We start from the raw sequence: 57,671 nt of genomic DNA, 5'->3' as shown, positions 1-57,671 counted from the left end.
CTGAACAGATTCCTGATCTTCCGCAAGTGAATGCCGGATATGATGACGGATTGTGGTATCTCGAAATCAACTGGTTCAGAAACGATTGCAAGCCGAGTGCGGTCACATCCCGTCAGCAGCAGTCTTCCGTTTCGCGTCTCTGTTCTGATCCCCATTAGAATGGGTTCCGTCTCGCTCTTCGAAATGGCGTAGGAACATTGTGTCAGCATTTTTTTAAACGTTTCCCAATCAAGCGTAATTGCATCGCCTTCGGGAATCGCTGGATAAGGGCTGCCTATTACGTCCGTACCTGACATCTCGAGCTTGGATTTTCCTGATATGAATCGAATTTTCGAGCCAATCAGCTCTACTCGCATCAAGCCATCCGGCATCTTCTTAATGATTTCAACTACTGATTTCGCCACTAACACAACATGACCGGCTTGCAGAATCTCCACATCCGAGGTTGGTACCACACTCTCAATCGTTAATTTTGTATCCGTTCCAACAAGCCGCAGCCCGTTTTCAGAAGCTTCAATGTACACTCCGTTAATAAGCGCCAGATTGCTTTTTCCGTCTGCTGCTTCCGCAGCTTGAGACAAAGGGGCAAGCAACACATTTCGGTGTATTACAAATTTCATCAGGATCTCCTCTCTGAGCTAGTTAATCTATGCACTCAAATTTCTTGGGCTTGTCATTATTCTTTACGCCCCAGCAATCTCTGAGCATTTCTGCTAGTTCGTGCTGTGGTAATAAACCTATGAGTGCTATAAGGATCTCTTCTTTCGGGCGGCGGAAACGACTTGCTATTTGCTGGATGTTCTTTCCTTCCTTGTGTAGTCGTAGCAGCACTACCGTCTGCTCTTTGTGCCACGAAAAATCCAGTTCGTCGCAAACGATTACTTTCCGCTCTTTCTTGGGTCTGGTCATTGAATCATTCCTTTCCGCTCTCGCGAAGGATTTCTTGAAATTCAGCATCCGTTAAAGGTGGCTTGTTTTCCATCTTCCTTGCTAGATTGTGTATTTCTCGAAGCTCAACTTCGCTCATTTCTGTTTTTGCCTGTTCTTCCGGCACGATATCAATCCTGGGTTTGCCAGAACGCGAACTTGATTGACTGGCTCCGGGCTTTCGCTCCGCATTCCAAGGATCATCAACACCCTCGGATTTGAATTTTTTTAGAATCCCGTTCACATAAGTCAAATTTCGCTTCCCAGCAACAACCGCTATTTTCATAGCTTCACATACCCAACGTTCTCCGAAGTCGTCGATGTAACAATTGATCTTATCGGCAGTTACAGAACTGATTGTTCCAAATCCTTCTGCTTCAAAAAGACGAAATGGATTATAATTAGGATCAATACCACCAGCAGGCGGTTTGCCGCTCTGCTCTTGTATGGTGTTGGTTTGGTCTTGTTGGGTAGGGTTAGGTCTGGTTAGGTAAGGTAAGGTCTGGTTAGGTACTGTAGCCCCGTGACCGTTTGACCCGTCACCAAGAGTCACGCTTGTGTCACTTGTGACATTTGCGTGACTCTCTTTGCCTTTTTTTATATTCTCGCGTGACTTCCGCTTCCTTTCCTTGTTCTTCTCGCGGTTGTCTACCAAACGTCCTGCGTAATCAAACCAATCATGAATGGTCACGCAACGTTCCACTTTATCGACAAAACCCGCGTCAACAAGGGCTTGCAGGAGGTTGTCCGCCTTGTCTGTCGGCCAGTCTATCGCTTCCGCTATGTCCTCGGGATCATAATCGGAGATATTACCGTCTTGAGCGTAATCAACAGCCCACCACCATAGCATATGTAAGTGACCGACAACTGTCGGAACAGTTACACCCAACTTCCGCGATAAACGCTTCGTTTTCGGATGCCTCGCTAGTTCTTGGTGACTCTCTATCCAAGCCAAAGTGCACCCTCCTTTCTATTCTGTCTGTTCCGCTACGAGCCCGATGAGATGTTTAAGCTCGGCTGCATACGGCAATAAATACCGCTGTTTGATATCGTCATAAAATGCCATATCCGGCCATGCTCCCTCGGGATCGAGCAACGGCACAAATTTTAGACCGTGCATGTCACGGCGTAATACCGTACCTATGGAGCGTATGCTGTGCATACGACAAAGCAGTGTATAAGCCAGCTCGCGGTCCTTTACGTGCATGACAATGAGCATAAAAAGCTTACGCCAACGGTGGCTATCAAACTTTTGCTCGGGCAATGGATCTGAAAGTAAATCTACTTGCACTCTGCACCTCTCTTCCCTCAGATTTGTAAAGATATGAAGTTGTCAAAGAGCAATGATGCTCTACTTGCTCTGCATCGTCGGAGGCCCTCAGCTGACGCTCAGGACGCCCGACGATAGAGGCAATCGCCTTTATCGTATTGCTATTGCAGTCAGCTTGCCGCCATGGATCTCAACGACAAACTGACTTTTCCTAAACCAAAATATATCTCCGACCTCTACGCTGCCCTGTTCGGGACTGAGTTCTCTTACGTTTACAACTTCTTGCGTCCATGTCTTCCCGCCGTCTCTGCTTAGACCCATTTTAAAATGTGACCTCGTACGCCAACCGCTACGCATTGTCCACTCTCTCCTTCACGACATTGTATATATCCATTTGCCCTGCTCTAAAAAAGGCTATGTAAATCGATTCTGCAGCAATGCGAGTGTCATAGTCCCATCCTTCCAGCCACTTAACGTGACTGGACTCCTCAGGTGTAAGTGGTCGGCCAAGGATTACTTCAAGGCGCTTCTGCATGCCTTAACCCCCTCAAATATGCTGTTGTGCCGATCTTACGCACCGTTCGTTTGAATCGTATCCCCTCAGGCTGCTCGTCCAACCAAATGTGACAATGCTTGCAGGCATGAAACAAATCATCCACTGTCGTTTTATGAGGAATAATACGTCTGCCTGTTGTGTGAGCTCGTTCAGTTGCCATAACCCCTTGGCAGTGTTCTCTTACCTCACACATGCCGTTTGACCTCTCTTTAAGATCTTTGTCTACCTGAGCACTGATTGCGCCTAGCTGCCGCTGTGTCGGTTTAGTACGAGGTCGCTTGCTCGGCTTACGCGCTGGGTTAAATTGAAGCGAGAGATTCATATCTTGTTTACCTTCACATTGACATTGCCTAGCTGCTTGAGCTGGAAGGCGTAGCACAACGCTCGAATCCACTCCATCTCCTCGCTAACGAAACCTTTGTTCGCCGTTACGTAAGCGCGCTTACTCATGCAGACACGCTCCTTGAAGGGGAATCCGAAGCTATACCTTGGAGCAAAGGTGAATACATCAACATCCACGCGATATCACAATCAAAAAATGATTTTGCTGTCATTCGCGAACCTGAGTACCATACGTCAAATTTTAAAATAACGTGTTCTTTCCCGTTAGATAGAAGAGATGTGAAAATCACACCCTCTGCAATTGTAAAGTTCGTTTGTTGGATAACAAGTAGATCGTAGCCGTGAAGCCCGTATTCGCTGATTTTTTCTTGCAGCTCCACCGGTGCTTGTGGCAATTTAATCTCCGTGAACGTTACGCTCATTTGAACTACCCCTTGCCGACCGCCGATTATGTGCTATAATGGCGGTAACATTTATTTTTTATTGCGCGATCATTACGGGCCCTAATCCGAAATGGTCGTTTTTCATACCCTCGATCTCTGACGATAGAAAATCTACTGCTGCTGGAATTACGAATGGATCTGCATTGCCTGGGCGATTAAGTAGCTGCCAGCGCATGCGCATTAGTTCGTAAATTCTCCATCTTGTTTCTGAGCTCATATGTATACCTCCCTTTAAGCTGCTCCTGATACCTGCAGTATCGTTTGTAAAACCGCTGCTGGATCAACTCCATACAGAAACGCGATACCAGCTTCCATTTGATTAGTGATTCTTGTCCAATCCCTAAAAGTATCCGTATCTACTGGGTTTTGATCTTTTTCAAGCTTGCTTATGCTTGATTGTGTCCGGTTCAATAACCTAGCTAGCTTTACTTGGCTGATCCCAGCCTTTTCCCTACAATGTTTCAAGATCGTTCCGGCGGTCATTCCTTTCTCCCCTCCTTTCAATATTCCAATTTGGAATATATTCCTAGTTGGAATCTCACACCGGATAATTCGTCCTATAATACAGCTATACCGTTGTTGCTTTTGGTTTCCAACGTTCCCCTTACCTAGCCCGACATCTGTAATTAGGATGTCGGGCGTTTTTTAAGCAACTCCATGCCTACGATTACCAGGCCAACCATCACCAGCATTCGCGCCTGTCCATTCAGTGTGTTGCTCGATCCATCGCATTAAAAGTGCAGTAGGCACTCTTGGATGCCCAAGCTCCCTGCACACCGGAAAATCTGGACGGTTCAGTAATTCAGAAGCTTTCGTATCCCCAATATCCAGAAACTTTTTCAAATCCGTTTTAGTTAACAACGGAGGCAAACTGATCACTTCTACTTGAGGTGCTTGTTGTGCTTGTTGCATCTGTTTTAAGTGTTGAGCGAATAAATCACCAATAGAATCTCTTATGACTTTTTCCAATTGAGAAAAGTCGAGGTTAACCGAAAATAGCTGACTTATGTCCAACCCCTCCTTTTAGCTATTATGTGTAAATAACAAGCGAGATTAAACGGCTTTTGATATTTCCTCAACAGAGACCCCAAGCTCCCTCGCGATAATCGTTGCTTGGTTTAGTTTAATTTTTGTTCTTCCACTTTCTATATTGCAATATCCGCTAGCGTGCGAGTAGCCTAATTTCTGGGCGAGATAGGTCATTGATATGCCTTTCTTCTTTCGAATATCTCTTAGAGTGCTCATAGTAGTTCACCTCGTTTTTAGCTATTTTGTGTAACTCGTACTTTGATTATAGTTGCACAATACGTGTAAGTCAACCGATTTTTCGTTGTTTTAGCTAAGATCTTTTACGCATTGTTCAAAATGTGTAAAATTGAAATAAGGAAGGTGATTTTACGTGGATTCCTTAGGGAAACGTCTAAAGAAAATGCGTGCTGCTAAAGGGTGGACTTTAAAGGAAGTTGCAAAACGCTTAGGTTTGAAGGGGCATAGCACCTATTCAAACTGGGAGTATGATAGGACAGAGCCCGATAGAGAAATGCTCATTAAGTTATCTGAAGTAATGGGGTGTCCACCCTCGTATTTGCTGGGTAAAGCTGATGATATCGAGAAGCATGATCCTATTCTCAATAAACTCAAGGATTTGTTGGAACAAAACAACTTAGATCTTGGCGACACGGATACATTCGAGATGATCAAGAAGGTCATAGAGGTTGTTGCAATCAATCAACATAAGAAGTAAGCCGTCTCTTAAAATATCCTTCTTGATGTCGGATCTTCCTGTTGCCGAAATAAAATCTCTAATAATTTTATCGATATCATCAATGCTGCTTTCATTCAATATCTGACACCCACTTTTTTGTAGTTGTGACAAGCAGATTCTATGAGTTTGTTCCCTCATTCTATACGAACGCTTGTTCTTATTCAAGACTTCAACTATTATTATTTATACAAGGAGTAAAACGATGCGGTATGAACCGGATCGTTGCTTGCTCAGACAAATCCTTTATCGGCAAAAGAAAACTCAACGTTGGTTAGCGGAGAAAGTATGTATGCCAGAGACTCAGATTTCTGATTACATAAATAACCGGACTACCATGGGATATTCAACTGCCGTTAATATCGCAAGAGCCTTGGAGGTAAATCCAGAAAGCTTATACGATTGGATTTTGGTCAATAGCAAGCTCGGAGAGTGAAATCTCTCCCGATCCGAAGTAAAACTACAATAGAACTTGTAGTTTTATGATGCCGCACCTTCGATATCACTAATGTATCATGTATTGTCGCAAAATGTTGTCGTTTTTTGACATGCAAAGAATACCGAATGTGTAACACATTCGGTATTTAGCGGGATTCTTATCGTCAACTCACGTTTGTTTTTGTCGAATTTTGTAATTGACGTTCCGGATGTTTCGGCGTGAAACTTGGCATGTCAATTCAGTGTTCAAAAAAGTTAGCGTATTGCCATTCAGTTTGTCAGCTTTAAAAATATCCACCAGCTTGCTTTGATCAATTTTCACGAATCCAAATGGCTGTAGTACTCTCTCAACTTGTTCTAATAAAGTACCTGTAATTTCTTCATCCATAGTACGAATGACAATTCTTCTATTCTCAATCTTCACCATTAATATGTCCATTTCATCATTTCATCACCTAAGGCTGTTATACCCGACTTATTTAAAACTTATTCAAACGATCTCCAGCAAATACCGTAACCGATACGGATCACTTACTAGGTGAACTCAATTGAAATGTAAAAATTGTGCCGAAGTCATTGCTTATGAAAGTAAATTTTGTAATTTTTGTGGTGCAAAGGTTGAATTACCTGTGCCTCCCCCTCTTACATTAAACGATTCCCCTAAAGAATTGGTATTGTTACAAAGAGAAAAAATGCCAAAAAGACAACTCATACTTGTATATGCTATTTTGTTAATTGTGGCGTTATCTGTATTGATATCACTTGGAAAATATTTTTTAAACCCTTACTTTGAATATTCCGAAGCTGCCTCACTAATGAAAAATGAAAAATATACAGAAGCCTCGCAGGCGTTCTTGTCACTAGGTAGTTTTAAAGACAGCGAAAGAATGGCTATCAAAACGCAGTATTTACAAGGAAAGTACTTATTAGATAAAGGCAGATATCAAGATGCTATTGCGTTGTTAGTTGAAATGGAAGATTACGAAGACAGTATCAATTTAATCACGAAAGCTAATTATCAATTAGGAAAGGATCACATGCTTGCAAAAAGATATCCAGAAGCCATTAGCGCGTTCTCGCTCACGACCAATTATGAAGATTCAGACGCTCTACTTATTGAAGTGAGTTATTTAGAAGGTAAGCGCCAGTACAACAAATATAATACAATTGAATCAAAAATGTATTTCAACAAGGCTAAAAATCACAAAGACGCCAATGAATACTTGCGAAAGATATCAACATTAGAAAAATTTTGGGGGCAGTGGGAAAGTACCCCCAGAAAAGATAGGTTAATTTTCAAAGATTTAAACATTGGATTTGTCTACTCTTCTGGGTGGAGTAATATCGCAACCGTCAACATTGAGGGTGATGATTTAAGTTTTCTCAATACGACATATTCCATAAGTCAGGAAACTTCTAAAATGACCGCAAGGACTGGTGATTCGGTAATTGAATATACTAAAACAAAGGAAAACGCGGAATTGCCTAAAGAAGAAGTTGTGATCGAAAAACCATTTCCTGCGATTGGAATGACCAAACAAGAAGTCAAGAATTCTAAATGGGGAACCCCGAAAGATATAAATAAAACAATAACTAAGTATGGAACAAATGAACAATGGGTATATAGCTTATCCGAGTACATTTATTTTGAAGATGGAATCGTCACGGCAATCCAACAATAGTTACTCTTAACTATATTTTGACGCACAGGAGGAGCGCTATGTACTTCGAAAAAATAGAATCCAATAACAAACAAGGCTTCAAGTGGATTTGCATTGGAGATGGTCCTCCTGATCCTGTTACAGGAAAACGAACTCAAATCAAACGCCGAGGTGACAGCAAGAAAGAAGCTAGTGCACGCGTTAAGCAAGCGGTAGATTTACTAGTAGAGCGCGGGATCAATGAAAAAAAATTGAAAGCCATCACTTTCGAAATAGTTGCTCAGGATTGGCTTGGGGAATACTCCAGGGGCAAAAAGAACAGTACTATCAGAGTGAGAAAAAATGAAATCAGCACACTTGATGAGTATATGGCAAAAACAAATATAGACAAGATATCTACCAAAGGTTATCAACGCATATTGAACGACCTGAGCGACAAAGGCCGCGCCAGATCGACTGTGGAGGGCGTACATGTCACTGCCGGAATGATCATGAAGTACGCGCTGAAAGAAAAATATATCAAGGACAACCCTTGCTCTGGTGCTGTGATTCCGTCGAGAGTCTTAACTGTTGAAGATATTGAACGAAATCCAATTGAGGACGGTTATCTAGAACGAAAAGAAATCACGGAGTTTTTAGAAGCGGTTAAGGCGCACGGCTTGGAATACGACGTGGAGCGCTTCTATCTTTTAGCTTTTACCGGTATGCGTTCCGGCGAATTGTGTGCGTTGAAATGGACTGATGTTGATTTTGAACGCAACACGATCAGAATTACAAAGACATTATATAACCCGAACAACAATATGATCGAGTTTGAGATAACTCCTCCAAAGACGGCTGCGGCGATTCGTACGGTCGACGTAAACGACAAGATCATTACAGCGCTTAAAGAGTTACACTCTGAATACAAAGTTCTTAAACAAGCGGTCAAAGAGCTTACAGACGACCGAACTGATGATGATTTTATTTTTTGCCGCGAAAACGGCACGCCTTACATTCAGAAGAGTATCATAAACAGGATGCAGCGCATCTTAGATAAAACATCCATCACCAAAAAAGCAACACCTCACATTTTCCGACACACACACATAAGCATGATGGCCGAGGCTGGTGTCGATATCACAACCATCATGAAACGGGTTGGACACGACGATATGAAGACTACGCTCACTATCTACACACATGTTACAGATAAGATGAAAAGCGATGCGGCTGACAAGGTAAATACACATTTTCAAGAGATTTTACAGTTCTAAGTGCAAGAAATGTTACCTTTTCGTTACCTTATAAGAAAAGAGGACCCCTAAAGGTCCTCTAAACACTGATGATATAAGGTTTTTGATGATGTTATTACATCATGCCGCCCATGCCACCCATACCGCCCATATCAGGTATGCCGCCGCCAGCGCCTTTAGGCTCTGGTTTGTCAGCAACAACTGCTTCAGTTGTCAGGAACATCGCCGCAACGGAAGCTGCGTTTTGAAGCGCAGAACGTGTTACTTTAGCAGGGTCAACGATACCAGCTTCGAACATGTTTACCCATGTTCCAGTAGCAGCGTTGTAGCCTACGCCGATTTTTTCGTTTTTCAGACGCTCAACGATAACGGAACCTTCTTGACCAGCGTTCGCAGCGATTGTGCGAAGCGGCTCTTCAAGGGAACGAAGAACGATGTTTACACCTGTTTGCTCGTCGCCTTCTGCTTTAACAGCAGCAACTGCGTTATATACGTTAATGAGGGCAGTACCGCCGCCCGATACGATACCTTCTTCAACCGCTGCACGAGTGGAGTTGAGGGCATCTTCGATGCGGAGCTTGCGCTCTTTCAATTCTGTTTCTGTAGCTGCGCCAACTTTGATTACAGCAACGCCGCCAGACAATTTTGCAAGACGCTCTTGAAGCTTCTCACGGTCAAAGTCGGAAGTTGTTTCTTCCAGTTGAGCGCGGATTTGGTTCACGCGAGCAACGATGTCAGCGGAGTTGCCGCTGCCGTCAACGATGATTGTTGTTTCTTTTGTGATACGGATTTGACGAGCGGAACCTAGGGATTCCACGCCAGTTGATTTGAGCTCAAGGCCTAGCTCTTCCGTGATCACTTGGCCGCCTGTAAGAGCAGCGATATCTTGAAGCATTGCTTTGCGACGGTCGCCGAAGCCTGGAGCTTTAACAGCTACGCAAGTGAATGTTCCACGAAGTTTGTTCACGACTAGAGTCGCTTGCGCTTCGCCTTCTACATCTTCAGCAATGATTAGCAATTGCTTGCCGGATTGAACGACTTTCTCAAGAACCGGAAGGATCTCTTGAATGCTCGTAATCTTTTTGTCAGTGATAAGGATGTATGGGTTGTCAAGGATAGCTTCCATTTTGTCCGTATCAGTAATCATGTATGGTGATACATAACCACGGTCGAATTGCATACCTTCAACAACTTCAAGCTCTGTAACGAAGCCTTTCGACTCTTCTACAGTGATAACGCCGTCGTTGCCGACTTTTTCCATAGCTTCTGCAATCAATTGGCCCACTTCATCATCAGCAGATGAGATCGAAGCCACTTGTGCGATCGATTGTTTGCCTTCAATTGGTTTGGAGATCGCTTTAAGCTCTTCAACAGCAGCTTTAACGGCTTTCTCGATACCTTTGCGGATAACCATTGGGTTAGCGCCCGCAGTAACGTTTTTCAAGCCTTCGCGAATCATCGCTTGTGCAAGAACAGTAGCGGTAGTTGTACCGTCACCAGCAACGTCATTTGTTTTTGTAGCTACTTCTTTAACAAGTTGAGCACCCATGTTTTCAAAAGCATCTTCAAGCTCGATTTCTTTCGCAATGGATACACCATCGTTCGTGATAAGCGGGCTTCCGAATTTTTTCTCAAGTACAACGTTGCGGCCTTTTGGACCTAGTGTAACTTTAACCGCATTTGCAAGAGCGTCAACTCCGCGCAGCATTGCGCGACGAGCATCTTCACTAAATTTAATTTCCTTAGCCATTAACGTAAACCTCCCAAAATAGTTTAAGTACCGATGTTTTCCGTGTCTTGCCTTCTATGTGACCCTATTCGGGCTGCTATTCAAAAATCGCGTGAATTTCGCTTTCTTTCATAATCAAATACTCTTTGCCTTCGTATTTGATTTCAGTTCCTGCATATTTAGAGAAAAGAACGCGGTCGCCTTCTTTCACTTCCAAAGCAATGCGAACGCCATCTTTCAGCGTACCGCTGCCTACTGCGATAACTTTGCCTTCTTGTGGCTTTTCTTTCGCCGAATCCGGCAATACGATACCGCTAGCGGTTGTTTCTTCCTTCGCGATTGCTTCGATCAATACGCGTTCACCCAAAGGTCTGATCATTGAAAATAGCCTCCTTCAAAATTTGTCGCTGCTTTTATTCTCGTTAGCACTCGAAACCTTCAAGTGCTAACAACTCCTTTTATCATACCTATTTTCCTAATCAATTTCAAGTGCTTGGTTTTAATTTTCCGTTTATTTACACCCTATCGATTTCCATATCCATTATCATCAGAAAAACAGAAGAGGCCGTCTGTTTTCCAGCAGCCTCTTCTTCTAAACCTTCTACCTTATTTACGATTCGTTTTACGGTTGCGAATAACAATAAAGGCTGCGCCCGCCAATATAATAACGATCGAAATAATCGAAGAAGTCAACCATTTATTCGAGCTTGCTTTCACCGGCTCTGCTTCCCCAGTCACTTCTGCACTTGCCACTTTCACTTCAGCACCAGCATCAGTTGTATCGCTCGTTACCTCCTTAACGTCTTCAGAAGCTTGTTCAGACGTTTCTGTTTCAACTGCTGCAGTTGGTTCCACAGCAGCTTCTGGAGAAGGCTCTACAGTTGCGGAAGGTACTGGAGATACCTCCGCCCCTACTGTACCTTCAGACGAACCATCGCTCTGTGCCGGCTTCTCTGTTACCTTGTCTACGTCTGCCGCTGGTGTCGCAGCAGCCTCTTTAGCCGGCGCACTCGTTGCTGCAGGAGCTGCCGTCTGCTTGGTGCCTGTTGCCGGTGCCTGCGTAGCTTTAGGCGCTTCTGTTGCTTTTGGTGCCTCTGTCGGCTTTGCTGTAGCAGCCGGTTCTTCCTTGACCACTGGCTTGCTGACAAGCTTCATGCTGTTCTGATCGAAATCGAAACGAATCGTATAGTCGTGGTCATAATCGATATCAGGAACGGTGACGTGAATTTTGGATAACATGGTCGTGGAGAGATCAGCTACTTTAAACTGCGATACACGGCTATCCTCGGCTTTATTGCTGCTAATTACCTTTGCAACAGAATAACCGCCGCTTCCGTCCGGCGTTTTGAACTCCGTAACCCATTTACTATGATTAATAACAACCTGAATCGTAATTTTTCCATTCTCAACGATGACTTTGGCTGGCTTCTCCCAATAGTCATTGGCCATCGAAGCCGATTCATCCTCTGCTTTTTTGATGACATAATCGATTGTATAAGTGCCATCCTCAATCTCAGCCGCATAAGCAGCAGGTACGGCAAGCATCGTAACGAACAAAACACAAAAACTAATTAAAATCGACAGCTTACGCATCTGTTTCTCCGCCTCTCTTCTATATAAATATGAATGGCATTCAAGTGCTTATGAAATACGAAGTGGAATCATATATAATCCCGTTTCTTCATCATGCTTCATTACAACGTCGACACCGTAGGTAGCCTTAACTACTTCTTCTGTAATAACCTGCTCTGGTGAGCCTTCCGTTACAATCTGGCCATCCTTCATGACAATAATCGTGTCGCTGTAACGAATCGCCTGATTAATATCGTGCAAGACCATCACAATCGTTAAGCCATAGGTTTGATTGAGTGTCCGTACGAGCTGCAAAATTTCGATCTGATAAAAAATATCCAAAAATGTCGTCGGTTCATCTAAAAATAAAATTTTTGTTTTTTGTGCAAGCGCCATCGCAATCCAAACACGCTGCCGCTCCCCACCGGATAATTGATCGATCTTAAATGTCCGCTTCTGCTGTAAATTCGTACAGGTAAGCGCCCATTCGATCGCTTTCTCATCCTCTTCCTCGGTTTGCCCGAATAAACTGCGATGCGGCAGTCTGCCGAAGCTCGTTAGCTTCTCCACCGTCAGATCGTTTGGAGCCTCATTCTGCTGATGAACGACAGCAAGCCGTTTGGCAAGGTCCTTAGGCTTAGTCTGACTAAGCGACTTGCCATCAAGTACAACTTCCCCATCTTTGGGCTTGTAGTTCTGTGACATTACACCTAGCAACGTTGATTTCCCACAGCCATTCGGACCAATAATCGTCGTCACTTTCCCAGGTATAATCGTGCTCGATATTTGTTTTAGCTGGTCGACCTTCTTATCGTAGGAAAAGGTGACTTTTTTAATTTCCATGAACGCGATCACTCTTTCTAAGCATGAATATAAGGAAAGGGCCGCCGATGACGGTCATAATAATCGAAGCTGGAATTTCTGTAGGTGCGAGCACTGTACGTCCTAATGTGTCCGCCGTTAAGATAAGCAGCGCACCGCCAAGAGCAGAGAACGGAATGAGCACCTTGTGATCTGAGCCTACCAGCAAGCGAGCGATATGTGGGACAAGCAAGCCAACGAATGCAATCAAGCCGCCAATTGCCGTTGCCACAGAAGCGAGCAGCACAGCAACAACCGAAATAATCAAACGTGCTCTGGTCACACGAAGACCTAAGTTTTTAGCCGTTTTGTCTTGAAGACTGAGCATATTGCACCATGAACTAAGCAGCAAGGAAAGCAGTAAACCGACAATCCCATACACCGCTATTATATTGACATCCTGCCAAGTCTTCATTGTGAAAATCGACGAGATCGCTTGGTTTACACTTGTGACAGCGTAGCTTCCGCGATAATTAAAGGACTGCCCAAGACCCGTAAACGTAGCATTAATTGCGATCCCGACTAGAATCAGTCGCAGTGGACTGAGTCCTGATCGCCATGAAAGTGCATATACGAGGTAACAAGCAAATGCGCCTCCGATGAACGAAAATAACGGCATCCAGAAAAACAAGCCTGGGAAAATCGTAACAACAAGCAGCGAGACCAGCCCCGCTCCTGACGAAATACCGATTACCCCTGCATCGGCTAACGGGTTTTTCATTACAGCCTGCAGCAGCACGCCTGAAACGGCTAATGCCGCACCTGTAAGCATGGATACGATAATACGCGGGAACCTTAAATCTTTTATAACCTCAACCTGCTCATTCGTTCCTGACAGCAAGCCTTGAATAAGCTCAATAACAGAAACTTTGATACTGCCCGTCATAGCAGAAACAATAACGGCGGCAATCAACAAGATGATAATAATAATGAAGCTTCCGATCTTTTTAGCCATAGCCAACTTCCTTCTTCATGTGATCGAGTGCCAAACTTTTCTCCAGCCTCATTAGGGATAAAGCATACCCATCAAGGCATCAATCGCATCTACCGCATATAAATTGCCTGTGGTTCCGAACAAAGCTTCCTCCAAATCGTACACACGGTCATTTTGGACTGCCTTGAAATGTTTCCAAATATCGTTTTTCTTAAACTCCTTGTCGAACATCTTCACAACCTCTTCAGGCATACCATGAGCCGCACGAAGAATGACATCTGGATTGGAGTTATGTAGATATTCCGTGTTGGATGCCAAATATTCGACATCCTCGCCTTGTGCAATATTGACTCCACCTGCCAATCGAACCAGATCTCCGATATATGATTTTTCAGTCGCAACCAGATAACTGCCTGGCACGCCAAGCAGAATGAGTACACTCGGCTTCTCTTTATCAGCAATAGCTGTCTTAATTTCTTCCACCTTATCATCAAACTTATCAATGATTGCACTTGCCTGCGCTTGTTTGCCATATTTCTCACCAAGTGTGTTCAGCGCTTGATTCATGCTCGCAATACTCGTCAAATTCAAGAAATTGGCTTGCAATCCTGCTGCTTCGAATACGGGCTTCAAATCATATTCCAGCGTAGTCACGGACAGGACCTCCGTCGGCTTGAGCGACTTTACCAGCTCCATATCTGGGCTCATTGGGTTTCCTACACGCGTTACATCATCATAACGGACAGGCAATACTTTAGAGCTCGTCGGCACTCCCACCAAATCCACATCAAGTGCATCGAGCATTTGCGTAATGGCGACTGTCGTCGATATAACACGCTGTTCAGGCGCAGCTGTTGCCTCCGGGTTATTCGAAGCCGCTGTTTGAACCTTATTATTTGTAGCCGCACTGCCAACGTTTGAGCAACCCGCTAAGATCAGGACAGCTAATAGCAAGCCTGCTCCGAACCACGATTTTTTCTTCATCTCTTCTTATGCTCCTTTCTTCCTATCTCAGATAGCATGACGAGGATACCGGTTATCCGGCATCCTCGCAGTGGCTTTTGTGTGATTTCAGTTAATGATGATTATTTTTCTTCTAGCAGCTTCATGACAAGAGTAAGTGCCTCTGCACGCGTTGCATTAGCATTAGGATCGAATAGATTGTTTCCTTTGCCATTAATAAAGCCTGCCTCTACAGCTGCAGCAACCTCTTTCTGTGCCCATGCTGGTACTGCGCTTGCATCCGCAAAGCTCAGAGTAGCATCCTCTTTCGTCTCCAGCTTAGCCGCGCGTACGATAATAACAGCTAGCTCCGCACGCGTAATTTGCCTGCTGCCACGGAAGGTTTGATCATCGTATCCGCCGACTAGGCCAGCAGCAACTGCACTTTGTACAGCTGTTTTCGCCCAAGCTGGAATAAGATTTCCATCATCGAACGCTGTTGCAGTTGCGCTCTCTGGCAGCTTCAACGCGCGGCTAATGAGTACCGCGAATTCAGAACGTGTAATGACACCATTTGGACGGAAGTTGCCATCCTCATACCCTTTTACAATACCGAGGCCAACTGCTTTGACAATAGCAGACTTCGCCCAGTGGCTCTCAATATCTTTGAAGGATACAACCGAAGCATTGTCCTCTTCTTCCTTCACTTCTTCCACTACATCGTCTGGGACCAAAATATCCGCGCTTGGACTAATGCTTGATGTATTAAATTTCATTTGAATATCGTATTCATGGAAATAGTCCATTTCCGGCCAATCAATCTTCACCCAGCCATCCAATACTTTCGAAAGATCCGGTACAGGGAAAGATACAACTCTCGTATTCTTTTCTGCATTTCTACTTTCAACACTTACGTTCGCGCCGTTAAATTTCAGACCTGTAATTTGTTTATCTTGCTTCAAAGTAAGATAAATTCGGTTGCTTCCGCTAGCTACTCGTAGCTTAGCAGTTGGAACAATGTAATCCTGCATGACAGAATTTTGATCCGTTCCATATTTCACAATTCTTACATTGATGTTGTATTGTCCATTAGCTAAGCCAGTGTCTGGTGTTACATCCGTACCTGTTCCTGTGCCTGGGTCTGGAGTTGTATCGTTAGCCAGTGTAATATTCGCGAACTGCAATCTGTAACTAACTTCTTCCGTCACATCATTTTCTGTAACATCAAGCACGACCGAATATGGAGCGCTAAGGTCAGTCACTTGGAATTGTACAGGCGTTGCCCCCGTTACTGCCGCTGCTGCGAAAGGTGAAGCAACAGCGAACAATGCAGTCGTTCTCGCATATGCGAGTGCGAAGCCTTGAGGTGCTGGTGTTGTTCCTACGGGTAGAATAACAACTTCTGTTTTCTCATTAACCAGCTTTTTGACAGCAACACCCGCTTTTGGTGTAAAGCTTAGCGTATACGTACCATCCTTGGTGCTAAGACCGCCTGCTGTATCCATATGCTTAACGAAATCTGAATTCGTTGCTTTAAACTCAACACTATAGTTTCCGTTACTGAAATTTTTTGAAGCTTTGAATACATCGAATGCCTGTTCCAAATATGATGTTGCCATGTCGATCGCATATTGGGAAGCTTTCGCATCGGCTGCATTCACAGCCCCTGTAATTGCATCAGCGAATATCGCTTTCGAACCAACTTTATAGTTGCCCGCTTCATTGCCTTCAACCGCATTCACATAAGCAGCTTGAGCAGTTGACAGCAATGCCTGCAATGCAGAAGCATCTATTTCTACTGGTGCCTCAGGCTCTTCAATATTATCCGTTGTCGATTTCAAGCTCGTTTCATCAATCTTCAATTGAACATCATATTCATGGAAATAGCTCAATTCTGGCCAATCAATCTTTACCCAGCCTTCAAGCTTCTCAGACAAGCTTGGTATTTCTAGGTAAACGATTCTTGTATTGTTCGTTACATCCTGGCTTGCCACTTGAACAGGTTGCCCGTTAAATTTCAAACCGGTAATTTCTTTGTCTTGTTTAACAGTAAAGAACAGCTTCTTCGTATCCCCGGACACCTTCAGTAAACCAGGGGAAACAACATACGACTGCATAACAGAATCTTGTTCGGTACCGAATTTCAAAATTTTAAAATCAACCGTATAATTGCCGTCTACAAGCTCACTAACTTGTGATTCTTTAAATTGATTAACTGCTGTCTGCAAAGCATCCGTTGCTGCTTTCAGTGCGGATTTGGTAGCAGCCGCATTATCACTTACCGCGCTGCTGCTTGCAATCACTGCAGCTACCGCCGTTTTGGCACCTGCTGCATACTGTCCTAGCAGCGAACCCTCAACAGCTTGATCATGCAACGTTTGAGCTGCTTCAAGTGTTGAAACTAACAATGATTGTTCAACCGCATTAAAGTTGATATACATAACTTTGTCATCATCGGACCCCGTTAACTTAAAGTGGACTGGAATAATTCCACTCGTTAATGCTGTATTGCTCCTATTCAAAATAAGTTGACCAACATATTCCCCATTCTCGCCCTGACTGCTGCTAACCTCATCAAGCGTTAGATTTGCTTGGCTGAATAGCAGATTGCCGTTTGCGTTTGTCGGGTAATAATAAACGCTTTCCAGAACGACTCCTGAGTTGTTAGCTATAGTTAAATTCACATAAAGCTTATTGCCTGATTTTAAAACAACTGCCTTATCTCCAAAGTAATTCGCTTGATCACTAGATAGCTCAGCTACAGGTGCAATAGCGTCCAAATAGGAGATATTGATTTCATCTAGGATGACAATAGCTTCGCTTTTAAATGTACTCAATTGAGATTGCAGAGTATTCCATGCTAGATCGATGTTCTCTTGCGTCGCTAGTTCGTTGTCGTATACCGCTTTTGCTGGATTAATTCCCTTTTCCATCAATTCATCTTTGACGGCGATCGGGTATTCTCCAACAGCACGGGCTGTACTACTCGTAATCGAAGGATTAAAGGTTTGTGCATTATTGTAGAGATCATTGCTTTGATTCAGCAATTCTAGTAGTTTAGCTTTATTCGTTGTTGGAGTTGTTACCCCGCCATTGCCATCACCCGGAGTCACGAATGGAAGACCTTCCGTATTCAATACCAATTGCGCGTTATACCAGTTGTTATACGATATGGCTGGTACGATGATGTGCATCAGGATTTCTTGCTTCTCAGAAAGATTAGCAATTGGGAGTTGAACCGTTCCAGTACCTCCCTCTACATTCGTAACAGCAATGTAGTCGCGGGGTATGTAGTTTTCCAGTGAATAGTTTATTGCATCTTCGTAGTCATAAGGCTTGCTCTTTACCTTTCCTTGCTCCAATAATCCGAAGAATTTGAAGAAATCATAATTTGCGAATGTGTTTTGAAATACGATTTCTCCATTTTTAACGATAAGCTTTCCAGTTCCAGGGACAACATAGTCCTGCACCATGGATGGATTATTACTATCGTCCGACAAGTATTTATAATTAATCGGATATTCCCCATCTGCCAGCGTAAGCGCTGGTGTCGCGGTCACCGCTCCCACATTAACAATCGAGAGCAATACCACTACCGCCAACAATGTGGCGACCCATTTTCTAAGTTGCATTTTCAACACTATGACACTCCTTTGTGTGTTTTGAATAGATAACCAAATTAAACGAAGTTAATGATTATCATTCTCAATATGTTAGCAAAAAAAATAACCACTCTACTAAAGTTTCCTCGACTGATTGCGTGTACTATACGTGCTTCAGTTGCCACTTAGTCCATGTAAAAAGCCTTATAAACTCACTTCTCTATATGTCTTATAAACCCGCACCTCTTCCAAAAATGTTCAGCACTATAAACTCGTTATAGATTCTACGTCAAGATTAAAGCACTCGTCAACCGTTATTAAATTTTTAAATAGTGGTCCATTCCAAGCTACAACTATGCTATTCTGAATGGAAAATATAAGCAATTGCAGTGGCAGAAACATATTGACAGCGAAAGCAACTTTCACTATCCTAGTTAATGATACTGATAATCACTATCATTTATTTTTAGCTTGGAGGTTCACATGAAGAAAGGTTTGCTTATTTGCTGTGCTGCTCTTGTATTATCAATGACTGCCTGCAGCACTGGAGCTGGCAGCTCGGACCAAAGCAATAACCAGCATAATGCACTCATCCAAATTAAGGATTTTGCAGATCGGAAGATCGCTTTCGATGCAGTACCGCAGCATATCGTAGCCCTTAGCAACGGTGAAACCGATATTATCTATGCATTGGGCGGAGAACTTGTCGGGAGACCTACCTCCACTACACCGCTTGCAACAAAAGCTGCTGAAGATGTGGAACAGATCGGCTCAGCGCATGAGGTGGATTTGGAGAAAATCACCCTGCTCCGTGCTGATGTTGTGCTTGGCAATAACCCGATGAATACAAAGGATATTCCTATCCTCGAAGGAGTCGGTACGAAGGTCATTCTAACCAGCGCCAACTCGGTGGACGAAATTGAGAAGCAGATCGAGCTGTTCGGTCAACTTCTGCAGAAGGAAGAACGTGCATCTGAACTCGTTCAGCAAATAGAGGAGAAGCTAACACAGTATGAGGGTAATTCCGAAGTGCCTAAGCCAAGAGCACTGCTCGTTTATGGCGCACCCGGCACATACATGGCTGCCCTGCCTAACTCGCTAAGCGGTAACATCTTGGAGCTTGCGGGCGGTACGAATATCGCAGCCGACTATCCTAGTCTCCAGAGCTATCCGCAATATGCCCAGCTCAATTCAGAGCGAATTATCGAGGCTAATCCGCAACTCATACTTATTATGACGCACGGCAATCCAGAGGAAGTCAAACAAGGCTTCCTCAAGGAAATGCAGACCAATCCTGCATGGAGCAGCTTGGAGGCTGTTAAAGAAAACAAAGTGGAAGTGCTGCCGTCCGAGTTATTCGGCTCCAATCCAGGAACCCGCATTCTGGAATCACTCGATTACCTGCATGAGAAGCTGGAAGTTTTAAAGCAATGAAAGGATTGACATGAATATACAACTAAGAACAAAAAGACGAAGGATTGCCCTTATAGCCGCTCCTATCCTGCTGCTATTAAGTGTATTCTACGGCCTGTCATATGGCTCGGTATCGATCTCGCTAAGAGAGATTTGGACCATATTTACGACTGATGTACAGTCCGCGCAAGACACCATCATTATGAACCTGCGGCTGCCTCGCGTACTTGTCGGTCTGCTTACAGGCGCATGTCTCGCTGCAGCCGGTGCGATTCTGCAAGGCGTCATGCGCAATCCGCTTGCCGATCCAGGCATTATCGGAGTGTCAGCAGGCGGCGGGCTTGCTGCGGTCATCACGATGGTTTTATTGCCTCAGCTAAGCTATCTGCTGCCTGCAGCAGCATTTGTCGGTGCTTTCGCCTCTTCCATCGTCATCTATTTAATCTCTTGGGACAAAGGAACTTCGCCGGTCAAGATCGTTCTTGCTGGTGTTGCTATCAATGCTCTGCTCGGAGCCATTATGAACGGCATAATGGTCGTATACAGCGACCGTGTTCAAGCCGTTCTCCCCTGGCTGTCCGGCGGTTTGAATGGACGCAGCTGGTACCATCTCTCCTTTATGGCTCCTTACGCGCTTGTTGGACTTGGACTCACGCTACTTGCGATCAAACCTGCCAATCTTATGCTCTTAGGCGATGATTCTGCTAAGCTTCTGGGGCAGAAGGTAGAGCTGCAGCGCCTGCTGCTCATTCTGCTCTCCTCACTGCTTGCAGGTGCTGCTGTCAGCGCTGCCGGTTTAATTGGCTTCGTCGGGCTAGTTGTCCCACATGCAGTACGACTGCTTATTGGGGAGGATTACCGCTACCTCCTTCCGGTTTCTATCCTTGGAGGAGCTGCGCTAGTCGTGTTTGCGGATACGATTGCTCGCACCTGGTTCGATCCAATCGAGCTTCCGGTTGGCATATTGCTTGCATGCGTGGGAGCGCCGTTCTTTTTAATTCTTCTTAGGAAACGGAGTAATTGGAGGTGACTATGATGAATAAAGCAATTGATTTGAAAGGCATTGAACTGGAGATGGGCATGTTCCAGCTCGTCGACGTAAGCACTGCTATTCCCGAGGGCAAAATGACCGCTATTATTGGCCCCAACGGATCAGGCAAGTCTACGCTGCTCAAAATCATTACCAAGCTGCTGAGTGCTGACAAAGGTGATGTCGCTATACATGGGAAAGATGCTGGCTCCTACTCGCGAGCTGACTATGCACGCACCATCTCCATGCTTCCGCAAGCAAAGGATATGCTGCCCGAGCTTACGGTTCGCGAGCTAGTCGCTTACGGACGATCCCCGCATAAGCGGATGTTCAAGCAGCGGCTCACAGAGGAAGACCAGAAGATCATTGATTGGGCTATGAAGGTGATGAGCATTCGGCGCCATGACGACCGAATGTTCCACACCTTATCCGGAGGTGAGCAGCAGAAAGCACGCATCGCGATGGCTCTCGCTCAGAAAACCGATATTATCCTGCTTGATGAGCCTACAACCTATTTGGACATTTCGCATCAGCTCGAGGTTATGGGCATGCTTAGGAAGATCAATCAGGAGCATGGCATTACCATTGTGATGGTCCTGCATGATTTGCAGCAGGCTGCCGCTTATTGCGACCATCTTATCGCAATGAAGGATGGCGAGATTAACTCGACAGGAACACCACAGGAGGTTATAACGCCCCGCTTTTTGAGGCAAGTGTACGAAATCGAAGCGAAAGTCAGCTTTGAGCAAAACTATCCTGTTATTATACCTATACCTAAAAATTACGAGGAGGATGCAACAATGATTATAGTAACGAATGTTTCGCAAATTACGAAAGGGAACGGCGACAAGCTGATCGAGCGGTTTGACCGAGTCGGGAAAGTCGAAGGCATGGAGGGGTTCCTCGGACTTGAGGTGCTTCTTACTCAAAACACGAAAGAATTCGATGAGGTATCAATCGTTACACGTTGGAACTCCAAGGACGATTTCCAAGCTTGGACCAAAAGCGAAGCATTCCGCGAGTCGCATACTCACCGCAAAACGCCTGATTATATTATCAATAATAAAATCACTTTCCAAGAGGTCAAAATCAAACGCAATCCACTTCCTCCAGTTCAAGCAGAGCTGGCTCAAGAAGCTTAATAAACACATGATAATCAGTATACTTAGCGAAAAAGGCAAACAAGGGACTCTCCCAAGTTTGCCTTTTTCGTTATTTATTTCAGCATTTATTTTAACGCCGAATCGATAGAAAATGCCTGGCCTGACCATGCCTTCTTAGACGTCCATGCTTCCTCCGCCCCGCTCCAGAACGGGTGCTCTGCCGGTAAACCCAGTGGAAGAAATACTTCAGAGCATAAATAAAGGCTGCCCGTCGAAATATAACGCTCGCCAATATCCCGCTGATGCCCGCAGAAGCCGATCGTCAACCAGCCCTCATCCGTGAAGTTGCCCGGCATTTCGAGCGTACGACGAATCGCTGCCGTCAATGCACTGCGAACCTGAGCTGGACTGATGCTGCTCGGCAAATCATCAAGCAGTGCACTTTGAGCAAGGCTCTGGAAAGCACCGAAGCGGTAAGCCAGCGAACGACCAATAGGCGGATAAGCTCCATCCGGACCAATCATTCGCTCAAGAACCTCGGCATAACGCCTAGCCCTGCCTGCCACCTCCGTACGCATCGCACGCCATTCCTCATGCTGCTCTCCAACTGCTGCGAGCACATCCATCAGCATAGGCTGAATAACAAAGCTATTGTAATAATCCCAGTGAAACGCTGGACCATCGCCATAAGCGCCATCCCCTAAGTACCACTGCTCATGCTGCTTCAGTGCATAGTCGATCCGCATCGGGTCCCAGTCGCTCTCTCCAAGCTTGAACAAAGCAGCCTCAGTCGTTGCTGCAAACAGCAGCCAATTGGAGAAAACAGGCTTTCTCGTTCGCGTTTGCTTCAATGCTGATATGAGATTTGCCTTTACATGAGGCTTCAGCTTCTCTCCCAGCTCTATAGGAGCCCGAAGGACCGCTTGTGCTAGAAAGGCCGCGTCTACGATAGGCTGATAGCCCTCGCTGTAATTCATGTAATCTGGTGAATGAGGATCGGTTCCTGCATCAATAGCCTCGCGGGCTAGCGCAGCATAACGGCTGCGTGCGTCTTCTTCTGCTCCTTGCAGTTCATCATTCTCAAGCCACGGAGCTATACCCGACAGCAGCCTGCCCAGCGCTTCCAGATGCGTATATTTCGCGCGGTCTGCCTTGAGCTCGGCCGCAGCCGCAGCGCGCTCCTCCTCAGTATCGCCCTCTACACCTGCGAACTCAATCGGCATCCGCTCCTTTAACTGGCGCTCAGCGAGTGCTGAGAGGACTGGATTACAGATAAGGTGCATTTGCTCAAGCCAATACTGACGTACAGGAAGCGAGCGGTTTACATGTGTGCTGCTAGTCATATATATTCCCGCCTCCTACCAGAATGTAGCTGAGGTGCCTCTCAGCCTTGCTAAGCCTTCGACAAAGAAATAATCGCCATAAATCAGCGGCACATCTACGTTTCTCTGCTCAGGGTAATGGCTGGTCGCGTGCAGCACCAAGCCCTCTTCCGCTTCATTGTCCCATGCTCCGTAGTTTTCGTACATCGAGCGAAGAATACGATCGCCTGCTGCTTGGTACAGCTCTGACTCCTCGCTTGGTACCGCTCTTGCAATCTCAAGTAATCCACATGCCGCACAAGCGCCTGCTGAAGTATCACGATAACGCTCTACACCAGGCGGAAGACGGAAATCCCAATGTGGCACGGAGTCCTCCGGCAAGTTAGCCAGGAAGAAGTGAGCAACGCGCTTCGCTGCCTCCAAATATCTAGTTTCACCTGTATACCGGAAGCTGAGCGCCATTCCATAGATTGCCCACGAAGCTCCTCGTGACCATGCTGAATTCGGAGCAAAGCCTTGTCCACCGTTTACGCTTTCAAACTCGCCTGTCTGCGGATGGAAGATAACGATATGATTAACGGAGCCGTCTGTCCGGATGAAATGCTCAAGCACCGTATCCGCATGTTCCATTGCCAGATGCTTGAACCTAGGATCACCAGTCGTTTCGCTCGCCCAATAGAGCAGCGGCAAGTTCATCATACAATCGATGATCGCCCATCCTTCATTGCGGTCGCCTTCGTTCCATGGATTCCATGCCCTAATATAATTTCCTTTCACATTGAATCGTCCACTAAGTACGCTTGCAGCCAGCAGCGCACGTCTGCGTGATTGCTCCTCGCCCAGCACCTTGTAGCGGGCCACACTCGTTAGCGACCACATAAAGCCAATATCATGATCCAGCTTGTCAAAACCAGTCAATACTTCATCGAGCTGCTGCTCGCATGCTTCCGCAATTTCCTTGTACCGCTCGTCCTTCGACTCCTCGTCACGGTAGAGCAGCCAGAGCAAGCCTGGCCAGAAACCCGCTGTCCACCAATGAGGAGCCTCCAGTACGTAGGTTCCGTCCACACTCGCATGCGGGAATCTTGCACCAATACGGCTGCTCGTTCTCGAAACCTTCTCATGTACCTTTTCCCACGCCTCATCTACCCAAAAACGCTGTGTCATCTCTCATCTCTCTCCCTACTGTCAGATTTATGATTAAGATTCAAATTGAAATACAAATGCTCCAATGAGCGGCCTGCCTTCAACTGCAGCAGCATGAAAATCAAGCGTATACCAATATCGTTCAACACCAAAGTGATCGATGTCACTTCTAGCGGTTACAACAGGTGTCCATATCAAATGATTATAGGTCAGACTCAGTTTTCGTTTGCCCTGAATAATCATTCTCCCTTCTCTCTCCTTCACCGGAGCTAGAAAGGTAATAAATCTCTCTAGTATCGCCTGCTCGGACAACTTGCTAGAATCCGAATAAAAGGAGAAAGAATCGGTCAGCTCAAGAAGTGGGAGCGCTTCCTTCTTCCAGTTGAAGCTGCGCTCCAGCCGCTCAAGTGCCGTGTCAGCGTAGGTCATACTAAGCTCCAGCACCAATTGATCAACGTGCTCGCCAGACGAAGCCGTGATGACCTCAGCGCGATAGGCTGCGCCATTTTGCTGATACTGACCCTCTATAATCGGAACCGAATGTCCTTGTGACCCGTTGCACCATAAGGTATACCGCTCTGGTCCAAAATATTGCGCCGTATATTTCCCGCTGCCGAGATCTGCCAAATAAGCTTGTCCGTCCGCATGCACGATAAAATGACCAGCATCATTATGATTATGCGGCTCCGCATTATGTCCGCCTTTGGCTGCAAAGCTGTAGCTGCCTCCATTAGTACTCACATGCCTAGAAATCAGCCATTGCACATTGGGCAAATAATAGGACTCCGACGGCCATAGCGTCCTTGCGGAAGAAGAGGTCATCCGCTCCTGACTCACCCAAAGCAGATTGCGAATTGCAGGTGCCCAGCGCCCGCAATGGTCTGCTGAATAGCTTGCACGCAAGCTTGCATCCGGCACAATAACCTCGGGATACTCGCTCTGCAAGTAACAGCTGAGCCCCATAAATATACCGCTTTCACTTGGTGAATCAGAGAAGTTCACAACCGTCCCGCCATCTGTGAAGCTTCTCTGCTGGAAGCATGCAATTTCCTTCACTTTGCTCGAGACGAACAGGTCCATTCGACCTTCGGTTGCCGATTTCAGAAGCTGAGCGATATACACAAAGTATCCGAATCCATACTGCCAGTATAGATAACCTTCTGCACAAGCGCCATCCTCGCCAAAACCGCTCAGATAGCAATCAAGTGAGCTAAGCACCCGCTCGAGCAGCTCAGACAATCGCTCCGTATCTTCCATCAGATGGAGCGCTGCTGCCCCAAGCGAGCCGGCGCACACCGCAGACCAATTATGATCCGCCGTCTCCCAGCCATAAGGACCTAGTTCTAGAAAAGGGCGAAACAAACGGCGCTCGACCTCTTCTTCTACCCGTTTCCGGAGCAGAAGCGGCAATCGGTCACCAAGCATGAGCATGACTTCACTTAATGCAAAGCCCGTCTCTGCTGCAAACAAATCGATGTCGGGCCTCTCTGCATCTTCATTGAAATGGGCAGGCAAACACCAGGTAAACTCATTACAGATCGACCAAATCGTATTGCATGCAGCGGCATCGTAAGCTTCGTTTTCTGGTTCTTGCAATGCCATAATGACAAAAGCATTCAACCGTTTTCGTCTTTCAAAATATACCTGTTCATAAGCCAGCCGTTCCCCCGTATCGCCATAAACGCGAAATAAGGTAAACGTCAGCGCTGGATCAGGTGTCTGCAGATACCTTTCGGCGTCGGACCTAACTTCTTCAATCAGCGTACCACTCGAAGCAGCATCCCACAACTTATCTCCGCTGCTGTCATCTATAAGAAGAAGCTTCCCCCGTTTCCTACTCTGGTTCAGAATCTCACTTATTTGCTCGCGTTTCATCCCAGTATTCTCGCTCCCATCGCTTTACCTTTTCCTTGACTTCTATATTACACAGGAGTGACCCGTTCACTTTCAGAGCCGAAGTAACCGTTTGCAACCCTATCGATTCTTTCGACTTGGCTTGAAGCTCCTTTTCCTTACGCATATTGCTTATACATTGTACCAATCATTCCTAAGTTTAGATCCTCTATATATTTCATTAATTGTAACCTGTTCATCTCGGAATGCCAATATTCATAATGAGAAAATCCAGCAACTCACCTTCCACAGCACCAAATAAAAAATACCGCGCAGCGATTGCTCACAGGCGGTATTCGTTGTCAATTATTTAAGTTTGTATTGCAGTCCAGCCAAAATGAAAATGCTCAAATCCTCAATCATCTGATCCAGCTCAGGCTTTCCTTCATCAAGCATAATAGCCCAGTATTCCGTATGTCTATGGAACAATAGTGTTCCTACGATTGACATAAACGCGGTATCCAGTGAGCGGAATTGGAATATTCCCTGTTCCTCGCCTTGCCGCAGCCAATTACGCAGCAGCCTCCACATGGGCATCACATGTTCTCGTATTTTTTGAATACGCTCTGTGTTCATAATAATTTCCTGTTGTATGATACCAATAAGCTGAGGGTCGCGATATCTGAACTTGGTCACTTCACTGACGATAAGTTTAACACCATCAAGAGGACTTAAGTGTGGATTCACTTTAGAAATTTGATCATTAGGGAAAAACTGCTCGAATAAAGCGCCAAACATATTTTCTTTTCCGCCAAAGTGGTAGGAAACGAGGGCAACATTAGCTCCCGCTTCCTCGCAAATTTGCCGTACAGTCGTTTTTTCGAAGCCGTGCTTTGCGAACAGCTTTTTGGCAGCTAACAAGATTCTCACTTTAATATCCGTATCTCCTGTTGTCATCTCGGTCCTCCACTTTAGCATATTTCTTTTATTGTGAATAATACCAGGCGTAACGGCAAGTGCTTAACCTTATCGTTTATGGCCTGCAACCGCAACCTTTGGCTGATGCTGCTGCAACGGCTGTTTCTTAATGGCTACAGCTAGCATACTTATCACGATAGCTACCACTGCAATAAGGCTAAGCTTGAGAGCGTCAGATGTTGCCGCTGGACCGCCAAACAGGATATTCATTGTGCCTTCTACTGCATAGGTTGCAGGCAGGGCATCGCCCAGCTTAATGTAGAAGTCTGACAGCAGCTCACGCGGCACGATTGCGCCTGAAGTAACAAGCTGCGCAGATAACAAAATAATGTTAAACAGCATACCGGCCATACCGAACAAGTAAAGGAATAGCTGCGATACAAAAATAAATGTGAGTACGAACAGCAGCTGGAAGAACCAAATATGAAGGAAGCCATGTGCTATTTGACCACCAAAGGAAGCAAGCAGCGTTGAACCTACTAGTGATACGACAACCGCTGCAATCACATTAAGGATGCTTCTAACACCGAAGCGGTGCCATCTACTAACCGCTCCACTAACTGCCATAGAGGACTGCTCAAAGTTCATCCCCATAATCATCGCGCCAACGTAGGATGCCAGTACCATCATCATCGGAACCATCTGATTATTCATACCTTTTACCACATTTGTAGACTGGATATCCGACATAACGCGCTGTGCCAACCCTTGTGCCGCTGATGCGGCCTGATCAGCTGGCATGTTCATATTGCCGAGTACTGTTTGAATGCCGCCTGCAACAGCTTGACCGTTGATTTGAGCCGTAATTTGTGCAGCCGCACCGCTCATGATGCTTTTGATCAGCGCCGGGTTTGATTCATTAATGAAATATGAAATGGAAGCTGTGCCATCCGCTGCTGAAGCCTTCTGCGTGAAGTCAGCTGGGACGACAACAAGCATCTGAAGCTCACGTGCGTTAAGCTGCTGCTTCGCTTCGTCTACGCTATCGATTTGACTCATTTGGAATGGCAGGTTCTCAAGCAAGCCTGTCGCTATTTGCTGCCCCATTTGCTTATCTTCGTTGACTACAGCAATTTTCAACTGATCAATACGGTCAGTCACGCCATTGTAGCCTGTCATCCATATAACTGAGAAAATGACCTGGAACATAATGGCCGTAATAAGCCCAACCCAAGTCGTTGGACGTTTCATAAAAGCTTGTAGTGCGTTTTTCATTATTTTCACTCCTACCGTATATTTAAACATTTGTTTTAAACGTTTGTTTAAATATTACGAAGAAATCAAAGTTTTGTCAACAAAAAAAAGAAGAAGAGGAATTTCCCCTTCTCCACTAAGCCTTATGAAGCGAGCTATCGAATTCCGCTTCCCATTTCGCGTCTGCGGCTAATTGCTTTTTGTGTACCGTGCCCGATAAGAACACACTGATCTCATACAAGATGATTAACGGTATGGCCACCAATATATCCGATATGAAATCCGGCGGCGTTATGACTACTCCAATAAACACCATAACGAAATAGGCAAACCTGCGCATCTTGCGAAGCCGTTTCGGATTTACCAAGCGAATAGCTGTCAAGAACATAATGACAAGCGGAAGCTCGAATAAAAGCGATATCGGTATGAGCAAATTAAACATGAACGTGAAATACTGAGCAATACCATACGTTTCTTCCAAGTTCAGATGCTGCGAGACCGTCCTTGTGAAATTGAACGCAAGCGGAAATACAACGAAATAAGAAAAAGCCAGTCCGATTAAAAACATAAGAAGAGCGAACGGCACATATTTCAGCGTGGATCGCTGCTCATTCTTGCGCAGTGCTGGCTTTACGAACGCCCACAGCTGAAAAGCAATCATCGGCATTGCCAAGATCAAAGCAATAACGAATGCAAATTTCATATACATCCCGATGCCGTCCCATAGCGAGAACGTATGTAAAGAAATGGTATTGGCTGGCTTCTGGCTCATAAGGAAATCATAAACTGGCTGTGCGAATACAAGCCCGATCACCAAGCCAAGCACTAAAATAATCAACACATATACGAGTCGCTTGCGAAGCTCGCCAAGATGCTCAAGCAGCGGCATCAGCCCCTCCTCACGAAGAAGTGCTTTGCGCGATTTTGGCTTCGATTTGTTATGTTCTTCCGACCCCACCTTTTGCTTACCTCCCTTGCCCAGCGCTTGCTGCCTTTTATTCAATAAAAAAGCGGGCCCGATTAATCCGGCAGCCGCTTATTGTCTTTATCATTATTTTCCGAACGATTCACTTCTGCACGACTGGAATCCTTGTCCTTGCGATCATCATCATCCATCATATCTCTTGCGCCTGCTTTGAATTCCCGCAGCGTCCGTCCGAAAGCACGGCCGAGCTCTGGCAGCTTGTTCGGTCCAAACAGAAGCAAAGCAACCAACACGAGCAATATAATACCCGTTGCACCTATTCCTGACATCTTATTACCTCCTCCATGTCTTACGAATCCATTCCTTTTCGCAAGCATATATCCTTAGCAATTGTTTAAACCGCCGTAGCCCATACCGACAATATCTTCTCGTACGATGACATCCCCTGCAAGCATGCGTGGCAGGAGCACATCGAAGGACGTATATGGATCATGCATGACACAGCCTGGCAACCCCATAATCGGTTTACCATTTATATAGCCTACAAGCAGCATTGAACCTGGAAGCATCGGCGTTCCGTAACTTACGATATCCGCGCCTGCGGCTTTAATCGCACCAGGCGTACGATCATCGGGATCAACCGACATTCCGCCCGTCACTAATATCATATCATACCCTTGTTCCAGCAAATAGTGTATTTCCTTGACAATTGTTTGTCGATCATCCGGAGAGAACCTTTGCTCCGCTACCTCTGATCCCAGCTCCTCCAGCTTATTCTTCACGGCCGGCCCGAACTTATCAGTAATTCTACCGCTGTATACTTCTCCGCCAGTCGTCAGCAAGCCGATCCTCAGCTTTTGGAAAGGACGTACGCGAAGCGGGGCTTCACCATCGTTTGCTAAGCGATATTCAGCCGCAAGTCTCTCCACCGTTTCAACCTTCGTTCTTGGTACAACAAGAGGTATCGCTCTCGTCGCAGCAAGAGGCTGCCCAGACTTGACTACTGTTTTGGACTTAATGGTTGCAAGCGCAATTTCTCCGAGCCCATTAATGGCATCAACGATTCCCTTATCGATCTCTGCAAGCCCCAGCATATCCGATTTGATACTAACCTTGCCCTCATGAGGCTCTGCTAACAATAGATGCTCCCCATATAGCGCTTCTGCCATACGAATAGCAGCATCATCCTCATGCAAATCGTTTGCTCCGAGCTCCATAATGTATATATGCTCTTTCCCAATGTCAAGAAGCTTAGGAATATCTGCTTCCGTCACGATGTGGCCTCTTTTAAACAAACGACCTTTGAACTCACCTGGAATAATGCGAGTCAAGTCATGAGCCAATCGCAGGCCAATCGCCTCATGAACCGACACTTCTTTCAGAATCGTCGACTCACTCTGCTGAATCTCGCCTTCTAATTGCTTCTGTTCCTGGCTCATACACTATGCTCTCCCATCTTTCCCGATAAAATATCGAGCGCATGCGGCAGTTGATCCATTATAGCCATTAAGCTTTCATGCACGCCCTTGGGACTGCCCGGCAAGTTTATGATGAGCGAGCTGCCACGGATTCCGCACACGCCTCTTGATAGCATCGCTCTTCTTGTTTTCTGGAGCGCTCCCATCCGCATAGCCTCAGCAAGGCCAGGAACAGCGCGGTCAATAACCTTGAGCGTTGCCTCTGGCGTTACATCACGCAGGGCAAGACCAGTTCCTCCCGTTGTTAATACAAGATCCGCTTGAAAATATTCGGTCATCTCAATAATCGCCGCCATAATTTCATCCTGCTCATCTGGAACGATCCGATAATCAATAATTTCACCGCCCAGCTCTTCCTCAACTAATTCACGAATAACCTGTGCGCTCGTATCCTCGCGTTCACCGCGTGAGCCCTTATCGCTTGCCGTTAATATTGCTACCTTCCACCGCATTTACATTCCTCCCATTCCTTGTTCGCTCATGGGTTTTACGAGATTTGATAGTCGCCGCTTTTGCCGCCTTTTTTGGAGACAAGCTGTGTCGGACCGATTACCATATCCTTTTGCAGCGCCTTGCACATGTCGTATACAGTCAGTGCTGCGGCTGAGACGGCTGTGAGAGCTTCCATTTCAACGCCGGTTTTTCCGGTCGTTTTGACGGTTCCTTCTATATAAAGCTCATCCGCTCCATTATCGCTGAATACCACGTTGATGCCTGTAAGCGGAAGCGGATGGCACATTGGAATCCAATCAGCTGTTTTTTTGGCAGCCATAATCGCTGCCACCTGCGCAACTGCAAGCACATCGCCTTTCCCAATCTTACCCGCTTTAATTTGTTCTAATGTTTCTGGATTCATCGTTACCTTTGTATGAGCAACTGCCGTGCGCGAAGTAATTTCCTTATCTGTGATGTCTACCATCCGTGCTCGACCCTGCTCGTTGAAATGTGTCAGTCCCACAACTATCGCTCCTTCTACTGGTAACAAAAGCTTGCCTCACAAGAGTCTAAGCCCATCGTAACCATCGCCATACTCTTTCTTTATGTTAATGCATACGTACACCGCGCTCGGTAATGATCCCGCTCATTCTCAAATCATGCTGCTCAAGCGGGACCTCGTCGATAAGCTGTTCTTCGAATGCTGCGCCTAACCAAATCATGTCTGCATGCTCTCGATTCACATTCTGAATAGCCTCGGCAAACCGATCGTAATAGCCGCCGCCATAACCAAGTCGGCCTCCTTGCCTGTCAAATGCTAGACCTGGAACTAAGACAACAGACGGTCTCACTTGCTCAGCCATTTCTGCCCTGTCTGGATCTGGCTCCATAATTCCATATGCACCGACTTGCAGGTCGTCCCAGCTCCGCAAATAATAAAGCGTCATCGAGCGATCCATAGCTATGCATCTTGGGACAATAACATCCACCCCCGTACGCCAGCACCATTCGATTAGCGCAGAGAAATCAAGCTCGCTGCGAAAGGCAACATAGACCATGATCGCAGCTGCGCCTTGCTCCTCAAGCCATTCTTGTGCTTGCGTACATGCCATCTCTGACCATATTTCCCGCTGCTCCAGAGACAAGCTATTCCGCTTCAGGGTCATTTGATTCCGTATGTAAGCTTTATCGCCCGGTAGATTTGGCTTGATCAGAATACTCACCTATTCTAGTTCCCGTCATTATTGTTTCATTAAAAGTAGTTTACCACTGTTATGCAACTTTCGCCAATGCTGACGCTCGTTTATGGTACACTATTGAGTAGTAAAAGCATTCGTTCTTTACAATTTTTTGTTGGAGGTTTCTAAATGCTGCTGCAGGTTTCTAATATTACAAAAAGCTACGGCGTAAATGTCGTATTATCCAATATTTCGATGCAAGTACAAGAGCGGGAACGGATCGGACTCGTAGGCGTGAATGGTGCAGGGAAATCAACGCTGTTAAAAATCATTGCCGGCGAGATGTCTGCCGACTCGGGAGCAATTCACAAGGCTAAAGAAACCAAAATCGGCTACTTGGCTCAAAACAGCGGATTGCAGTCCAATCGTACCATTGAGGCAGAAATGCGCGCCGTGTTTGCACATTTACTTGATGCAGAGCAAGAGCTGCGCGAACTTGAAATCAAAATTGCTGATCCAGCTCTTCATCAGGATGAGAAGCGGTATGCAAGCACACTCGACCGCTATTCCAAACGTTCGGATGAGTTTCGAGAGCAAGGCGGCTTCGAAATCAACACACGCATTAACAGTGTTCTGCACGGGATGGGCTTCGGGAACTTTCCTGCTGATACGCTGATTTCGACACTTAGCGGCGGACAGAAGACGCGACTTGCTCTAGCCCGTATATTGCTGCAAGCACCGGATTTGCTTATGCTGGATGAGCCTACCAACTATCTCGACATTGAGACATTAACCTGGCTAGAGTCTTACTTGCGCGGCTATTCAGGCGCCATTCTTGTCGTTTCACATGACCGCTACTTTCTAGATGCCCTTGCCCAAACCATTATCGAAATCGAGCGCCATGTCTCTAAGCGCTATACAGGCAATTACAGTCGCTACATGGAGCTGAAAGCTGCGGAGTACGAGATCAACATGCGGCAATTCGAGAAGCAGCAGGATGAAATCTCGCGCATGGAGCAATTTGTTCAACGCAACATTGTTCGAGCCTCAACGACTAAGCGCGCCCAGAGCAGAAGGAAATCGCTTGATAAGATGGACAGATTGGACAAGCCGCAAGGCGATTTAAAAAAAGCGCAATTCACTTTCGAAATCGAAAGATCTACTGGTAAAGATGTGCTCGGGATCAGCGATATTTCCGTTACTTTCCCTGAGAAAGAAGTTCCGATATTCCGTAATGTGTCCTTTCAGCTTACACGCGGTGAAACGGTTGCCCTCATCGGTCCTAACGGCATAGGGAAATCGACACTGCTCAAGGTCATTGTTGGTCAAAATCAGCCAACGACAGGTACCATTAAATTCGGATCTCATGTCAAAGTCGGCTACTATGACCAAGAGCAGACAAGGTTGAACGGACAGAACACTGTTCTAGAAGAGGTTTGGGGTGAGTACTCCCATATGGAGGAAGCACGCATCCGTACAGTGCTTGGCAATTTCCTATTCAGCGGAGAAGATGTATTGAAACGAGTATCTTCCCTTAGTGGCGGTGAGAAAGCTCGTGTATCCTTAGCCAAGCTGATGCTTGCTCAAGCTAACCTATTGATTCTGGATGAGCCGACCAACCATCTCGATCTATTCAGTAAAGAAGTACTTGAATCCGCTTTGCTCGACTATGAAGGTACCCTGCTCTTCATATCACATGACCGCTACTTTCTTAACAAGATGGCCGAGCGAATTGTCGAACTCAAACCGTCAGGAACTGATCATTTCCTAGGAAATTATGACGAAATGATAGAGAAAAAACTTGAAATTGAGGAGGCACGGCTCGAAGCCTCGTCCAAACAGGCTTCAGGCTCGAAATCTGCCACCGTTTCCGACAATGTCCCTGCGAATTCATACGAAGCCGACAAGCAAGCTAAACGGGAGGAACGAGCCCGACAGCGGAAGCTGGAACAATTGGAGCAGGACATTGCAGCCTTAGAGCAGCAAATTCTAGAGCTGGAAGAGCAACTGACTGACCCTTCCATATTTAATGATTATGTCCGCATTCAGGAGATCCAAGCTGTTATCGAAGCCCGTAAAACCTCATTAGCTTCTGCTTATGAAGAGTGGGAACAGTATATGTAATAGTACGATTACCCTTTAGGAAGGACGGCGATACAATGAAGTACTCGTCTACAGATGCTGCGCCAGATCAACTGCTGGACTGGGTTATCGCTTCTGTTCAGCCTCAAGGGGTCGCGGTTGGCTTGCTTTTGGTGTAACCGGCTTAACAGACGTATTAGTTGCAGAGTGTCTGGATCTTGATAGGCTTAGCTTGTTGTAAAAAGTATGTTCGGCTATCAAGAGAAACTGCAAACTTAACTCCTCTCAAATACATAAACGGCAGATTAAGGTGAGCAACCATAATCTGCCGTTTATGTTTAATCCGCTAAACAGTTAGCCTATTTAAGCTATATTGATCATCCTAGTACTGTTCTAAACTAATTAACCCTAATCGCTGTGCCTCTTTAATTGCTTCGGAGCGTGAGCGAACGTTGAGTTTATCAAAAATACGCGATAGTTGGTACTCTACATTCCGCTGACTAACATGAAGCATCGCAGCAAGCTCCTTATTGCTAATTCCAGTAGCGACCTCGTGTAGAATCGTTTGCTCCTTCTCGTTGATCGATACATCCTCTATCGCGACTTCTGTGCGGCCTATCGTCACCTCATGCCGTCTCAGCTGCTTTAATAACGAAATCGGTATCACCGTATCGCCTCTCATTACACACCGAATCGCATTGTGCAGCTGTTCTCGAGATACAGTCTTAGATATAAAACCCGAAACGCCGGATTCGATAAGCAGATTAAAGTGCGAACCAATCTCATAGCCAGAATAAATAATAACCTTTCTTTCCGGATCTTGTTGAATAAGTCTTTTGGTTAACTCTAAACCACTGATGCCCGGCATATTCAAATCGCATAGGATGAGATCAAATTGCTCGATTTGTACGATATCTAGTGCTTCGACCGCAGATAGCACAACCGAAACCAACATCTCACAATCCTGTTCAATCATATTTTTAGTTCCTTCACCTACAGAAGGATGATCATCAACTAATAAGATACGAATCACGCGATATACCCCTCTCCGATCTACCGGTTGTCATGATCTCTGGCAATAATATAACAACCTCGAGGCCATTACCGCTTTCTGAATAAAATGTTATGTCTCCTTCAAGACCCGTCACACGCTCTTTAATGCCAGATAACCCCATATGCTCAAATGAAACAATCATTTGATTAACATCCATACCGACACCATCATCCTGATATCGGAAATATATGGTTCCTTGCCGCAGCTCAAGCTCAAGGGTAACTAGCTTCGCTTGCGAATGCTTATCCGCATTACGCAGCAATTCTTGCACGATACGATAAATCGCCGTAATCTGCTCTTCGTTAAGTGGTCGGTTAAACGTTTTCGCTCGGAAATCGACCGCGAAATTAACCCTCATTTGTGTATGCTCAATAATAGATTCAACAGCTTCAACAACACCCATCTCTTTCAGTAGAGGAGGACGAAGTTCATTGCATGTCTCTCGAATCTGATGAATGACATCCAGTAGACCTTCTTTAATATCCTCAAGCTCTCGTCCAAGACTGCTGGAGATCGGATAATCCATCATAATAGCTTCAAGCTTCCTATACCATAACAGCTGATCCTGCAGTGCTGAATCATGCAAATCTGCAGCAAGCTTCCTTCTCTCATTCTCAGAGAGGCAGAATAATAGGCGAAGTACCCACGGCGAAGTAGAATGCTCTTTACGAACCTCAGATTCTAGATCCTCTATTAATCCTTCAATCAGATATAGGTTTTCAAACACAATACTCGCATAATTAGACATCGTCTTCAGCCAACGAACCTCATCCGAATTGAAGCGGGTATGGTTCGTTTTCATTCCAATCCATAAAATATGGTATCTGGAACGCTGTCTGCCTATAACAAGCCCTAATCCATAGGGTAGTTCAATAAGCTCTCCAACCTGAAGCGAGTTCACGGTACCTAGCAGAAACTCGGCAGTAATAAGCTCCTCCGGGTGATCACCCATTGGATAGACGGTGTTCTCCGATTGCTCTACTAGCAGGAAGGTAATTCGTTTCACCGGCAGAAGCTCGGAGATCTCTTGTTTTAGAACCGCTTCTAGGTCGCCTTGCTTCATGACTCTCGCTATTTTACGGGAAAATCGGTCCAAACTATCCTGATAGCTGTACATCGCTTTAAAGAGCCTAGGCCTGAAACGCTGGTCAATTTGTTCCTTTGCATATAAAAACAACGTCATTCCGATGTAAATGACAAAAAACACGCCAAACCATACGGACCAAGACGGACTATTCTCTCCTAATATGACAAATGCCACTAGAGCTGCCACAATGATAGATGGAAATAACGACAGCGCTGTATAGTACTTAAACCGTGTTAAAATAAAATCGATGTCGAATAGTTGATTAGAGGTCGATAGATAGAAATACACGATTGGCAGAACAAATAGGAATAGCGCCGTGAAAGCAGCGGGCAGCACCTGCTCCTTGCCAATAATCTGAGGTAATAGATTCAGTAATGCAAACGGAGTAAAAGCTACTAGGTGTGAAATGAGTGTAATCGTAAACAAGGAGTGCAGTTTCGTACGTCGATGCTGAATGAATTTCCGGATAAGCACATAGACGCACACGAAATTACCTAGTAGCACGGAGCTGCTATAGGCTATTTGAATGTATGTATAAATCTGAATAGAAGACAGGTCTGTCCAAATATAGGTCAGACTGGCTAAGCCTACTAATCCAACTACAGCAAATAATGACGATAATACCCGTTTACTAATTAAACGAGCATCAAAACGTATTAAATAAATATTCATAAAACTCATGAACAGCAGCGGAATATTCGGTAAAACCAAATAGATCACTGTAATACCGATCGGATCACTGCGATTCGATGCAGCTGAGCTATAGTAGCATAAACCTATTGAAAGAAAAAACAAAATAAGCATAATGGCAGCTTTGTCATTACGTCGTTTCGCGTAAAGGAATCCAGAGAAGGCACAAAAAATAACGAGAGATATGCCAGGAATATATAATTGTATTAATAATTCCCACAATGAATGATCACCTGACCAGCCTTTCTGGAAAGTGATCTCTTGTCTCTCATTATCCTTATGTAGAACAGTAACGTTATCCGCATATTCAATAAGATTATATTTCTTCACATTCTCGTAATCACTTACTGGCATTCCATTGACTTGTAATATCTGATCCCCAATCCGTATTCCTTTTACCTCTGCTTGTCCTGCAGGCTCCATCGACTTTACAAAATAACGATTGCTGGCGTCTTCCGTCAAAACAGCGCCAATTGATGGAATTCTGACGATAACCACGGTCAGATATACAAGTGCAGATACAAACAGAGCAAGGAAGAGGAGCGCGATAATGCGGTTTAGAATCGTAGGTCTCATGCAGTCCTCTTCCCTTCAAGCAAATTCAAACGACTAGTTCCACAAAAATGCGTAGCCGCTGTTTTTTTCGTTTTTATTCTTTAATTCACCAAGGAGTGCTTTCTGTTCCGCTGCAGAAACACCTGCTAATTGCATTTGTCCACCCATAGTCATAGACATTTTTTCAGTGCTGCTTACCAACTGACGAATCGTTTCTTTTAACATTTTAACTCCTCCGCTTCTTTTCTACTATTTTAATTTCTCTAGACTATTCTACTATAACAGGAAAAGAAACGACAGAAAACGCAAAAGTGATTCGTATTTACCGAAGTCGCTTTTGCGCGATTTGTTAATATCTCACTTTATCGTTTACGAGATCCAGCAATGTTGATTTCCATGCGCTTATTTGCTCAAACGAATCAACTAACTCCTCAAAACGATTGTAGTGCATCCGGCTCATAACGGAGCCATACAATATCGCTCCTGTTCTTTCACAGGTTTCAAAAAAAAGGTCGCGTTTCATTGCCACATCTTCTGTAGATAAACGGCACTCAAAATAATGCTTAATCCATTGATCCTCTTCCGCTTCTCCTTCTATTAAATACAAGGTAAGCAAGGTTCGTTTCCGCTGGAGGAAATCGCTTTTCTCATCCCAACGAAGCAAATCTCTCAAATCATTCTGAATTTGGGCAGCAATCCCGATTTCGATCGCATATTCAGCAACAGTGTCATTCCAAGGTAAGCCTGCAGCCATAACTCCCGCCATGCATGCGAATTGCAGCAACGATCCTGACTTCTGCTTAATGACTTCCAGATATGCCTGCTCATCCTGCATCTCATTCAGAATATCCAGCATCTGGCCATTTGCGGATCGAAGCAGCCTATCATTCATTAATGCCACCAAACCGATTTTCGTTTCTGTCCCCGCTGCGCCGTCGAGCATCGCTTGCTGCGACAGCGTAAGCAGCGCTGTTGCAACATGAAGTGCTATAGGAAGCGGGTCTTGCATCCATGGTTTACCTGGCGCGTCCTGATCCTGCAGATCATCCAATATATCCGACGCCAGAATGAATAACTCAACTGCTGCTGCTACCTTATATGCACTATCACCTTGACCGCCAAACATACGATAATGAATAACGGTCAACTGCCCGAATCGTAAGGACTCATTAAGCTTATCCTTTATGTATCGCTCAGCGAAACGAGCAAGCGGCCCAGCTGTGAAGTACCGCTGAGCCAATTGTTGCATATGTTGACCAATGAGTGGATTACAATCTTTCACAAGCGATCCTCCGCCACTTCAAGATGCTACTATTATACTATGATTTCATTAAGAGAACATACGTTGAAATGTCGTGACGAATCGCGCCAACCTATTCAATGTGCTTATGCCGTAACAGTCGTGGGTACGTTTGCGCTTTTTTTTCGTTTCTTCCTCTTGCTTTTGACTTTCCCCCTCGTTCATTCGATTCGTTAAGCTTGCAATCATCTCCATTCTTTTTTCAATAAGCTTTCTGCGCTCGACTGACGGACTTTCGATGCGATCGCGATGATCCATTGACTGAAAAGCCCTCCTTGAGGTATGTCCATGCAAGTAATTGCTTATCGTTAATCTACCGATACCTTATACGCTGACACTCCCATTCCATTCAACTGCGTGATGCATGTACACGGCTTCCATCGTAAGGCCGCCTCCGGGCAACTGGGCAATAAGTGCAGATGGATTGTCGCATGCTGTGAATTCACCCTTGCGCATTACGCACACACGATTGCAATTGCGCTGCATATCCTCCATATCATGAGAAGCGACGATAATCGTTTTCCCTTGCTTTCTAAGAAGCTCAAGCAGTGTCCAGTAGTCTCTTTTGGCCTGAGGGTCAAGACCCGTAGTAGGCTCGTCCAAAAAGATGATCTTGGGATCATTCACAAGCGCAATCGCCAGTGCAGTACGTTGCCTCCAACCGCCAGATAATCGTTTTACCAGCTTATCCGAGTAAGGGCTGAGTCCGAATTGCTCTATGATATGATCTAGGTTATTTTTACGTTTGTAGAAGCCTTGGAACATCTCCATTGCTTCGCGAACATTCATTTTATCCACTAAGGACGTGCTTTGCAGATGGATGCCGATGTCTTCCTTCAGACGCTCCGCCTCTAGTACAACATCATGTCCATAGATTCGAATACTCCCCTGATCCGGCATACGAATGCCCATTAGCATCTCGAGCAGTGTCGTTTTCCCAGCACCATGCATGCCAATAATACCAAACAATTCTCCTTCATTAACTTTGAAGGATACGGAATCTACTGCCTTATTCGCACCATAATACTTGCTGACCGAGCTTACCTGAATGATCGTTTCCTTATCCATTCTTGGGCTAACCTCCATTCACACTAAAGCATTGTTAGTTGACTCGCTTTAAGGTGAGATTTATGTTTTGGTATGCGTCATAGTTTTACGATAACGCATGCTGCTCTTTTTTTCACCGAAAACTTACCTAGTAATTTCCGCAATATTTTTGCGTGACCGCAATACAAGCGCAAAACAAAAAGAGACTTATTTCTATGGTTTTCCATAGTAAAATAAGTCTCTTTTAATTATCCACAGAGTTATTAACAATTCTGTATAAATTGTTAGTTAATTCAGTCAGTAGTGCTTTAGCGTTAGAGTAGCATTTACGCGGATTTCGTCGATATATAGGTACATCTTCTCATACCCGCAGTACTTATCCACTTTATCCACAATACCCACAGCGCTTTTCTGAAAAATCCATCCCCTTTTCATCCACAGTATTAACCTTTAGTAAATCCAGTGTTTTCGCGCATTTCAGCATTTTATACACAATTCAAGGGGGTTATGTGGATAACTTTGTGCACAACACTAATTTTGGAAGTTTTTTAACTCTATTTTCTAATTTCGATGTAAAGTAAAATTGTGGATGAACTTAGTAGATGTTCATTATCCGCATAATCAACCAGCATTTGCAGAAATGATCGATATCCATCCTCACACGCCTCTACTATTTCTGAGTAACTGCTTGTTCCGCTTCTACACGTTGAACCACTCTGCTGCCTGTGGTCATAACCGCTTGGTTGCAAGCAGCTACGTAAGCCTGTGCGGCTGCAAGAACAATATCATCATGAATCGATGTTCCACGGAATCGCTGCTGCTCGTGTATGATACTAACGACTGCCTCGCCATGCGCGTCCTCTCCAGTTGATAGCGAGTGAAGCTCCAGATCCTCGAATTCGGCTGCTACTGGAATGGCCTGCTGAATAGCATGAATGACTGCTTCAATCGGACCTGCACCCATTGCCATATAGGATTGCTCTACTCCATATTCATTCTCGCGAATCGTAACGGTTGCCGTTCGTGAACGCTGCGTGCCTGCATGTACATGCAGGTCAACCAGCACGTATGGATCAGGCTGCGTCTGCGTCAGTTCTCCCGCGATGCGAATCAGCTCATCATCTGTAACTATTTTTTGCGCATCCGCCTTCACTTTGAATTTGTCGTATACATCTTGAAGCTGTGCATCCGTCAGATCAATGCCGAATTCCGATAGCCGATGCTTGATCGCATGGCGACCGGAGTGCTTGCCAAGAATAATCATGTTGCGGGGAATCCCCATTGCTTCTGGGTCCATAATTTCATACGTATTGCGATTTTTCAGCAAGCCATCCTGATGAATGCCTGACTCATGCTGGAACGCATTCCGTCCAACGATTGGTTTATTGAATGCAATCGGAAAGTTCATTGCACGGCTGACCATACGGGAGGTTTCGAATATTTCTCCAATTTGAATATTGGTCTCTGCTTGAATCGCATCCTTTCGCGTCTCAATGGCCATAACTAATTCCTCCAAGGAGCAGTTACCTGCGCGTTCCCCAACGCCGTTTACAGTGACCTCAATTTGCGTTGCCCCGCCATGGATGGCTGCGATGCTATTAGCTACGGCTAGACCAAGATCATTATGGCAATGAGCACTATACCGCACCGTTTCTCCACCTCTCGCCTGACTTCGCACGGCGCGGAAAAGTTCCCGCATTTCCTCGGGCATCGCGTAGCCAAGCGTATCTGGCAGATTGATTATCGTTGCCCCTTCCGCAATGACCGCTTCAACGAGCTGGATCACAAAATCTCTGCCGGAGCGAGTCGAGTCCATAGCGGAGAATTCGATCTCATCCACGAACTGCTTGCCGTAAGCGACCATATCGCGAGCAATCTGAACGACCTCGTCACGCGATTTGCGAAGCTGATGATTGAGATGAATGTCAGAGGAGGAGATGAACAGATGCAGGCGTCTTCGCGCCGCATCCTGCGTCGCTTTAACGGCAGCATCAATGTCTACCTTTACTGCTCTTGCGAAGCCGGCAATTTCTACATGCTGCAGCTCACGGGAAATTTGCTGAACAGCAGCAAACTCACCTGGACTCGATACAGGAAACCCCGGCTCAATAACATCTATTCCTAATTTGCCAAGTTGGCGTGCAATGATGATTTTGCGTTCTGGGTCAAGCGAAGCGCCTGGAGATTGCTCGCCGTCCCGCAGTGTCGTATCAAATATTTGAATTTTTTTCATTTCGTTTGTCATTGTTAATTCCTCCTATAGGATTGTAGGTTATTCGATTTTTGGCAAGGTGAAACGGCTGTCGCCGTCCTTTGGCGATGCGGCGCGTTTCATTCCGAGAAATATAGAAAGAGTTGGCGAAATGATATATTTTCCTATATTTGCACAAAAAAAGCTCGTCGTCTCCTTGTAAGAGACGACGAGCTTACGCTGCCGTGGTACCACTCTAATTGACAGGATCTTGCTGCAGTCATTTGGAGCTGAGCCGGCTTCTGTATAGAAGTCAGCTCGCTTAACTGCAGGGATTCATGCCCGCTTAAAAGCCCGATGACGGCGGCTAGCCGTAACGATGTAGTATACTGCAGCCTCGTGCAGTCATTTCCACCGTTCCGCTCCCAGGCGAGATTCAAACCTCAGCTTCGACTGCGTCACACCAACCCGCAGCTCTCTGTTTGGATTTGTTTCGTCAAGTTCCCTTGAGTCATCACAATTCCAATTTGCCAGCTTACTATTCTACTGCTCCTGTTCATAGCGTTTCCACTCTATGTTGTTTGCATCTTAATCGTCAAAAGGCCAATACCTTCACTTCATAGACAACAAGAAAAGCCTGTCATCTCTTGAATCAAGAGACGACAGGCTATGAAAGACCCGCGCGGTACCACCCTTGTTGACTCCCATACGCTTGTAAACAAGCAGGGACGCCCAACTTAAGCATATGGCCAACTCCGGATGTTGACTCACATGCACCCGATTACGGCGGTTAACCGTAACAATGTACCTGCATGGCTATTGGCAATTCGTGAGCTGCCGCCACCGTTTCCATTGTTCCGCTCCCAGGTGAGCTTCAAGCATCCATCGACTGCGTTGCACCAACCCGCAGCTCTCTGTGCCGATGCGGTTCATGAATATTACTCATTCATGTCGCGCTGCCGACATTCCCGGACAAGCTTTACTGTTCCTGTTCTTTGCGTTTATTACGTATGAGATTGAAGTTGTGAAGTATTGTTGCTTATTATATGCGCTTCGAAATAGTCTGTCAATTCTTATTCCAAAGTTTTTTAATCAGCATGATTGACTGACCAGCTCTCTAGTGAAAACCCCGGGTCGCCTTTCAAATCCAGATCCGTGAATTGTGAACGTTTAAGCTTCAGATAAGCTGCGGCACCAATCATGGCCGCATTATCCGTACACAGCACATTCGAAGGAATCAATAGCGGTATTCGATTCGACTCACATTTTGCCGTCAAAGCGGCACGAAGACCTCGGTTTGCGGCAACTCCACCGCATAAAAGCAGCTGCTTCGCCCCATATTGCAAGGCTGCGCGCAGAGCCTTGGTGACAAGCACCTCGGTTACCGACTCTTGGAATCCGCGCGCGAGCGCACCTTCATCAAGATCCAGACCCTTCATTCTATGCTGGTTAATGACAGCTAGTACAGCCGACTTCAGGCCGCTGAAGCTGAAATCATAGCTGTCTGCCTCCAGCCACGCTCGCGGCAAATTGATTGTATGCTCCGCTTCAACAGCAAGTCTATCAATATGAGGCCCACCTGGGTAGGGCAACTTAAGTGCACGAGCAACCTTATCATAAGCTTCGCCGACCGCATCATCTCTAGTCCGACCAACGACTTGAAAGTTGCCCTCACTCTCCATAAGCACTAGCTCCGTATGCCCGCCAGAAACGACCAGCGCCATGCATGGATAGACGATGGTATGCTCAAGCTCATTCGCATAGATATGTCCCGCGATATGATGGGTTCCAATAAGTGGAATATCGAGTGCCATCGAGAGGCTCTTAGCTGCAACAATGCCTACAAGCAAAGCACCGACAAGACCGGGGCCTTGCGTCACAGCAATCGCTGACATGTCCTTTAACGTAAGCCCTGACTCTTTGATCGCCTGCTCAATAATCATCGTTATTACTTCCACATGCTTGCGCGAGGCAATCTCCGGAACCACGCCTCCGTACCGCTCATGTATTTCAATCTGACTAGATACCACATTAGACAATATTTGCTTCCCACCGCGAATAACGGCTGCCGACGTCTCGTCGCAGCTCGTTTCAATAGCCAGTATAATATCGCCCTTTGGCTGTATACTGTCTGTGTTTTCTAATTGCGTCACAATCATTGTTCCCCTGCTTTCAACCGCACTTGGTCGAGCTCTGCCCACATAATAAGCGCATCCTCATTGTTGTCTGAATAGTACCTTGGACGAATACCGGCAGGCTCAAAGCCGTATTTGCGGTATAGCTGCTGCGCCACCTCATTGGAAGGTCTCACTTCTAGCGTCATTTTGGCTGCGCCAAAAAATACAGCCGTTCGCTGCATCTCCAAGAGCAGGCAGCTGCCGAGGCCTTGACCGCGGAAATCCGCTCTTACCGCAATATTAGTGACATGCGCTTCATCCATTATGATCCACATGCCTCCATATCCAATAACTTGGCGTTCGTATTCCATGATCATATATCGCGCGAACATGTTGTTCATAAGCTCATTCGTAAAGGCCTCAGCCGTCCATGGACTTGAGAAAGCCTCATGCTCTATATCAACGATAGCTGGAATATCCGCCATCGTCATCGCACGATAAATAAGCTCGTTCACATCTGCTATCATTGCTTCGCTTCACCCTCCTGCTTCGCTTTCCAGACGACTTCTGCCTCGGTAAGCTGGGTATAGTTAGGTATAAAAGTGTGCGGGTCCTCCGTCAAGCCTGCAGCCAGCCGAATGCGGCCAAGTTTAGCAATCCATTGCCCCTCTTGGATAAAAGGCTGCAGCCGAACGGCAACGCCTGCAAGTTCTCCGATTTGCTGCAATCGCACAGCCTCTTGTTCATGAAGAGACAAATCCCCTACTAAAGAAATACTCCGCACCTTGCCGTTCTGCTCTGACAAACGCTGCTCCACTTGATTAACAAAGTCCTTCATAAGCCGGATGCCATCATCAAGCCAGCGACTCCATTCCACTTGTCCCGTAAGTGCGAAGCCGGATGAATAGACCTGTCCTCGCCGCGCATCCATGATTGGGAGCACCCAATGTTCGTCCTCTGCCTCGCGATATGTCGTCTCATTTGCATCCAAATGCTGATGCCAAGCACCATAAGCGAGTGCCTCCAAGCTTGATACGCCCACTAGTGGCTTATTCCATACCCAAGCAAGCGTCTTCGCTACAGAAACCGCAATGCGCATTCCGGTATATGAGCCCGGTCCGTTCCCGACAGCCAGTGCTTCGATGTCTGATTCGTTTATTTCGCTTTCCTTCAGCATTTGCTTGATATGCGATACGACATGTACCGAGTGGTTCCGCTCGGCTAATGTTTGTATTTCGGCAAGTACATCTTGATCGTTCACAATAGCTGCTGCCATAGCAGCCGTTGATGTATCCAGTGCCAATATTATACCTGCTTGGCCCTTCTTTTCCGTTGTCATCTGCCTGCTCCTATCTCTTGTACAGCCCGGCACCAGCTTGCGTACTGCTCGCCGAAGCCGGTTAGTCGTATGCGGCGAGCCTCATCGCCTAAGTGCTCGATAAACAGCTCCATTCGTTCAGCGGGAAGCAGTTCCTTGATCAAGCTTGCCCATTCAACGATCGTTGCCCCATCACCAAAAAAATAGTCATCCAAACCAAGCTCATCCGCTTCATCCTGTGACAGCCTGTATACATCCATATGGTAAAAGGGCAGCTTCTCCCCTTCGTATTCCTTAATAATCGTAAAGGTTGGACTGTTCACAACACCCTTCACGCCGATGGCCTTCGCAAAGGCTTGGGAGAACCTGGTTTTCCCAGCGCCTAAATCTCCATCTAATGTCAGTATTACCCCTGGCTTCACCCAATCGGCAAGCAGTTCGGCCAAAGCAACCGTGTCCTGCTCCGTATGTGCGAGCCATATGGCCTGATCAATCTGTTGCTCCATGCTTGTTCACCCATTCATAACTAGAAATGATTGTATCCACGCTTCTGAAGCTCTACTCTTCTGCCTGACTGAGCTGATCCGAGCGCATCCCCATAGGACTGATTACTGCTTATGAGCGTAACGGCAGGCTCGCCTGCTTCGGTTTCTCCAATAATAAAAAAAGGGATGCCTTCTTGATGAAAAGCAGCCCGCATAGGCTCCACATCTTCACGATCCATCGTGCCAAGCAGCACGTAATCCTCGCCCCCGTATAACATCCATTCAAGCGGGTCGATACCTACACTTGAAGCATAGGCCGCCATGCTGCCGCTTCTAGGCAGCAGCGCCTCACTCAGAACAAGACGAAGGCCCGACGCCTCGGCAATTTCCCATGCTTCGCTGGCAAGGCCGTCACTGACATCGTTAAGGGAGCGGCAGGTTCCCCGCTCAAGCAGCAGCCGGCCGGCACGAACGGATGGCTCCGGCCGTTGATGCGCTTGTACAAGCTGTGCTTCTCGCGTCTGGCTGAAGTCCTTCGGCTGCAGCAGCTCACCCGATTGCTGCTCGTGCGCCAGCAGCACATGCAGCCCCGCCGCCGACATCCCGGCTGCGCCGGTCACAAACACCGCATCGCCCGGCTGCGCACCCGAACGTCGCAGCTCTCGCCCCGCTTCCACGGTTCCCGTTAGCGTTACCGCGACAACCAATTGCCCCGGCGCCGACGTCGTATCGCCGCCTACAACGGCAACCCCGTAGCGCTCGGCGCACTCGTACAGCCCGTCGTACAGCCTGCGCATCCGCTCCGACGTATACGTGGGCGGCACGCTGACCGAGACGAGCGCATGCAAGGGCACGCCTCCCATCGCGACGATATCGCTGATGTTCGTCGCAAGTGCCTTATAGCCGACATCCTCGTCCCGCATCGTCGACTGCTTGAAGTGGACGGTCTCCACCATCGTGTCGACCGCCAGCAGGAGCCGCTTCGGCGAGGCTACGCCGTCCTCCGCATAAGCAGCATCGACGACAGCGGTATCGTCGCCGATACCCATAACGACTCCGCGCTGCTGCTGCCACGCTTGCTGCTGCCTGCCGGCAGTCCAATGACGTATACTTGCGAACTCATCCAAACCACTGTTCCCCTTCAACCCAAAGCCGCAAACTTAAGCCCTATGTGCAGCCATGGCTTATCGTCTATTCATAAGCTCTACTATCATCATTAGTGAATATCGCGTTTCTTAAACCGTCCGCCCTTCACATCGTGAATATTGCCAACGGCAAGAAACGCAACAGGATCGAGCTCATGGACAATCGATTTCATCTTCGCTTCCTCAAGCCTTGTAATGACACAGAAAATAACGCGTTTGCTTCCGCCTGTGAAGCCGCCCTCTCCGTGCAAATAAGTAACGCCGCGACCAAGCCGGCTCATAATAGCTGCGCCGATCTCCTTCGCTTCCTCACTAATGATCCATACGGCCTTCGATTCATCGAAGCCCTCTATCGTCACATCAATTACTTTGAACGCAATGTAATAAGCGATCAACGAAAACATCGCCCGGTCCCAGCCGAATACGAAGCCTGCACTGCCAAGAATAAATAAGTTAAAAAACATAACCGTCTCGCCAACGGAGAATGGCAAGCGCTTATTAAACAGAATCGCCACGATCTCCGTCCCATCAAGAGAACCACCGAAGCGAATAACCATGCCGACACCGATACCCAGAATCACTCCCCCGAATATAGCGGCCAAGAACGGCTCTACCGTGAGCGGAGGCACTGGATGAAGCAGAGCCGTCCCGATTGACATGACGGTTACGCCATACAAAGTCGAAATCGCAAAGGTTTTGCCGATTTGCTTATAGCCGAGAAACAGGAAAGGCAGGTTCAATATGAAAAGAAAAATTCCGAGCGGCAGTGATGACAAATGGGATGCCATAATCGATACGCCGACGATACCGCCATCAATAATATGATTGGGTACTAGAAAAATTTCCAGCCCAACCGCTACCAATGCAGCACCTAGCGTAATAAACAACACCCTCTTGAGAACCTCGAGCTTCGATAGCCTGTGGTGCTGTAAAGTACCCATACGTGAACTCACTTCCCCTGCTAGCTCTTTTTCTCATTATTTTACCTTAAACGCTATCAGATATAAAGTAAGTCTAGCATTATTATAAAAAAGAAACCTTCCATCCCCTAAGCAGCGCACTGCCGGGATGAAAGGCTTCTCTATCATTCCAGTTATCCGATAACCGCGAACGCTTCTACACCCGCAGGTATCGATTTCGTCCGGTATACTCTACCGAAGCTATCATAAACCTGAATGGTATAGCTTACTGTCGTCAATGTCGAAATGGCACTAAAAAACACGACCCCAAACCGATCGAAGAACGCTGTTTGAATAAGCGTATTTCCTCTGAATAACGCAGCATTAAAGCCTGTTGTGTTGAATGGCACACCTCTGTTATCTACCCACAACACGGTCAAACGGTTAAAGGTCGGACCACTTTGCTGATTGCCTACTGTCGTTTTTTTCAACTTGATTTTATCTACGTTTTTCGGATTAAACAAAGGGGGCTTTGCTCGATTTCCCATACTATCACTCCTTCCCGCATCTATATTAAAATATGCGAGATTGCAAGCTTTGGTATGGTCTTGACCCTACGAACAATGCCTAATTTTTAATCGATTCTTCCGTTTCGTTTATAGTTCCTTGACGATAGTAATATGAAGCTCATCCTTCAGCTCCAGTTCATAAGGAGAAGCGGGCATCGATCCATTCGCCTCCATGATGATGCGTACACGCGGACGGTGCACAGCAAGCTCATTGTTTTCTGTCACGACGCCGACTTGTCCCGTACTCAGTAGCAGCGATGTGGAAACGGGATAAATCGATATATGCCGGCAAAAAAGCTTTATCAGCTCATGATCGAAAAAAGTTCCTCCTGCTGCAAACAAAAACTCGATCGCTTCGCTCGCTGTGTATCTCTTACGATACGGCCGCGGAGAGGTCAATGCGTCAAACGTATCCGCTAAACCTACAATTTGTCCGAACATATGAATATCGTTTTCCTTCAGTCCACGCGGATATCCTGATCCGTTAAAACGCTCATGATGCTGAAGGGCGCAATGGGCAGAAACGATTGAAATATCATGATATTTCCGCAGAATGTCGAAGCCGTCCTTCGCATGTGCATGGACAATCGTCCGCTCCTCCGCCGTGAATGGCTTCGTTTGATTCAACAACTTCGTTGGCACCTTGGTCATGCCAATATCGAAGAGAAGAGCACCTATTCCCAGTTCTTCAAGCTGGTTGCGGTTAAGCCCCTTAGCTATTCCCATAATACCTGCGAGTACCGCTACATTAAACGAATGCTGAAACAAATAGCCATCCATCGCATGAATACTTGATAAATTAACGAGCATATTCGGTCTTGTTGCTAGATCCTGCATGATCTGACCGAACACCGCTCTGAAATTCCGACCCATATCAGGTGCAATAGTACGACTCTTTGATACGTTCTGATCTTTGAAGGAGTTCATCGTTTTATAAATAGTATCCACTGCTTGCTTCCGCGTTTCGTCTCGAATGGCATCCTCTGGAATAATATCCTCCGTCATGCCATCCTCTATGAATAGAAAGTCAATGCCTAAGTTAAACAATCGATCGATGTAACGATCATTCAGCTCTACCCCTTCTCCTAGAAGTACGTTTCCGTTCTCCTGAAATATAGGTTTAGCCACTTTGTCTCCCGGCTTGACCATTCCAATCTGTACTTTTCTCATTAGATTAGTTCCCGCCTTCGATAGTTTAGAGCTTGTAATCAGATAGCCTCTATTTTAACAGAACTATGTTCGACTGACTACGGCGATACCATTGGAAAGAAGCCTGAACAACATGTTCAGACTTCTAGGCTAATTTACGTTTCACGATTCGATTGCGTCCGTTATATTTGGCTTCATACAGTGCGGCGTCCGCTTGTGCAAGCAGTTCTCGCAGGAAGGCTTTCGGATCATCCAGATCAGCAGGCTCGAAATGCTCAATCGAAATGACGCCCATACTGATTGTAACCGATACCGGCGGCTCGCCGATTCCCGTACTGATTTGGTTCTGCTCGACAGCTTCCATCAGAAGCTCTGCGATCAGATCCGCCTGATCACGGTTCGTATGCGGCAAGTACACGGTAAATTCCTCACCGCCGTATCTTGCCAGTATATCCGTAAAACGTAGTGCGCCTCGAACGGCATCGACGGTACCGCAAAGCACCTCATCGCCGATCAAATGTCCGTATTTATCGTTAACCGATTTGAAATGGTCAAGATCGAATAAGAATATAGAAAACGGGATGCCATATCGAATGTTGGCAATCACCTCTAGCTCCAATTGATGCAGCAGATAACGGCGGTTGAAGCAGCCCGTCAAACCATCGGTAATTGCCATATGCTCCAGCTTCTTATTCGCCTGGAACAGCTCGTCCTGCATAATAAGCAAATCACGGTTGCGATCATGCAGCTGCTCATTCTGACTGTTCGTCTCCTCTACCAGCAATCGAAGCTCAGTCACGTCCTGGAAGGTCAACACCCTGCCAACAGGTATTTTCTTATGGTTAAGAATAGGAGCCGACTGCACGATGATATGGCGGTATTTATCATAAGATATCGCAATTTCTACTTCTATTCGCTCAAGAGGGCGCTTACGCTGCTCCTCAAAAAACGCGGAAAACTCTCTTGCTGCTTCCCCCTTAAATTGCGGGCCTAGAATTGCCGGAGTAAATTTATCACCGATCCTTACTCGGAAGATCGGTTTAATGATCTTATTCAGCTCAATAATAATATCGTACTCGTCCAACACGATAATGCCCATCGACATGGTATTCATCACATCCCTCTGGACGGTTTGAATAATATCGAGCACCTTGTGTCTTCGAATAGCGTTAACCAAATAAATGGCAGAAAAAGCCATACCAACTGAAATGAGCGGCACATACCGGTTGATCTCCTCAATAAGGGCGATATTAATGAGCAGATCCAGTAGCGCGAATCCAACCAATACGATCATACCGTTCATAGCTGTCTTGATAACCATGCGTTGCCGATCAGAATTTTCTTCGCGCAGCTTCTGAAACATAATAACAAACGACACCGAAACATAAAGAATAAGCTGTACAATCATAATCCAATACAGCGGACCATGCTGAAGCTGTTTAAGCGGAGTCAAGTCTGAATTGATGCTCAAAAACATGCCGTTCGGATTTGCGATTACCGCTGCGACAGATATAAGCGCAGGAATGGCCAAAACGAAAAGCCGATTCTTCCTTATGACATACGATTGACCGGTCAGAAAGAGAATAAAGGCAAACCAGCCCAGTCCGAGCAGTGAGAGTCCAATATACGAAACAGAGAGATAGAATAGCCTGAAGCTCTCAGACAACACAGTCTGCGATACGAATTGAGAGAACGTCCAGCTCATAAAAACGACATGTAGAAAAAGGTATATCCTATGTAGTACCGTAACGGTTCTAGCGGCAAACACGTAGAAAAACAAGCCGAGCAGCACTAGAAACATACTAAAGTCGAGCCAGATCATCCATTCCATTACGGTTCACCCATTCATTTGATAGCCATCTTCTTCCATTGTATCAAATGTTAATTCTATCGACAATTGCTTAACCTCAAAAATCTCAAAGTTTAACGATCGTTTTGCCCCGTCTTAATCAGAATCGACCTCTGGCCATCGTTCAGCAAGCATATGCTCCAAGGAGGGTGAAAGATTTAGAAATTGGCGGAATTGCTTATACTGCTCCCATTTCTTCACAGAAGGCTCAAGGTGCTCCGATCTTACCGCTCGAATGAGCAAGTTTTTCGGTGTATGCTCTGGATCTACAAATTCCAGCATCTGCACCTTGTAGCCAAGCACCTCCAGCAAAGTTCCACGTACAGCATCCGTAGCAAGTGCCGAGAATCGCTCCTTGAGTAGGCCTTGAGAGAGCAACGGAGATAGAACATCATTGCTCACCTGTTTGAAGAGCTCATGCTGACAGCATGGAACCGACATAATGACCGATGCTCCCCAGTTAACAGCCTTAGCCAGCGCTGCGTCCGTTGCTGTATCGCAGGCATGCAGCGTGACGACCATATCCGCTTCGTTCAGTTCCTCATACTCCGCTATGTCGCCAACCAGAAACCGCAGCTTGTCATAGCCCAGTTTCTCAGCAAGCTCCGTGCAGAAGGCAATCACGTCCGCTTTCAGATCAAGCCCGATAATGCGGATATTCCGCTGCTGCTCCACCGCAAGCAGATGATACAAAGCAAAAGTTAAATACGATTTGCCGCAGCCGAAATCAACGATCGTAAGCTCCTTGTTCTTAGGCAGGTAAGCAAGCACATCTGTCACCATTTCAAGAAAGCGATTGATTTGCCTATACTTGTCCTGCTTCTTCGCATGGACGAGCCCCTCGGGAGTCATGATGCCCAGCTCGACAAGGAATGGCGCAGCTTTTCCTTCGGCAAGCACGCGCTGCTTCTGTCTGTTATGCTGTTGAACGTTTTTTTTCGCATCACCGGTCGGCGGCTTCTTCAAGATTGCAGCTTTACCCTTCTTGCTAAAGAGCAGCTGCACATCTGCTTCTACTGTCTTAATCAACGCTTGCCTATATTGATCCTGCAGCAAGGCAATCATTCGATCTCCGGCCTCGCTAGCTGCAAGGTTATCATGCGTTACTTTATTAGCGAAATGATATTCAAATTGATAATGAAGCCCGCTCTTCATCTCGATGGGACGAACGATAGTTTTGGGAGCCGCCGTTCCATCCTTGCGCTTAGGCTGGCTTAACGATGCTTGCAGCAGTTCTTTGCCGCTGATCCAGCCAGCTATGTCTTGCTGCCATTGTTCTGTCATGATGCTGTCTCACTCCTAGCCTCTATTCAAGCTAAGCGCAGCGTCGCGCCCAGCTGGTTACAATCGATTATTTATCTATCAATTCTGCCAAACCTTGCTTAATCTCCTCGCGCGGCAGTCCGCCCGCTTCCAGCCGTTCATCTGCTTGAAGCAGCATTCGTCTGTATAACGCCTCTGCTTCGGCTTGGGATAGGATATGATCCTCAAGCAGCTCATACATGAGATTCTCTGCTGAGTCGAATCGTCCTTCCTCCATATGCCATTCAATGAGTAGACGCTTGGACTTAGGAGGCAGCTCATATGGAAGGAGCTTCTCCATCAGCTCTCTTACCATTTCCCGCGGATCGGCGAACGTCGCCTCAGCTTCTGCCAGAACTAACCTCACAGAGAGGTGCAGAGCCTTCAAATAAGCAAAGAAGCTCTCATCCTCGCGCCCGAGATCAGCGTTAATCTCCGCATCCTGTTTCATCAGCATGGCAATTGCTTGCAAATGGTCGGTTTCCAAAACCCCGTTCGTCGTCATCATTTGAATTAAATCCTCATCGGATAAGGAGCGGATCAGCTTGCTGCTCAAACGAAACTTATTATCCAGCAGCTCGTCGATGAACAGCAGCGCATCCTCATGCTTGCGCTCACGTCTTAGATTCAAAATCTGGCCTACTGCTTCTGTCATCTGTTCAATCATCCGCATGAAGTAATCCCGTTGAAACATATGGCTTCCCCTCTCCCTGCTGCAGGCTATCGCTTAACGTTGGTTCACGAAGTTGAGAATCGCCGTAATTAACGCTCGCGGCTGCTCAACCATCCCCATATGACCGGAGCTATCCAGCTCCACCTTCGTAACCCAATCATTAGTTGCTGCAAAAACACTTTCCAGCGGAATGACTTTATCATGCGTCCCTGCTGCGAGAAGCACAGGAAGCTCAGACTGCTCAATAACAAATTTTCGATCTGGTCGAACCTTCATCCCTTTAGCTGTAGCAATTGCACCGTTAAGTGAAGTACCATAGCCAATTTGCTTGCCGCGATTCACTTCACTTTGCATCGCTTCGAGATTCACAGCAGCAAAGAGCTTGGGAATCAGTCCATCAACGAATGACTGCACGCCATTTTCTTCTAACGCTGCTACCGCTTTATCTCTATTATCTTTGGCAGCTTCACCATCTGGAAGCGCAGTTGAGTGTATCAGTCCGAAGCCTGATAGCTTCTTGGCGTATTTCTCGACAAATGCCAAGGTAATATAACCGCCTAAAGAGTGACCAAGCAGCACGGCGTTATGGATTTGCAGCTTTATGAGCAACTCCGCAACATCCTCTGCGTATTTCTCCATCGTGTAAACTTCTTCTTCAGGTGCCGAGCTTCTGCCATGCCCGCGTGCGTCTGGTGCAATGATGCGGACGGACTGCTCAAGCTCCTCTACGATCTGCTCCCAATAGGCGGAGCTTCCACAATAACCGTGAAGCAAGACGATCACCTTCGTTATGCCATCTTCCGCTCCTCCATCATGAGGATGAGAGTCATAATACGCAAGCTCAATACCATTATTAAGCAATACTTTACGTTGTGCGATTGAATACACTTCAACTGTCTCTTCTTTGCTCATGTCATTCATGCTCCTTTATACAATTGGAATTTGCAATTCATTTTCAATTGTTCCCTGCTGCTTAGTATTTTTCTCCCACGCTGATCCGATGGCATCTGCTAATTCGCGCGCCATACGCAGCACTTGGTAGAGCGAGGTTGTCTGCAGCATCCAGTAAGCCTTCGGGCCGTTAGCGTTAACAACACCCGCTATGCTGAACTGCCCGATTGGCGGCAGTCTGCGACCGATTGCTTTTCCCGGTTGAAGCGGGCCCTCCTCTATCAGAAACCGTCCTATTGAGGACGGTTTTCCCAAGCAAGCGTCGATTGCGATGACCGTTGCTTCCTTCGGTATGGCTTGCACAGCTTGCTCAACGGCATGTGCATCGCATGGCTGTTGAAGCGTTCCAATGACATTCTGCCAACCTCGTTCTGCCAGCATACTGCCTACCAGGGGACCGAAGGAGTCACCCGATGAACGATCGCTGCCGATACATACGAACACTACGCGGCTTACATCACTATGTTTAGCTGCAATGGATGCAAGAAATCGTTCTATTTCATTTTCCGTTAACTGTTCCGTCTCCAAGCACCTGCCCTGTAATCCAAGCTATTCATTCCTGTTTTTAATTGTATCCAATTTTAAGTGACTGTTCAATTTGTGGTCATTCCTACTTGAAACATGATACAATTGCAACAAAGCATAAGCCAAGGTGAAACGGCTGTCGGCGTCCTTTGGAGGCGCAGCGCATTTCATTCCGAGAAATATAGAGAAAGTTGGAAATATGATATACTCTCCTATATTTCAAGCAAAAACATCTTCGGCGTCCTTTAGATGCTGAAGCAGCTTTGACGGTGAAATATAAGCCCTTTATAAGCTAACAAACTTATAAATTCTTATATTTGAACGAATATCGCATACACCGAGACCTAATTCGTCTCGAATTTCATTCAGGAGGCACTCCATGACTAATTTAGACCAGCCTACACAAGAGAACGTCGCGTTTATGATCGAAGTAATCAAAACAAAACTCAAAATGGCTTCCGCCGCCGCTATGCAAGCTTCCAATTTCGACCTTGGCAAGTATGAAGACATAAAAGAATTGTACGAGGTTGTCGACTCCAAGGAGAAATTCAGCATTAGCGAAGTTGAAGCTTTAGTATCCGAGCTTGGCAGACTACGCAGCCAATAACTTTTTAACAAACAAAATATTCCAGTATCAGACATTTATTTGCAAAATACAACAAAAGAAGAACCGAGCCTGGCAACTGCGCCGAGCTCGGTTCTTTTCACAAAAATATAGGAAAGTATTTCATTTGGCCAGCTTTCTCTATATTTCTAAGCGAAACGTTAGCTTAGCCGCCATAGGATGGCTTCAGTCGTTTACGCTTGTCCAAACTACTCTTGTGCTTCCTCTTCCAATTCTGCTCCAACGATCGACAGCTTAATGGAAACGTTTTTATGTTCACCTTTAAGAAAATGAGCAATACGCTCTAGCTTGTCAGCAAGCTCCGGCCCGCTTAGTGTCGTGTTCAAGTGATAGTCAAAGCTGTCAGCAGGCAGCTTGCGCTCTAACAGTGCACTTTGACCTGACCAGCCACGCTCTCCCGCCGCGTTAGCACGAGCAATCAATTGCTCTTGAACCGGATAAAACTTATCTGATTTGTTCACGACTCTTTCATAAATACGCAGCTTCTTCAGCAGCATATAGTACTGCGCCGAGTGCTTGAAATTCCATGCCTCGCGTATATCCTTCAGCGTATAGTCCATCTTCCAGCGTTTAAGCTTTTCTACTTGCTCATCAGTACTAAGCTGCAAGAAATCGTCCAGCGGCAGCATTTTTTCGGACATATTGACCCCTCCGATAAATAGTTTATAGAGTTATAAAAATATTAATACTCATTGCTTTGTTTATCATATAAAAAATACCATAAATTTTGTCACTTTACAAATTAATATAAACTCACATTCGTAATTATAGCATTAACAATCAAAAGTACTGCCTATAGAAGAAAGCCTCCACTCCCTCATCTAGCGTGAAGAGGGGGTGGAGGCGTATCTTATCTATGCTCTTTGCAGTCCGATTGATGTTAAAAACCGCTCAAATGCAGCAGTACCCGCTTCAGTACGTTTGTACACCCCTGCATCCTTAAGGACATCTAGAAATTTGCCGCCTGTTTCGGATTCCACAATTGATTTGGCTTGCTCGGCTGTGTTAGCCGTGCCGAAGCGCTCGATGAGCGATGTCAGCCATGATGCGTGGTTATGAAGCGGATGATCTGCAGCATGAAGGGCAGTTGGATCTTCTTGTGAAGCACTCGTCAGATAGCCCGCGATTTGACCCAGCTCATCCTTAAGCCGTCCTGGCAGTACAGCCAGCCCCATCACTTCAATCAAGCCGATATTTTCTTTCTTGATATGATGTAGATGCTTATGCGGATGGAAGATGCCGTCTGGGTGCTCTGTGCTCGTACGATTGTTCCGAAGGACCAAATCGATCTCGTACTCTCCGTTGTCTCGTAAACGAGCAATCGGCGTAATCGTATTGTGAGGTGTCTGAGTCCCGTCTGCTTCTTCTGTGAACGCCAATACGTCAGACTCTTCATCACTGTATGCTCGCCATTCATCCAGTATCCGGCAAGCTGCACTATGCACATCTGCTTTCGATGAACCATTGATACGTACAACTGACATCGGCCAGTTCACGATGCCGAAGCGCAAGCCTGACAGCTTAGGATCCACATACAGGACATCCGTAGATGCGGCTTCCATAGGGAAGACATGCCTTCCTCCTTGGAAATGATCATGACTTAGAATCGAGCCTCCTACAATCGGCAGATCTGCATTCGAGCCGATGAAATAGTGAGGGAACAGCTCTACGAAATCAAGCAGTCTGGCGAAGGAGGAATGGGAAATAACCATCGGCTCATGTGCGCCTTTGAATATGATGCTGTGTTCG

General features: G+C 46.2%; 63 protein-coding genes (2 of these 63 cut by a window edge). 9 read left to right on the top strand and 54 right to left on the bottom strand.

Annotated features, from left to right (window positions below; genetic code table 11):
- The 13 genes from dnaN to FGT79_RS26105 all read right to left on the bottom strand — a co-directional run.
- On the bottom strand, positions 1–620 hold the 5' portion of the coding sequence (gene dnaN, locus FGT79_RS26160) for a DNA polymerase III subunit beta (protein WP_138755783.1). Its footprint begins 472 nt before the window's first position; only the first 620 of its 1,092 coding nucleotides appear in the window; the start codon lies at positions 618–620; its stop codon lies beyond the left edge, outside the window.
- Between the two features lie 22 nt (positions 621–642).
- Complete coding sequence (locus tag FGT79_RS26155) at positions 643–909, bottom strand: hypothetical protein (protein ID WP_138755782.1); 267 nt, start codon at positions 907–909, stop codon at positions 643–645.
- Between the two features lie 4 nt (positions 910–913).
- Positions 914–1,882: a DnaD domain-containing protein gene (locus FGT79_RS26150; RefSeq protein WP_246096633.1), complete on the bottom strand. Its 969-nt coding sequence runs from the start codon at positions 1,880–1,882 to the stop codon at positions 914–916.
- Positions 1,883–1,897: 15 nt separating this feature from the next.
- A complete protein-coding gene (locus FGT79_RS26145) occupies positions 1,898–2,218 on the bottom strand; it encodes a hypothetical protein (RefSeq protein ID WP_138755781.1) in 321 nt (106 codons plus the stop codon).
- A 129-nt stretch (positions 2,219–2,347) separates the two neighbouring features.
- The gene (locus tag FGT79_RS26140) at positions 2,348–2,554 is read right to left on the bottom strand and encodes a hypothetical protein (RefSeq protein ID WP_138755780.1); all 207 of its coding nucleotides are present in this window, start codon (positions 2,552–2,554) and stop codon (positions 2,348–2,350) included.
- Positions 2,547–2,732: a hypothetical protein gene (locus FGT79_RS26135; protein ID WP_138755779.1), complete on the bottom strand. Its 186-nt coding sequence runs from the start codon at positions 2,730–2,732 to the stop codon at positions 2,547–2,549. The genes FGT79_RS26140 and FGT79_RS26135 overlap by 8 nt, the downstream gene beginning before the upstream one ends.
- A complete protein-coding gene (locus FGT79_RS26130; RefSeq protein WP_138755778.1) occupies positions 2,716–3,075 on the bottom strand; it encodes a hypothetical protein in 360 nt (119 codons plus the stop codon). Before FGT79_RS26130 ends, FGT79_RS26135 begins: the two co-directional genes overlap by 17 nt.
- Complete coding sequence (locus FGT79_RS32320; RefSeq protein ID WP_281286023.1) at positions 3,072–3,203, bottom strand: hypothetical protein; 132 nt, start codon at positions 3,201–3,203, stop codon at positions 3,072–3,074. The genes FGT79_RS26130 and FGT79_RS32320 overlap by 4 nt, the downstream gene beginning before the upstream one ends.
- A complete protein-coding gene (locus FGT79_RS26125; RefSeq protein ID WP_138755777.1) occupies positions 3,200–3,517 on the bottom strand; it encodes a hypothetical protein in 318 nt (105 codons plus the stop codon). Before FGT79_RS26125 ends, FGT79_RS32320 begins: the two co-directional genes overlap by 4 nt.
- A 58-nt stretch (positions 3,518–3,575) precedes the next feature.
- Entirely contained in the window at positions 3,576–3,755 is a 180-nt protein-coding gene (locus FGT79_RS26120; RefSeq protein ID WP_138755776.1) for a hypothetical protein, read from the bottom strand.
- A 14-nt stretch (positions 3,756–3,769) separates the two neighbouring features.
- Entirely contained in the window at positions 3,770–4,021 is a 252-nt protein-coding gene (locus FGT79_RS26115) for a helix-turn-helix domain-containing protein (protein ID WP_138755775.1), read from the bottom strand.
- A 162-nt stretch (positions 4,022–4,183) separates the two neighbouring features.
- Positions 4,184–4,552 (bottom strand): DNA-binding protein, encoded by a 369-nt coding sequence (locus FGT79_RS26110; RefSeq protein WP_425465047.1) that lies wholly within the window; start codon positions 4,550–4,552, stop codon positions 4,184–4,186.
- 39 nt (positions 4,553–4,591) lie between these two features.
- Positions 4,592–4,783 carry a helix-turn-helix transcriptional regulator gene (locus FGT79_RS26105; protein WP_138755774.1) on the bottom strand — a complete coding sequence of 64 codons (192 nt, stop codon included), beginning with the start codon at positions 4,781–4,783 and terminating at the stop codon, positions 4,592–4,594.
- 154 nt (positions 4,784–4,937) lie between these two features.
- Between FGT79_RS26105 and FGT79_RS26100 the strand changes: the two genes are divergently transcribed.
- Entirely contained in the window at positions 4,938–5,282 is a 345-nt protein-coding gene (locus FGT79_RS26100; RefSeq protein WP_138755773.1) for a helix-turn-helix domain-containing protein, read from the top strand.
- A gap of 223 nt (positions 5,283–5,505) precedes the next feature.
- On the top strand, positions 5,506–5,736 hold the full coding sequence (locus tag FGT79_RS32670) for a helix-turn-helix domain-containing protein (RefSeq protein WP_138755772.1): 231 nt from the start codon (positions 5,506–5,508) through the stop codon (positions 5,734–5,736).
- A gap of 171 nt (positions 5,737–5,907) precedes the next feature.
- Here FGT79_RS32670 and FGT79_RS26090 read toward each other — a convergent pair whose 3' ends face one another.
- On the bottom strand, positions 5,908–6,177 hold the full coding sequence (locus FGT79_RS26090; protein WP_138755771.1) for a LytTR family transcriptional regulator DNA-binding domain-containing protein: 270 nt from the start codon (positions 6,175–6,177) through the stop codon (positions 5,908–5,910).
- 109 nt (positions 6,178–6,286) lie between these two features.
- Between FGT79_RS26090 and FGT79_RS26085 the strand changes: the two genes are divergently transcribed.
- Both FGT79_RS26085 and FGT79_RS26080 read left to right on the top strand, forming a co-directional pair.
- Positions 6,287–7,420, top strand: coding sequence for a tetratricopeptide repeat protein (locus FGT79_RS26085; RefSeq protein ID WP_138755770.1), 1,134 nt, complete (start codon positions 6,287–6,289; stop codon positions 7,418–7,420).
- A gap of 38 nt (positions 7,421–7,458) precedes the next feature.
- Positions 7,459–8,655, top strand: coding sequence for a tyrosine-type recombinase/integrase (locus FGT79_RS26080; RefSeq protein ID WP_138755769.1), 1,197 nt, complete (start codon positions 7,459–7,461; stop codon positions 8,653–8,655).
- 94 nt (positions 8,656–8,749) lie between these two features.
- Here the strand turns inward: FGT79_RS26080 and groL are convergent, their stop codons facing one another.
- The 7 genes from groL to FGT79_RS26045 form a co-directional block, all read right to left on the bottom strand.
- Positions 8,750–10,384, bottom strand: a complete 1,635-nt coding sequence (groL, locus tag FGT79_RS26075) for a chaperonin GroEL (protein ID WP_138755768.1) — start codon at positions 10,382–10,384, stop codon at positions 8,750–8,752.
- A 76-nt stretch (positions 10,385–10,460) separates the two neighbouring features.
- Entirely contained in the window at positions 10,461–10,742 is a 282-nt protein-coding gene (groES, locus tag FGT79_RS26070; protein WP_054026679.1) for a co-chaperone GroES, read from the bottom strand.
- A 227-nt stretch (positions 10,743–10,969) separates the two neighbouring features.
- The gene (isdC, locus tag FGT79_RS26065) at positions 10,970–11,956 is read right to left on the bottom strand and encodes a heme uptake protein IsdC (RefSeq protein ID WP_138755767.1); all 987 of its coding nucleotides are present in this window, start codon (positions 11,954–11,956) and stop codon (positions 10,970–10,972) included.
- Between the two features lie 48 nt (positions 11,957–12,004).
- Positions 12,005–12,778, bottom strand: coding sequence for an ABC transporter ATP-binding protein (locus FGT79_RS26060; protein WP_138755766.1), 774 nt, complete (start codon positions 12,776–12,778; stop codon positions 12,005–12,007).
- Entirely contained in the window at positions 12,768–13,751 is a 984-nt protein-coding gene (locus FGT79_RS26055) for a FecCD family ABC transporter permease (protein ID WP_138755765.1), read from the bottom strand. Before FGT79_RS26055 ends, FGT79_RS26060 begins: the two co-directional genes overlap by 11 nt.
- A 51-nt stretch (positions 13,752–13,802) precedes the next feature.
- Positions 13,803–14,714 carry a heme ABC transporter substrate-binding protein IsdE gene (gene isdE, locus FGT79_RS26050; RefSeq protein WP_138755764.1) on the bottom strand — a complete coding sequence of 304 codons (912 nt, stop codon included), beginning with the start codon at positions 14,712–14,714 and terminating at the stop codon, positions 13,803–13,805.
- A 101-nt stretch (positions 14,715–14,815) separates the two neighbouring features.
- On the bottom strand, positions 14,816–18,304 hold the full coding sequence (locus tag FGT79_RS26045) for an NEAT domain-containing protein (protein ID WP_246096637.1): 3,489 nt from the start codon (positions 18,302–18,304) through the stop codon (positions 14,816–14,818).
- Between the two features lie 453 nt (positions 18,305–18,757).
- Here FGT79_RS26045 and FGT79_RS26040 point away from each other — a divergent pair, with 453 nt between their 5' ends.
- The 3 genes from FGT79_RS26040 to isdG are packed head-to-tail and all read left to right on the top strand — an operon-like array spanning position 18,758 to position 21,859.
- Positions 18,758–19,708: an ABC transporter substrate-binding protein gene (locus FGT79_RS26040; RefSeq protein ID WP_138755762.1), complete on the top strand. Its 951-nt coding sequence runs from the start codon at positions 18,758–18,760 to the stop codon at positions 19,706–19,708.
- 10 nt (positions 19,709–19,718) lie between these two features.
- Entirely contained in the window at positions 19,719–20,717 is a 999-nt protein-coding gene (locus FGT79_RS26035; RefSeq protein WP_138755761.1) for a FecCD family ABC transporter permease, read from the top strand.
- A gap of 2 nt (positions 20,718–20,719) precedes the next feature.
- Positions 20,720–21,859, top strand: a complete 1,140-nt coding sequence (gene isdG, locus FGT79_RS32315) for a heme oxygenase (RefSeq protein ID WP_342778522.1) — start codon at positions 20,720–20,722, stop codon at positions 21,857–21,859.
- An 86-nt stretch (positions 21,860–21,945) separates the two neighbouring features.
- Here isdG and FGT79_RS26025 read toward each other — a convergent pair whose 3' ends face one another.
- The 11 genes from FGT79_RS26025 to FGT79_RS25975 all read right to left on the bottom strand — a co-directional run bounded on the left by FGT79_RS26025 (position 21,946) and on the right by FGT79_RS25975 (position 32,354).
- Complete coding sequence (locus FGT79_RS26025; RefSeq protein WP_138755760.1) at positions 21,946–23,163, bottom strand: DUF2264 domain-containing protein; 1,218 nt, start codon at positions 23,161–23,163, stop codon at positions 21,946–21,948.
- 15 nt (positions 23,164–23,178) lie between these two features.
- Positions 23,179–24,309, bottom strand: a complete 1,131-nt coding sequence (locus FGT79_RS26020) for a glycoside hydrolase family 88 protein (RefSeq protein ID WP_138755759.1) — start codon at positions 24,307–24,309, stop codon at positions 23,179–23,181.
- A 33-nt stretch (positions 24,310–24,342) separates the two neighbouring features.
- Entirely contained in the window at positions 24,343–26,163 is a 1,821-nt protein-coding gene (locus tag FGT79_RS26015) for a heparinase II/III family protein (protein ID WP_138755758.1), read from the bottom strand.
- 324 nt (positions 26,164–26,487) lie between these two features.
- Positions 26,488–27,078 (bottom strand): TetR/AcrR family transcriptional regulator, encoded by a 591-nt coding sequence (locus FGT79_RS26010; RefSeq protein WP_171056457.1) that lies wholly within the window; start codon positions 27,076–27,078, stop codon positions 26,488–26,490.
- A 69-nt stretch (positions 27,079–27,147) separates the two neighbouring features.
- Entirely contained in the window at positions 27,148–28,314 is a 1,167-nt protein-coding gene (locus tag FGT79_RS26005; RefSeq protein WP_138755756.1) for a YhgE/Pip domain-containing protein, read from the bottom strand.
- Positions 28,315–28,429: 115 nt separating this feature from the next.
- Positions 28,430–29,182: a twin-arginine translocase subunit TatC gene (gene tatC, locus FGT79_RS26000; protein ID WP_138755805.1), complete on the bottom strand. Its 753-nt coding sequence runs from the start codon at positions 29,180–29,182 to the stop codon at positions 28,430–28,432.
- A 131-nt stretch (positions 29,183–29,313) separates the two neighbouring features.
- Complete coding sequence (gene tatA, locus FGT79_RS25995; RefSeq protein ID WP_138755755.1) at positions 29,314–29,547, bottom strand: twin-arginine translocase TatA/TatE family subunit; 234 nt, start codon at positions 29,545–29,547, stop codon at positions 29,314–29,316.
- A gap of 54 nt (positions 29,548–29,601) precedes the next feature.
- The gene (locus FGT79_RS25990) at positions 29,602–30,657 is read right to left on the bottom strand and encodes a molybdopterin-binding protein (RefSeq protein ID WP_138755754.1); all 1,056 of its coding nucleotides are present in this window, start codon (positions 30,655–30,657) and stop codon (positions 29,602–29,604) included.
- A complete protein-coding gene (locus tag FGT79_RS25985) occupies positions 30,654–31,148 on the bottom strand; it encodes a MogA/MoaB family molybdenum cofactor biosynthesis protein (RefSeq protein WP_138755753.1) in 495 nt (164 codons plus the stop codon). Before FGT79_RS25985 ends, FGT79_RS25990 begins: the two co-directional genes overlap by 4 nt.
- A gap of 35 nt (positions 31,149–31,183) precedes the next feature.
- A complete protein-coding gene (gene moaC / locus FGT79_RS25980) occupies positions 31,184–31,654 on the bottom strand; it encodes a cyclic pyranopterin monophosphate synthase MoaC (RefSeq protein ID WP_138755752.1) in 471 nt (156 codons plus the stop codon).
- Positions 31,655–31,739: 85 nt separating this feature from the next.
- Positions 31,740–32,354 (bottom strand): 5-formyltetrahydrofolate cyclo-ligase, encoded by a 615-nt coding sequence (locus FGT79_RS25975; protein WP_246096632.1) that lies wholly within the window; start codon positions 32,352–32,354, stop codon positions 31,740–31,742.
- Positions 32,355–32,498: 144 nt separating this feature from the next.
- Between FGT79_RS25975 and FGT79_RS25970 the strand changes: the two genes are divergently transcribed.
- The gene (locus tag FGT79_RS25970; RefSeq protein ID WP_138755751.1) at positions 32,499–34,433 is read left to right on the top strand and encodes an ATP-binding cassette domain-containing protein; all 1,935 of its coding nucleotides are present in this window, start codon (positions 32,499–32,501) and stop codon (positions 34,431–34,433) included.
- A gap of 340 nt (positions 34,434–34,773) precedes the next feature.
- Here FGT79_RS25970 and FGT79_RS25965 read toward each other — a convergent pair whose 3' ends face one another.
- The 20 genes from FGT79_RS25965 to yyaC all read right to left on the bottom strand — a co-directional run bounded on the left by FGT79_RS25965 (position 34,774) and on the right by yyaC (position 55,300).
- Positions 34,774–35,424, bottom strand: coding sequence for a response regulator transcription factor (locus FGT79_RS25965; RefSeq protein WP_138755750.1), 651 nt, complete (start codon positions 35,422–35,424; stop codon positions 34,774–34,776).
- Positions 35,402–37,798, bottom strand: a complete 2,397-nt coding sequence (locus FGT79_RS25960; protein ID WP_138755749.1) for an ATP-binding protein — start codon at positions 37,796–37,798, stop codon at positions 35,402–35,404. Before FGT79_RS25960 ends, FGT79_RS25965 begins: the two co-directional genes overlap by 23 nt.
- 33 nt (positions 37,799–37,831) lie before the next feature.
- On the bottom strand, positions 37,832–38,002 hold the full coding sequence (gene comX / locus FGT79_RS31370; RefSeq protein WP_171056456.1) for a competence pheromone ComX: 171 nt from the start codon (positions 38,000–38,002) through the stop codon (positions 37,832–37,834).
- 124 nt (positions 38,003–38,126) lie between these two features.
- Positions 38,127–39,059 carry a polyprenyl synthetase family protein gene (locus tag FGT79_RS25955; protein ID WP_138755748.1) on the bottom strand — a complete coding sequence of 311 codons (933 nt, stop codon included), beginning with the start codon at positions 39,057–39,059 and terminating at the stop codon, positions 38,127–38,129.
- A gap of 48 nt (positions 39,060–39,107) precedes the next feature.
- Positions 39,108–39,335, bottom strand: coding sequence for a hypothetical protein (locus FGT79_RS25950; RefSeq protein WP_138755747.1), 228 nt, complete (start codon positions 39,333–39,335; stop codon positions 39,108–39,110).
- A 66-nt stretch (positions 39,336–39,401) separates the two neighbouring features.
- Positions 39,402–40,145, bottom strand: a complete 744-nt coding sequence (locus FGT79_RS25945; protein WP_138755746.1) for an ABC transporter ATP-binding protein — start codon at positions 40,143–40,145, stop codon at positions 39,402–39,404.
- Positions 40,146–40,794: 649 nt separating this feature from the next.
- Positions 40,795–42,369 carry a 2-isopropylmalate synthase gene (locus FGT79_RS25940; RefSeq protein ID WP_246096631.1) on the bottom strand — a complete coding sequence of 525 codons (1,575 nt, stop codon included), beginning with the start codon at positions 42,367–42,369 and terminating at the stop codon, positions 40,795–40,797.
- 1,034 nt (positions 42,370–43,403) lie between these two features.
- Entirely contained in the window at positions 43,404–44,468 is a 1,065-nt protein-coding gene (gene tsaD / locus FGT79_RS25935) for a tRNA (adenosine(37)-N6)-threonylcarbamoyltransferase complex transferase subunit TsaD (RefSeq protein WP_246096630.1), read from the bottom strand.
- Between the two features lie 2 nt (positions 44,469–44,470).
- A complete protein-coding gene (gene rimI, locus FGT79_RS25930) occupies positions 44,471–44,959 on the bottom strand; it encodes a ribosomal protein S18-alanine N-acetyltransferase (RefSeq protein ID WP_138755744.1) in 489 nt (162 codons plus the stop codon).
- The gene (gene tsaB / locus FGT79_RS25925) at positions 44,956–45,771 is read right to left on the bottom strand and encodes a tRNA (adenosine(37)-N6)-threonylcarbamoyltransferase complex dimerization subunit type 1 TsaB (protein ID WP_138755743.1); all 816 of its coding nucleotides are present in this window, start codon (positions 45,769–45,771) and stop codon (positions 44,956–44,958) included. The genes rimI and tsaB overlap by 4 nt, the downstream gene beginning before the upstream one ends.
- A complete protein-coding gene (gene tsaE / locus FGT79_RS25920; protein ID WP_138755742.1) occupies positions 45,768–46,256 on the bottom strand; it encodes a tRNA (adenosine(37)-N6)-threonylcarbamoyltransferase complex ATPase subunit type 1 TsaE in 489 nt (162 codons plus the stop codon). Before tsaE ends, tsaB begins: the two co-directional genes overlap by 4 nt.
- A gap of 20 nt (positions 46,257–46,276) precedes the next feature.
- Complete coding sequence (gene thiL / locus FGT79_RS25915; protein WP_138755741.1) at positions 46,277–47,362, bottom strand: thiamine-phosphate kinase; 1,086 nt, start codon at positions 47,360–47,362, stop codon at positions 46,277–46,279.
- An 89-nt stretch (positions 47,363–47,451) separates the two neighbouring features.
- Positions 47,452–48,321, bottom strand: a complete 870-nt coding sequence (locus FGT79_RS25910; protein ID WP_138755740.1) for a YitT family protein — start codon at positions 48,319–48,321, stop codon at positions 47,452–47,454.
- A 152-nt stretch (positions 48,322–48,473) separates the two neighbouring features.
- Positions 48,474–48,827 (bottom strand): hypothetical protein, encoded by a 354-nt coding sequence (locus tag FGT79_RS25905; RefSeq protein WP_138755739.1) that lies wholly within the window; start codon positions 48,825–48,827, stop codon positions 48,474–48,476.
- A 108-nt stretch (positions 48,828–48,935) separates the two neighbouring features.
- Positions 48,936–50,018 carry an HD-GYP domain-containing protein gene (locus FGT79_RS25900; RefSeq protein WP_138755738.1) on the bottom strand — a complete coding sequence of 361 codons (1,083 nt, stop codon included), beginning with the start codon at positions 50,016–50,018 and terminating at the stop codon, positions 48,936–48,938.
- A 124-nt stretch (positions 50,019–50,142) separates the two neighbouring features.
- A complete protein-coding gene (locus FGT79_RS25895; protein WP_138755737.1) occupies positions 50,143–51,828 on the bottom strand; it encodes a histidine kinase N-terminal 7TM domain-containing diguanylate cyclase in 1,686 nt (561 codons plus the stop codon).
- A gap of 114 nt (positions 51,829–51,942) precedes the next feature.
- Entirely contained in the window at positions 51,943–53,130 is a 1,188-nt protein-coding gene (locus FGT79_RS25890; RefSeq protein ID WP_138755736.1) for a class I SAM-dependent methyltransferase, read from the bottom strand.
- 67 nt (positions 53,131–53,197) lie between these two features.
- Positions 53,198–53,842: a DUF6483 family protein gene (locus FGT79_RS25885; protein ID WP_138755735.1), complete on the bottom strand. Its 645-nt coding sequence runs from the start codon at positions 53,840–53,842 to the stop codon at positions 53,198–53,200.
- Positions 53,843–53,875: 33 nt separating this feature from the next.
- Complete coding sequence (locus FGT79_RS25880; protein WP_138755734.1) at positions 53,876–54,733, bottom strand: alpha/beta fold hydrolase; 858 nt, start codon at positions 54,731–54,733, stop codon at positions 53,876–53,878.
- Positions 54,734–54,748: 15 nt separating this feature from the next.
- The gene (gene yyaC / locus FGT79_RS25875) at positions 54,749–55,300 is read right to left on the bottom strand and encodes a spore protease YyaC (RefSeq protein ID WP_138755733.1); all 552 of its coding nucleotides are present in this window, start codon (positions 55,298–55,300) and stop codon (positions 54,749–54,751) included.
- Positions 55,301–55,676: 376 nt separating this feature from the next.
- Here yyaC and FGT79_RS25870 point away from each other — a divergent pair, with 376 nt between their 5' ends.
- Complete coding sequence (locus tag FGT79_RS25870; protein ID WP_138755732.1) at positions 55,677–55,904, top strand: DUF1128 domain-containing protein; 228 nt, start codon at positions 55,677–55,679, stop codon at positions 55,902–55,904.
- 206 nt (positions 55,905–56,110) lie between these two features.
- On the opposite strand, the gene FGT79_RS25865 is transcribed toward FGT79_RS25870, so the two are convergent.
- Together FGT79_RS25865 and FGT79_RS25860 are read right to left on the bottom strand one after the other, a co-directional pair.
- Entirely contained in the window at positions 56,111–56,563 is a 453-nt protein-coding gene (locus tag FGT79_RS25865; RefSeq protein WP_138755731.1) for a hypothetical protein, read from the bottom strand.
- Between the two features lie 213 nt (positions 56,564–56,776).
- Positions 56,777–57,671: the 3' portion of a UDP-glucose--hexose-1-phosphate uridylyltransferase gene (locus FGT79_RS25860; protein WP_138755730.1), read on the bottom strand. It continues 761 nt past the right edge of the window; 895 of the gene's 1,656 nt are visible here — the last part of the coding sequence; its start codon lies off the right edge, out of view — the gene reads right to left on this strand; its stop codon occupies positions 56,777–56,779.

The organism is Paenibacillus sinopodophylli (assembly GCF_005930355.1).
Taxonomy (GTDB): Bacteria; Bacillota; Bacilli; order Paenibacillales; family Paenibacillaceae; genus Pristimantibacillus; species Pristimantibacillus sinopodophylli.
The sequence above is the reverse complement of the archived record's forward strand: the minus strand, read 5'-3'. Positions and strand labels throughout refer to the sequence as shown.

Excerpts from the sequence above, each read along its gene's own strand:
- FGT79_RS26155 (WP_138755782.1), bottom strand. The coding sequence starts at position 909 with ATGACCAGACCCAAGAAAGAGCGGAAAGTAATCGTTTGCGACGAACTG.
- FGT79_RS26140 (WP_138755780.1), bottom strand. The coding sequence starts at position 2,554 with ATGCGTAGCGGTTGGCGTACGAGGTCACATTTTAAAATGGGTCTAAGC.
- FGT79_RS26135 (WP_138755779.1), bottom strand. The coding sequence starts at position 2,732 with ATGCAGAAGCGCCTTGAAGTAATCCTTGGCCGACCACTTACACCTGAG.
- FGT79_RS26130 (WP_138755778.1), bottom strand. The coding sequence starts at position 3,075 with ATGAATCTCTCGCTTCAATTTAACCCAGCGCGTAAGCCGAGCAAGCGA.
- FGT79_RS32320 (WP_281286023.1), bottom strand. The coding sequence starts at position 3,203 with ATGAGTAAGCGCGCTTACGTAACGGCGAACAAAGGTTTCGTTAGCGAG.
- FGT79_RS26125 (WP_138755777.1), bottom strand. The coding sequence starts at position 3,517 with ATGAGCGTAACGTTCACGGAGATTAAATTGCCACAAGCACCGGTGGAG.
- FGT79_RS26120 (WP_138755776.1), bottom strand. The coding sequence starts at position 3,755 with ATGAGCTCAGAAACAAGATGGAGAATTTACGAACTAATGCGCATGCGC.
- FGT79_RS26115 (WP_138755775.1), bottom strand. The coding sequence starts at position 4,021 with ATGACCGCCGGAACGATCTTGAAACATTGTAGGGAAAAGGCTGGGATC.
- FGT79_RS26105 (WP_138755774.1), bottom strand. The coding sequence starts at position 4,783 with ATGAGCACTCTAAGAGATATTCGAAAGAAGAAAGGCATATCAATGACC.
- FGT79_RS32670 (WP_138755772.1), top strand. The coding sequence starts at position 5,506 with ATGCGGTATGAACCGGATCGTTGCTTGCTCAGACAAATCCTTTATCGG.
- FGT79_RS26090 (WP_138755771.1), bottom strand. The coding sequence starts at position 6,177 with ATGGACATATTAATGGTGAAGATTGAGAATAGAAGAATTGTCATTCGT.
- FGT79_RS26080 (WP_138755769.1), top strand. The coding sequence starts at position 7,459 with ATGTACTTCGAAAAAATAGAATCCAATAACAAACAAGGCTTCAAGTGG.
- groL (WP_138755768.1), bottom strand. The coding sequence starts at position 10,384 with ATGGCTAAGGAAATTAAATTTAGTGAAGATGCTCGTCGCGCAATGCTG.
- groES (WP_054026679.1), bottom strand. The coding sequence starts at position 10,742 with ATGATCAGACCTTTGGGTGAACGCGTATTGATCGAAGCAATCGCGAAG.
- isdC (WP_138755767.1), bottom strand. The coding sequence starts at position 11,956 with ATGCGTAAGCTGTCGATTTTAATTAGTTTTTGTGTTTTGTTCGTTACG.
- FGT79_RS26060 (WP_138755766.1), bottom strand. The coding sequence starts at position 12,778 with ATGGAAATTAAAAAAGTCACCTTTTCCTACGATAAGAAGGTCGACCAG.
- FGT79_RS26055 (WP_138755765.1), bottom strand. The coding sequence starts at position 13,751 with ATGGCTAAAAAGATCGGAAGCTTCATTATTATTATCATCTTGTTGATT.
- isdE (WP_138755764.1), bottom strand. The coding sequence starts at position 14,714 with ATGAAGAAAAAATCGTGGTTCGGAGCAGGCTTGCTATTAGCTGTCCTG.
- FGT79_RS26045 (WP_246096637.1), bottom strand. The coding sequence starts at position 18,304 with ATGCAACTTAGAAAATGGGTCGCCACATTGTTGGCGGTAGTGGTATTG.
- FGT79_RS26040 (WP_138755762.1), top strand. The coding sequence starts at position 18,758 with ATGAAGAAAGGTTTGCTTATTTGCTGTGCTGCTCTTGTATTATCAATG.
- FGT79_RS26035 (WP_138755761.1), top strand. The coding sequence starts at position 19,719 with ATGAATATACAACTAAGAACAAAAAGACGAAGGATTGCCCTTATAGCC.
- isdG (WP_342778522.1), top strand. The coding sequence starts at position 20,720 with ATGATGAATAAAGCAATTGATTTGAAAGGCATTGAACTGGAGATGGGC.
- FGT79_RS26025 (WP_138755760.1), bottom strand. The coding sequence starts at position 23,163 with ATGACTAGCAGCACACATGTAAACCGCTCGCTTCCTGTACGTCAGTAT.
- FGT79_RS26020 (WP_138755759.1), bottom strand. The coding sequence starts at position 24,309 with ATGACACAGCGTTTTTGGGTAGATGAGGCGTGGGAAAAGGTACATGAG.
- FGT79_RS26015 (WP_138755758.1), bottom strand. The coding sequence starts at position 26,163 with ATGAAACGCGAGCAAATAAGTGAGATTCTGAACCAGAGTAGGAAACGG.
- FGT79_RS26010 (WP_171056457.1), bottom strand. The coding sequence starts at position 27,078 with ATGACAACAGGAGATACGGATATTAAAGTGAGAATCTTGTTAGCTGCC.
- FGT79_RS26005 (WP_138755756.1), bottom strand. The coding sequence starts at position 28,314 with ATGAAAAACGCACTACAAGCTTTTATGAAACGTCCAACGACTTGGGTT.
- tatC (WP_138755805.1), bottom strand. The coding sequence starts at position 29,182 with ATGCCGCTGCTTGAGCATCTTGGCGAGCTTCGCAAGCGACTCGTATAT.
- tatA (WP_138755755.1), bottom strand. The coding sequence starts at position 29,547 with ATGTCAGGAATAGGTGCAACGGGTATTATATTGCTCGTGTTGGTTGCT.
- FGT79_RS25990 (WP_138755754.1), bottom strand. The coding sequence starts at position 30,657 with ATGAGCCAGGAACAGAAGCAATTAGAAGGCGAGATTCAGCAGAGTGAG.
- FGT79_RS25985 (WP_138755753.1), bottom strand. The coding sequence starts at position 31,148 with ATGCGGTGGAAGGTAGCAATATTAACGGCAAGCGATAAGGGCTCACGC.
- FGT79_RS25970 (WP_138755751.1), top strand. The coding sequence starts at position 32,499 with ATGCTGCTGCAGGTTTCTAATATTACAAAAAGCTACGGCGTAAATGTC.
- FGT79_RS25960 (WP_138755749.1), bottom strand. The coding sequence starts at position 37,798 with ATGAGACCTACGATTCTAAACCGCATTATCGCGCTCCTCTTCCTTGCT.
- comX (WP_171056456.1), bottom strand. The coding sequence starts at position 38,002 with ATGTTAAAAGAAACGATTCGTCAGTTGGTAAGCAGCACTGAAAAAATG.
- FGT79_RS25950 (WP_138755747.1), bottom strand. The coding sequence starts at position 39,335 with ATGGATCATCGCGATCGCATCGAAAGTCCGTCAGTCGAGCGCAGAAAG.
- FGT79_RS25945 (WP_138755746.1), bottom strand. The coding sequence starts at position 40,145 with ATGGATAAGGAAACGATCATTCAGGTAAGCTCGGTCAGCAAGTATTAT.
- FGT79_RS25940 (WP_246096631.1), bottom strand. The coding sequence starts at position 42,369 with ATGACAAACGAAATGAAAAAAATTCAAATATTTGATACGACACTGCGG.
- rimI (WP_138755744.1), bottom strand. The coding sequence starts at position 44,959 with ATGATAGCAGATGTGAACGAGCTTATTTATCGTGCGATGACGATGGCG.
- tsaB (WP_138755743.1), bottom strand. The coding sequence starts at position 45,771 with ATGACAACGGAAAAGAAGGGCCAAGCAGGTATAATATTGGCACTGGAT.
- tsaE (WP_138755742.1), bottom strand. The coding sequence starts at position 46,256 with ATGGAGCAACAGATTGATCAGGCCATATGGCTCGCACATACGGAGCAG.
- FGT79_RS25910 (WP_138755740.1), bottom strand. The coding sequence starts at position 48,321 with ATGGGTACTTTACAGCACCACAGGCTATCGAAGCTCGAGGTTCTCAAG.
- FGT79_RS25905 (WP_138755739.1), bottom strand. The coding sequence starts at position 48,827 with ATGGGAAATCGAGCAAAGCCCCCTTTGTTTAATCCGAAAAACGTAGAT.
- FGT79_RS25900 (WP_138755738.1), bottom strand. The coding sequence starts at position 50,018 with ATGAGAAAAGTACAGATTGGAATGGTCAAGCCGGGAGACAAAGTGGCT.
- FGT79_RS25895 (WP_138755737.1), bottom strand. The coding sequence starts at position 51,828 with ATGGAATGGATGATCTGGCTCGACTTTAGTATGTTTCTAGTGCTGCTC.
- FGT79_RS25890 (WP_138755736.1), bottom strand. The coding sequence starts at position 53,130 with ATGACAGAACAATGGCAGCAAGACATAGCTGGCTGGATCAGCGGCAAA.
- FGT79_RS25885 (WP_138755735.1), bottom strand. The coding sequence starts at position 53,842 with ATGTTTCAACGGGATTACTTCATGCGGATGATTGAACAGATGACAGAA.
- FGT79_RS25880 (WP_138755734.1), bottom strand. The coding sequence starts at position 54,733 with ATGAGCAAAGAAGAGACAGTTGAAGTGTATTCAATCGCACAACGTAAA.
- FGT79_RS25870 (WP_138755732.1), top strand. The coding sequence starts at position 55,677 with ATGACTAATTTAGACCAGCCTACACAAGAGAACGTCGCGTTTATGATC.
- FGT79_RS25865 (WP_138755731.1), bottom strand. The coding sequence starts at position 56,563 with ATGTCCGAAAAAATGCTGCCGCTGGACGATTTCTTGCAGCTTAGTACT.